At 67.8% G+C, this 47471-nt stretch carries 41 protein-coding genes and 7 pseudogenes; 24 read left to right on the top strand and 24 right to left on the bottom strand.

Annotation, left to right across the window (positions count from 1 at the left end):
- A partial coding sequence (locus ACZ69M_RS47450; RefSeq protein WP_470059921.1) for a serine/threonine-protein kinase occupies positions 1 to 1646 on the bottom strand: 1646 nt, incomplete at its 3' end.
- Positions 1647 to 2712: 1066 nt separating this feature from the next.
- Here ACZ69M_RS47450 and ACZ69M_RS47445 point away from each other — a divergent pair.
- Positions 2713 to 2847 (top strand): hypothetical protein, encoded by a 135-nt coding sequence (locus tag ACZ69M_RS47445; protein ID WP_352053374.1) that lies wholly within the window; start codon positions 2713 to 2715, stop codon positions 2845 to 2847.
- A 42-nt stretch (positions 2848 to 2889) separates the two neighbouring features.
- A complete protein-coding gene (locus tag ACZ69M_RS47440) occupies positions 2890 to 3249 on the top strand; it encodes a DUF6233 domain-containing protein (RefSeq protein ID WP_470059920.1) in 360 nt (119 codons plus the stop codon).
- Here ACZ69M_RS47440 and ACZ69M_RS47435 read toward each other — a convergent pair.
- Positions 3221 to 3655 (bottom strand): SRPBCC family protein, encoded by a 435-nt coding sequence (locus ACZ69M_RS47435; RefSeq protein WP_470059919.1) that lies wholly within the window; start codon positions 3653 to 3655, stop codon positions 3221 to 3223. The two genes, ACZ69M_RS47440 and ACZ69M_RS47435, sit on opposite strands and share 29 nt — an antisense overlap.
- Positions 3656 to 3768: 113 nt before the next feature.
- A complete protein-coding gene (locus tag ACZ69M_RS47430; RefSeq protein WP_470059918.1) occupies positions 3769 to 4038 on the bottom strand; it encodes a hypothetical protein in 270 nt (89 codons plus the stop codon).
- Between ACZ69M_RS47430 and ACZ69M_RS47425 the strand changes: the two genes are divergently transcribed.
- Positions 4037 to 4621, top strand: a complete 585-nt coding sequence (locus tag ACZ69M_RS47425) for an NAD(P)-dependent oxidoreductase (RefSeq protein WP_470059917.1) — start codon at positions 4037 to 4039, stop codon at positions 4619 to 4621. The two genes, ACZ69M_RS47430 and ACZ69M_RS47425, sit on opposite strands and share 2 nt — an antisense overlap.
- 102 nt (positions 4622 to 4723) lie before the next feature.
- Here the strand turns inward: ACZ69M_RS47425 and ACZ69M_RS47420 are convergent.
- The 3 genes and pseudogenes from ACZ69M_RS47420 to ACZ69M_RS47410 form a co-directional block, all read right to left on the bottom strand.
- Positions 4724 to 4843, bottom strand: a pseudogene (locus tag ACZ69M_RS47420) (FAD:protein FMN transferase); the annotation flags it as partial.
- Positions 4844 to 5034: 191 nt separating this feature from the next.
- Positions 5035 to 6150, bottom strand: a complete 1116-nt coding sequence (locus tag ACZ69M_RS47415; RefSeq protein ID WP_470059916.1) for a PP2C family protein-serine/threonine phosphatase — start codon at positions 6148 to 6150, stop codon at positions 5035 to 5037.
- A 320-nt stretch (positions 6151 to 6470) separates the two neighbouring features.
- Positions 6471 to 6829: pseudogene (locus ACZ69M_RS47410) on the bottom strand (zinc ribbon domain-containing protein); the annotation flags it as partial.
- Between the two features lie 66 nt (positions 6830 to 6895).
- On the opposite strand from ACZ69M_RS47410, the pseudogene ACZ69M_RS47405 reads away from it, so the two are divergent.
- Positions 6896 to 7155, top strand: a pseudogene (locus ACZ69M_RS47405) (hypothetical protein); the annotation flags it as partial.
- Here ACZ69M_RS47405 and ACZ69M_RS47400 read toward each other — a convergent pair.
- On the bottom strand, positions 7093 to 7230 hold the full coding sequence (locus ACZ69M_RS47400) for a hypothetical protein (protein ID WP_470059958.1): 138 nt from the start codon (positions 7228 to 7230) through the stop codon (positions 7093 to 7095). The pseudogene ACZ69M_RS47405 and the gene ACZ69M_RS47400 sit on opposite strands and share 63 nt — an antisense overlap.
- Positions 7231 to 7850: 620 nt before the next feature.
- Between ACZ69M_RS47400 and ACZ69M_RS47395 the strand changes: the two genes are divergently transcribed.
- The 7 genes from ACZ69M_RS47395 to ACZ69M_RS47365 all read left to right on the top strand — a co-directional run bounded on the left by ACZ69M_RS47395 (position 7851) and on the right by ACZ69M_RS47365 (position 16048).
- Positions 7851 to 9614, top strand: a complete 1764-nt coding sequence (locus ACZ69M_RS47395; RefSeq protein WP_470059915.1) for an endonuclease/exonuclease/phosphatase family protein — start codon at positions 7851 to 7853, stop codon at positions 9612 to 9614.
- A 29-nt stretch (positions 9615 to 9643) separates the two neighbouring features.
- Positions 9644 to 11614, top strand: a complete 1971-nt coding sequence (locus ACZ69M_RS47390) for a phosphocholine-specific phospholipase C (protein ID WP_470059914.1) — start codon at positions 9644 to 9646, stop codon at positions 11612 to 11614.
- A 588-nt stretch (positions 11615 to 12202) separates the two neighbouring features.
- Entirely contained in the window at positions 12203 to 12916 is a 714-nt protein-coding gene (locus tag ACZ69M_RS47385) for a DUF6215 domain-containing protein (RefSeq protein WP_470059913.1), read from the top strand.
- Between the two features lie 61 nt (positions 12917 to 12977).
- Positions 12978 to 13196 (top strand): hypothetical protein, encoded by a 219-nt coding sequence (locus ACZ69M_RS47380; protein WP_470059912.1) that lies wholly within the window; start codon positions 12978 to 12980, stop codon positions 13194 to 13196.
- Positions 13197 to 13843: 647 nt separating this feature from the next.
- Complete coding sequence (locus ACZ69M_RS47375; RefSeq protein ID WP_470059911.1) at positions 13844 to 14395, top strand: RNA polymerase sigma factor; 552 nt, start codon at positions 13844 to 13846, stop codon at positions 14393 to 14395.
- Positions 14395 to 15408, top strand: a complete 1014-nt coding sequence (locus ACZ69M_RS47370) for a SigB/SigF/SigG family RNA polymerase sigma factor (protein ID WP_470059910.1) — start codon at positions 14395 to 14397, stop codon at positions 15406 to 15408. The genes ACZ69M_RS47375 and ACZ69M_RS47370 overlap by 1 nt, the downstream gene beginning before the upstream one ends.
- Positions 15409 to 15559: 151 nt before the next feature.
- Positions 15560 to 16048 carry an HIT family protein gene (locus tag ACZ69M_RS47365; protein ID WP_470059909.1) on the top strand — a complete coding sequence of 163 codons (489 nt, stop codon included), beginning with the start codon at positions 15560 to 15562 and terminating at the stop codon, positions 16046 to 16048.
- 543 nt (positions 16049 to 16591) lie between these two features.
- Here ACZ69M_RS47365 and ACZ69M_RS47360 read toward each other — a convergent pair.
- Together ACZ69M_RS47360 and ACZ69M_RS47355 are read right to left on the bottom strand one after the other, a co-directional pair.
- Positions 16592 to 16810 carry a hypothetical protein gene (locus ACZ69M_RS47360; RefSeq protein WP_352054250.1) on the bottom strand — a complete coding sequence of 73 codons (219 nt, stop codon included), beginning with the start codon at positions 16808 to 16810 and terminating at the stop codon, positions 16592 to 16594.
- A 133-nt stretch (positions 16811 to 16943) separates the two neighbouring features.
- Positions 16944 to 17522, bottom strand: a complete 579-nt coding sequence (locus ACZ69M_RS47355) for an RNA polymerase sigma factor (RefSeq protein ID WP_470059908.1) — start codon at positions 17520 to 17522, stop codon at positions 16944 to 16946.
- A 141-nt stretch (positions 17523 to 17663) separates the two neighbouring features.
- Here ACZ69M_RS47355 and ACZ69M_RS47350 point away from each other — a divergent pair, with 141 nt between their 5' ends.
- Positions 17664 to 17798: a hypothetical protein gene (locus tag ACZ69M_RS47350; protein ID WP_268256109.1), complete on the top strand. Its 135-nt coding sequence runs from the start codon at positions 17664 to 17666 to the stop codon at positions 17796 to 17798.
- A 200-nt stretch (positions 17799 to 17998) separates the two neighbouring features.
- Positions 17999 to 18259: pseudogene (locus tag ACZ69M_RS47345) on the top strand (IS630 family transposase); the annotation flags it as partial.
- A gap of 89 nt (positions 18260 to 18348) precedes the next feature.
- Here ACZ69M_RS47345 and ACZ69M_RS47340 read toward each other — a convergent pair.
- Complete coding sequence (locus ACZ69M_RS47340; protein WP_470059907.1) at positions 18349 to 18891, bottom strand: DUF1707 SHOCT-like domain-containing protein; 543 nt, start codon at positions 18889 to 18891, stop codon at positions 18349 to 18351.
- Positions 18892 to 19415: 524 nt separating this feature from the next.
- On the opposite strand from ACZ69M_RS47340, the gene ACZ69M_RS47335 reads away from it, so the two are divergent.
- The 5 genes and pseudogenes from ACZ69M_RS47335 to ACZ69M_RS47315 all read left to right on the top strand — a co-directional run bounded on the left by ACZ69M_RS47335 (position 19416) and on the right by ACZ69M_RS47315 (position 22956).
- Positions 19416 to 19823, top strand: coding sequence for a hypothetical protein (locus tag ACZ69M_RS47335; RefSeq protein WP_470059906.1), 408 nt, complete (start codon positions 19416 to 19418; stop codon positions 19821 to 19823).
- Positions 19824 to 20287: 464 nt separating this feature from the next.
- Positions 20288 to 20986 carry a DUF4232 domain-containing protein gene (locus ACZ69M_RS47330; RefSeq protein WP_470059905.1) on the top strand — a complete coding sequence of 233 codons (699 nt, stop codon included), beginning with the start codon at positions 20288 to 20290 and terminating at the stop codon, positions 20984 to 20986.
- Positions 20987 to 21295: 309 nt separating this feature from the next.
- Positions 21296 to 21799 carry a hypothetical protein gene (locus tag ACZ69M_RS47325; RefSeq protein ID WP_470059904.1) on the top strand — a complete coding sequence of 168 codons (504 nt, stop codon included), beginning with the start codon at positions 21296 to 21298 and terminating at the stop codon, positions 21797 to 21799.
- Positions 21800 to 21865: 66 nt separating this feature from the next.
- A pseudogene (locus ACZ69M_RS47320) lies at positions 21866 to 22355 on the top strand (helix-turn-helix domain-containing protein); the annotation flags it as partial.
- Positions 22356 to 22431: 76 nt separating this feature from the next.
- Positions 22432 to 22956, top strand: coding sequence for an AAA family ATPase (locus tag ACZ69M_RS47315; RefSeq protein WP_470059903.1), 525 nt, complete (start codon positions 22432 to 22434; stop codon positions 22954 to 22956).
- A gap of 408 nt (positions 22957 to 23364) precedes the next feature.
- Here the strand turns inward: ACZ69M_RS47315 and ACZ69M_RS47310 are convergent, their stop codons facing one another.
- The 11 genes and pseudogenes from ACZ69M_RS47310 to ACZ69M_RS47260 all read right to left on the bottom strand — a co-directional run.
- A complete protein-coding gene (locus ACZ69M_RS47310) occupies positions 23365 to 24834 on the bottom strand; it encodes a glycoside hydrolase family 43 protein (protein WP_470059902.1) in 1470 nt (489 codons plus the stop codon).
- Positions 24835 to 24896: 62 nt separating this feature from the next.
- On the bottom strand, positions 24897 to 27701 hold the full coding sequence (locus tag ACZ69M_RS47305; RefSeq protein WP_470059901.1) for a family 78 glycoside hydrolase catalytic domain: 2805 nt from the start codon (positions 27699 to 27701) through the stop codon (positions 24897 to 24899).
- A gap of 75 nt (positions 27702 to 27776) precedes the next feature.
- Positions 27777 to 28367: a PadR family transcriptional regulator gene (locus ACZ69M_RS47300; RefSeq protein ID WP_470059900.1), complete on the bottom strand. Its 591-nt coding sequence runs from the start codon at positions 28365 to 28367 to the stop codon at positions 27777 to 27779.
- A gap of 182 nt (positions 28368 to 28549) precedes the next feature.
- The gene (locus ACZ69M_RS47295; RefSeq protein ID WP_470059899.1) at positions 28550 to 30286 is read right to left on the bottom strand and encodes a sulfatase; all 1737 of its coding nucleotides are present in this window, start codon (positions 30284 to 30286) and stop codon (positions 28550 to 28552) included.
- Positions 30287 to 30396: 110 nt separating this feature from the next.
- The gene (locus ACZ69M_RS47290) at positions 30397 to 31974 is read right to left on the bottom strand and encodes a right-handed parallel beta-helix repeat-containing protein (RefSeq protein WP_470059898.1); all 1578 of its coding nucleotides are present in this window, start codon (positions 31972 to 31974) and stop codon (positions 30397 to 30399) included.
- 317 nt (positions 31975 to 32291) lie between these two features.
- Positions 32292 to 34730, bottom strand: coding sequence for a beta-glucosidase (locus ACZ69M_RS47285; RefSeq protein WP_470059897.1), 2439 nt, complete (start codon positions 34728 to 34730; stop codon positions 32292 to 32294).
- Between the two features lie 393 nt (positions 34731 to 35123).
- Positions 35124 to 35984 carry an ATP-binding cassette domain-containing protein gene (locus tag ACZ69M_RS47280; RefSeq protein ID WP_470059896.1) on the bottom strand — a complete coding sequence of 287 codons (861 nt, stop codon included), beginning with the start codon at positions 35982 to 35984 and terminating at the stop codon, positions 35124 to 35126.
- Positions 35981 to 37810 carry a dipeptide/oligopeptide/nickel ABC transporter permease/ATP-binding protein gene (locus ACZ69M_RS47275; RefSeq protein WP_470059895.1) on the bottom strand — a complete coding sequence of 610 codons (1830 nt, stop codon included), beginning with the start codon at positions 37808 to 37810 and terminating at the stop codon, positions 35981 to 35983. The genes ACZ69M_RS47280 and ACZ69M_RS47275 overlap by 4 nt, the downstream gene beginning before the upstream one ends.
- Positions 37807 to 38748: an ABC transporter permease gene (locus ACZ69M_RS47270; RefSeq protein ID WP_470059894.1), complete on the bottom strand. Its 942-nt coding sequence runs from the start codon at positions 38746 to 38748 to the stop codon at positions 37807 to 37809. The genes ACZ69M_RS47275 and ACZ69M_RS47270 overlap by 4 nt, the downstream gene beginning before the upstream one ends.
- Positions 38749 to 38805: 57 nt before the next feature.
- Complete coding sequence (locus ACZ69M_RS47265; protein WP_470059893.1) at positions 38806 to 40335, bottom strand: ABC transporter substrate-binding protein; 1530 nt, start codon at positions 40333 to 40335, stop codon at positions 38806 to 38808.
- A gap of 833 nt (positions 40336 to 41168) precedes the next feature.
- Positions 41169 to 41516, bottom strand: a pseudogene (locus ACZ69M_RS47260) (IS701 family transposase); the annotation flags it as partial.
- Here ACZ69M_RS47260 and ACZ69M_RS47255 point away from each other — a divergent pair.
- From ACZ69M_RS47255 to ACZ69M_RS47235, 5 genes are all read left to right on the top strand, one after another.
- Entirely contained in the window at positions 41490 to 41870 is a 381-nt protein-coding gene (locus ACZ69M_RS47255) for a hypothetical protein (protein WP_470059957.1), read from the top strand. The pseudogene ACZ69M_RS47260 and the gene ACZ69M_RS47255 sit on opposite strands and share 27 nt — an antisense overlap.
- 264 nt (positions 41871 to 42134) lie before the next feature.
- Positions 42135 to 42956 carry a helix-turn-helix transcriptional regulator gene (locus ACZ69M_RS47250; protein WP_470059892.1) on the top strand — a complete coding sequence of 274 codons (822 nt, stop codon included), beginning with the start codon at positions 42135 to 42137 and terminating at the stop codon, positions 42954 to 42956.
- A 124-nt stretch (positions 42957 to 43080) separates the two neighbouring features.
- Positions 43081 to 44022, top strand: a complete 942-nt coding sequence (locus tag ACZ69M_RS47245; RefSeq protein ID WP_470059891.1) for an NADP-dependent oxidoreductase — start codon at positions 43081 to 43083, stop codon at positions 44020 to 44022.
- A 128-nt stretch (positions 44023 to 44150) separates the two neighbouring features.
- Entirely contained in the window at positions 44151 to 44300 is a 150-nt protein-coding gene (locus tag ACZ69M_RS47240; protein ID WP_470059890.1) for a hypothetical protein, read from the top strand.
- Positions 44301 to 44303: 3 nt separating this feature from the next.
- Positions 44304 to 44834, top strand: a complete 531-nt coding sequence (locus ACZ69M_RS47235) for an SRPBCC family protein (RefSeq protein ID WP_470059889.1) — start codon at positions 44304 to 44306, stop codon at positions 44832 to 44834.
- A 413-nt stretch (positions 44835 to 45247) separates the two neighbouring features.
- Here the strand turns inward: ACZ69M_RS47235 and ACZ69M_RS47230 are convergent, their stop codons facing one another.
- Positions 45248 to 46102, bottom strand: coding sequence for an NmrA/HSCARG family protein (locus ACZ69M_RS47230; RefSeq protein ID WP_470059888.1), 855 nt, complete (start codon positions 46100 to 46102; stop codon positions 45248 to 45250).
- A 179-nt stretch (positions 46103 to 46281) separates the two neighbouring features.
- Between ACZ69M_RS47230 and ACZ69M_RS47225 the strand changes: the two genes are divergently transcribed.
- Positions 46282 to 46713, top strand: a complete 432-nt coding sequence (locus tag ACZ69M_RS47225) for an RrF2 family transcriptional regulator (protein WP_470059887.1) — start codon at positions 46282 to 46284, stop codon at positions 46711 to 46713.
- Positions 46714 to 46892: 179 nt separating this feature from the next.
- Here ACZ69M_RS47225 and ACZ69M_RS47220 read toward each other — a convergent pair.
- Together ACZ69M_RS47220 and ACZ69M_RS47215 are read right to left on the bottom strand one after the other, a co-directional pair.
- A pseudogene (locus ACZ69M_RS47220) lies at positions 46893 to 47339 on the bottom strand (transposase); the annotation flags it as partial.
- On the bottom strand, positions 47299 to 47460 hold the full coding sequence (locus ACZ69M_RS47215; protein WP_470059955.1) for a helix-turn-helix domain-containing protein: 162 nt from the start codon (positions 47458 to 47460) through the stop codon (positions 47299 to 47301). The gene ACZ69M_RS47215 and the pseudogene ACZ69M_RS47220, both read right to left, overlap by 41 nt.
- Positions 47461 to 47471 lie beyond the last annotated feature (11 nt).

The raw sequence follows: 47471 nt of genomic DNA, 5'->3' as shown, positions 1-47471 counted from the left end.
CCGTCCGGGGACACCCCCACCCCCTGCGGGAAGCGGCCGACGGGGATGGGGCTGCCCACCGTGCGGTTCGTCGCGGTGTCGATCACCGAAACCGAACTCGAGCTTCCGTTGGTCACATAGACGCGGCGTCCGTCCGGGGACACACCCACCCCCTCCGGGGTGTCGCCGACGGGGATGGGGCTGCCCACCGTCCGGTTCCTCGTGGCGTCGATCACCGAAACCGAACCCGAGGAACTGTTGGTCACGTAGACCCGGCGTCCGTCCGGCGACACACCCACCCCCTCCGGGGTGGCGCCGACAGGGATGGGGCTGCCCACCGTGCGGTTCGTCGCGATGTCGATCACAGAAACCGAACCCGAGGTGAAGTTGGCTACGTAGACCCGGCGCCCGTCCGGCGACACACCCACCCCCTGCGGGGAGTCGCCGACCTTGACCGAGAGCACGGATGTCGGTGCGGGGGGTTCAGGACTCGGCGAGCGGCACTGCGTCAGGTAGATGCTGCCTACCGCGGCCAGCGCCACCAGCACCACCCCCGCAATGAGCCCGGCCCGCCGGTGTCTGGACCGCGTCGGGCGGGGCTGCGGCCGGGCCTCGTCACCTTTGCGGGGCAGCGGACCCAGGGGCGGGCCGGCCGGCTTCTGCGGCTCGGCCGGTGGCACGTACTCGGTCGTCGGGAGCGATTCCTCAGAGCGCGGCGGCTTCGAGGCGGGGGACCACTCTGGTGGCGGCATCTCCGGTGGGAGAGCCGGTTGCCGCGAAGGGGAGGGATGAGGCTGGGCAGCGACGGAGGTGAGCCGCCGGGCGGCCTCGTTGCCGTCCATCCTCTGCGCGGGGTCCTTGGCCAGCAGCTCGAGGAGGACAGGGGCCAGCTCCGCTGCCCGGCGCGGCGGGGTGGGAGGTTCGAACAGCAGGGCACTGAGCGTGGTGAGAGCGGAATCGCGGTCGAAGGGGCCGGTCCCCTCGACCGCGAAATACAGGGTCGCGCCGAGTGAGAACAGGTCGGCGGCCGGGGTGGGCGCCGCGCTGCGGGTCCGTTCCGGGGCCATGAAGCGCGGGGTCCCGAGGACCTCCAGGGTGGCGGTCAGGCGGGCCTCTCCGGAGCTCGGCTCCAGCGCGATGCCGTAGTCCGTCAGCAGCACCTGGCCGCCGCCCTCCGTAGGGTAGGAAGGCCCCGGGCCGGGGTGGGTCAACAGGATGTTGGCCGGCTTGACATCCCGGTGAAGGACGCCGAGCCGGTGGCCCTCCAGCAGGGCGTCGAGCACCGCCAGCCCGATCCGGGCGACGTCGGCGGGCGCCAGCGGCCCCTGCTCGCGCACCACCGCCTCCAGGTCCATGGCGCCCGGGACGAAGTCCATGACGATCCACGGCAGGCCATCGTCCTCCACGATGTCGTGCACGGTGACGACATGCGGGTGATTGCGTAGCCGGGCGGCGTGCCGCGCCTCGCCGCGGGCCCTCGCGATACGGGTGCCCACCTCGCGTTCCGGGACGTCCAGCGGCAGGATGATCTCCTTGAGCGCGACCTCGCACGCCAACTCCTGGTCGTAGGCCAGCCACACCCGTCCCATGCCGCCGGCGCCGAGCCGGCGCAGGAGCCGGTAGCGCCCCGTGATCACGCGCCCGGCGGCCTCGTTCGCTCCTGTCACGGCGCTCCCTCTTCCAGGACGGGCCAGCAGGGGGTCCCCGGCGAGCGCTGAAAGGCCTCTCTCCACGTATCGCATACCGCCCCAAGAGCGGCAAGTCGCCCTGATGCGACTGCCAGGCCATCCAAGGGGGCGACGCGGCACTGGCTGGGCGCCGGCGCTCGTACGGTGCCGGCCTCGGACGGAGTCGCGGTGCGGGTGGCCGTTCTCCACCGCCACGTTGAATACGGCCGACACGCTCGCGTAGACAGCACGGCGGTATGAGGGCGCCGATGCCGCGCCCGAAATCAGAGAACGCGCGGGTCAACCCAAATCAGAGGGTGAGCTACCGAACGCTCCTGAAATCCGCTCTCGAGGCGTTCCACCGGGCGGATATGGATAACAAGCCGAATTATCGGTGGCTGTCAAGTCACGAGAGGCAGTGTCGTGACGCGCATCGTCGGTGCCGGGCTTACTTGTTCCACGGGCTCACGCAGAGCATATGGCCCACTGCCCGCCCGGAACACCTCCGGCGGCATAGGCCAACAGACATATTGAATGAAGGAGAATTCCCATGACTCGCATTTCTCGGACTCAGCGCATCGCCATGTTTGTCACCTCGAGCGCCCTTGCCGCAGGAGGCGTACTGCTGCCCACCAGTGCATTCGCAGCGACGCCGCACACCGGCACCGTGACCATGGCGACAGCCAGTCACGGCAACAGCCACCACGGCGACAAGCACGACAACTGGTCGGGCAACGGTCACGACAACTGGTCGGGCAAGGGTCAGGACAACTGGTCGGGCAAGGGCAAGGGCAAGGGAGGTGGCTGCGGCAAGCACCCCACTCCGACTCCCACCCCCACCCCCACTCCGACTCCCACCCCCACTCCGACTCCTACCCCCACTCCGACTCCGACTCCCACCCCCACTCCGACTCCTACCCCCACCCCCACTCCTACCCCCACTCCGACTCCGACTCCCACCCCCACTCCGACTCCTACCCCCACCCCCGGCCCCACGGGTCCAATCGTCAAGTGACCAGCGGCCGTCCGCTACAACGGTGCGGGTAGCGAAGGGGCGGGCATCCAGATGGATGCCCGCCCTCAACGGTTGAGTGGCGCCGACGGTGTACCTGTCGTCAAGAAGATCACCAACGACCAGGAGGAGCTGCTGGCCTTCTACAACTTCCTGGCCGAGCACTGGATCCACCCGCAGACGACGTGAACGACCGCTCGTCTTGTCTCGAGCAGCTCCGCTTTCTGGAACGTGTCCCAGCTTGCCGACTTCGAGCGCTCCCGGCGGTGGATCGCAGCCGAACAGCGGCGAGAGGAAGAGCGGCAGCGCGGCGCCGCAGCCCGGCCACCGGCGCCCGGCTGGGTCATCGAGCAGGCCCTCGACGGACACTCGCCCGCCGTGTACGTCCACATCGGCGGCTGCCACATGATCGGCAAGAGGTGCAAAGGCGTCCAGCGAGACCAGGCACTGCGGGCACTCGTCGACGGTGTGGACGCCTGCCCGTACTGCCGGCCCGGCACCGAACCCGGGGTGCTGGACCAGCCAGGGCCTGCCCTCTCGATCATCAGTGCACCAGGACGCCCTACTTCGGCCCCTCCATCAGACTCTTGAACTGCTGCAGATCGCCGCGGACCGCCTGCTCGACCGCGTGGACCTGAGCCATTCCTTTCGGGCCGCCGAAGACGCCGTGGATCGACTCCGGGTCGTATTCCATCCGGACCCGCACCTGACTGTGGTCCTTGTCCAGGGACCTGACCGCGAGCGAGCCCTCCATCGCCGGGCCGCCCTGCGTCTGCCACGCCATGACCTGGGCCTCGCTGCGGTCGGAGAGGACAGCCTCGAACGCCTGCTCACCGCCGTCGGCGGCCTGGACGTCGAGATGGGCGCGACTGCTGCCCTGCGAATAGGCGCGCTGCACCCCGTCCATGAACGACGGGTACTCCTCAACACGGTGTAGCTGGTCCCACACCTTCTGCGCCGGGGCGTTGATGTCGATGTGCTCTTGAAGCCTACTCATGGCGCACCTCGCCTTCTGGGTCGGTTACCCGGGCCCGTGCTTCTTCCAGGCTGCGCCGCGAGCCGGCCACCAGGCAACTGAGTGGTCGGCTCCGGAAGTCCTTCGAGGGTTGATCAAGCTGTCGGCGCGACGGAGGATTCTTCCTGTCGATCGGCGGGTGTGTGCCGGTCGAGTCCGGCCGGCAGACCGTCCAGGCCGGAGGTGGTGAACCTCCACTGGAACGGCTGTGCCGTGGCGTTGTTGCGGTCTTCGAATGCTCGGAGCCGGTCCCGGACTTGGGTCAGGCCGGCGAAGTCGTTGGGCGAGACGACCTTGCGTTGGACGATGGAGAAGAAGATCTCGATCTGGTTTGTCCAGGAGGCGTGGACGGGGGTGTGGACCATGACCGCGATCGGATGCGTGGGCCTGGGCTCCATGGGCGCGCCGGTAGCCGGCCGTCTGCTCCACGGCAACCCCGTGTACGGGACCAGCCGCACCAGGGCCAAGGCCGAAGCGCTGGCCGAGCGGGGGCTCATCTGGCGGGACACACCGCGCGAGGTCGCCGCGGCCGCACCAGTGGTCTTCAGCATGGTCACCGACGACGCCGCACTGGCGGCGATCACCTCGGGCCCGGACGGGATCCTGGCCGGCCTGCGGCCAGGATCGCTCTGCATCGAGATGAGCACCGTGAGCCCGCAGGCCAGCCGCGAGCTGGCCGGGCGGGTGCGGGCAGCCGGCGCTACCATGATCGACGCACCGGTCTCCGGCAGCGTCCCAGCGGCCGAGAACGGCACCCTCGCGATCATGGCAGGCGGCCCCGACGAGGCGTTCCTGGCCACCGAGCCGCTGCTGAGCCAACTGGCCCGCAGCATCACCCATGCCGGCGGGAACGGCCAGGGACTGCTCCTCAAGCCGGCTATCAACAGTAGTAGGCCAGCACGTAGCCGACGGCCGGGTCCGTCCACCACAGGTCGGCCACTGAGTTGAGCACCAGGCCGAGCGGCACCGCAGCGGCCAGGATGCGTCGAGGGCGTCTGGGCCCATGGCGAAGGCAGCCGGCGCGGAGGCGTCGGTGTCTGTGGGGTGGCGGCCGACGAGGGTGATCGAGAGCAGCCCGGAGGGCGCTGGGCGACCGGTGTGCGGGTGGAGGATGCGGGCGCCGCACTCGGCCGTGCCGGAGGTCGCGACGGCGAGGTCCCGGACGGTCACGATAGTGGAGAGCCACCGGGTTGCAGGGGGTTGGCGCGACTATGACATCCAGTGAGCCCTGGGCGGCGGACTTACCCGCCGCGGTGTTCAGTGGCAGCCCGGTCAGCTCGGCAAGTTTCGCGGCGATCGTCTCCCCGACGTCGTCCGGGGTGCTGAGGCCGGTGCCGACGGCGGTGCCGTCGGCGGCCAGTTCATAGGCGCACGATGACGAGGGCGGTGTCGTCGGTGACGCCGTCGGGCGGGATCAGGTCGGTCAGCAGGGCGTCGGCGAGGGTTTCGGGGTCGGCTTTTCGGTGGCGCGCCAGGGACCCGGCGAGCCGGGCGAGGCCGGTGTCGATGTCTTCGTGTCGGCGTTCGATCAGGCCGTCGGTGTACAGCACGAGGAATGCGCCCTCGGTGAAGGGCATGGTGGCCTGCAGCCAGGGGCCGGGTTCAGGACACGCGCCGAGTGGTGGGTCGGTGGCCTGGTCGAGGAACTCGACCGTGCCGTCGCTTTGCAGAAGGGCCGGCGGTGGGTGGCCGGCGCTGCTGTAGGTGATCTCGTGGGTGTGCCAGTCGACGAACGCGTTGGCCACGGTGGTGTTCTCGGCGCCGGCGACGGACCGGGCGTACAGCTCGAGGACTTCCAGAGCCCGGGCGGGACCCTCGGCGACGCGGGAGACAGCGCTCAGCGCGCTGCGCAGTTGCCCCATGACGCCGGCCGCGGACAGCCCATGACCGACCACGTCGCCCACGGCGACCCCGAGGCGGTCGCCGGGCAGATCGACCAGGTCGAACCAGTCACCACCCACGTCCAGCGCGCAGATGGCGGGCCGGTAGCGTACGGCCACCGGATGGCGCCCGACCGGGCGAGGAGTGGGCAGCATCGCCTCTTGCAAGGTCAACGCGACCACGCGGGCGCGGATGAGTTCGGTGACCTCTTCCACCCGGTGCAGCAACAGTGCCACCCGCCCGTCCGCACCGAAGACGGGAATGTTGGTCATGCTCCAGTAGCTCGCGTCTCCTACCCCGGGCCGGCCGGAGCCCCCCAGCTCGAGACGCTGCAGCTCCATGATCTCGGGCTCACCGGTTTCCGCGACCCGGCACAGTGACGCCTGGATGTTGCGCACCACAGCTGCGTCGGGGTGGTTCGGTCTGTCAGCGAAATCGTCGGGCATGCAGCGGCCGATCACTTGCTCACGGGTGCGGCCGAGCACGCGCAGCCATTCCTCGTTGACGTCGGCATAGACCAGCTGCGGGGTCAGGAGTGCCACCGCTCCGGGAAGGGCCTGGAACACTGCCGTGTAGTCGATCTCAGGTTCCGTCATGTCTGTCCCGCCTCGACGCGCTGATGTCTCTTTGCACGGTAGGCGCCGCGAGCCAGGGCGGTGGTGCTCCTCTTGCCGTCGAGCTGGCCAGGTCACACGGGTGGCCCTCGGCGCTTGCAAGCGAGGGCTGGGGGAGCCGGTTCGGTGGCCTCGGCAGGGCGTTGTCAACTTGTCGGGCGGGCTGCTGGGTGAGGGTGTGCCGGAGCGTGGTGGAGCCAGGTTCCCACCCTCCGCTCAGGGTGCGGTGGGCCGGCCGGTGACGCCGTGAACTGCTCCCGGATGTTGAATCCTCCCCTCCCTGGAGGGAGGGGATTCCTGGCTCAGGCAGCCTCCGGGAGCGGCGCTCCCGGAGGTCTTGTGCCCTCGGTACCAGCCGGGTTGAGACCAGCCCGGATGAGTATCACGCGGGCGGAGTTCTTGTCCCGGGGGGAGAGACGGCTCCGCACGCGGTGCGGGTGTAGGTACGTTCGGACAGCGGCAGTGCGTGCTTGGCTCTCGCTCCGCAGGTGGCGCAGTCCATGGTGGTGTGGGCCGGGTGGACCAGGTGTACGGTCCGGCCGTGTTCGCGGGCCATTTCCGTCAGGGCCCGCTTGGTGGCGCCGATCGCCGCGTCAGCGGCTTGGCGGGCCATGGTGGACTTCGCGAGGAACTTCGGGCGGAAGTCCTCGACCGCGATCGCCCCGGCGTGAACGCCGGGGCATCCTCCGGTTATCCGGTGAAGCGGACGGATATCTCGGCTCGATACGGGATGGTGGACCGGCTCCGGAGCCGAGGCCTCGTCGAGCGCGTACCCGACCCCACCGACCGGCGGATCAAGCGGATCGCCGCCACCGGCGCCGGCCGGGCGGCCGCCAAGGATCTCCGTGCCCGCTGCGCTTCGCGGCCGACCCGCTGGTGGCTCTGGACGGTGACCAGTGTCGCGGCCTCGCCGGTCGAGCCGCGTCAGCGCAGGCCCTCCCACAGGGCCCGCAGTTCGCTGCGCGGGTCCTGGTCGATGTCCGGTGACGCGCCGAAGCGGCGGACCGTACGCTCAGGGTGCTCCAGCAGTGCGGGAAGACGCCGCCCTGTCCGCTTTGCCATCCGGGACCAGACCACCGGCGCTGTCGGCCGACCCACCACGGCCCGAACACAGGCCCGGGCTGCGGCCCCCATACCCCGACACACCGTCAGACACCTACACATCCAACAATGTGACAGCGCCGTCGGTGGTGACTCGGCCGGCGAGGCGGGCGTACCCGGCGAGCGGGCCGGGGCGCCGCCCGCCGGACCGTCAGTACCAGGCGGCGGGGGAGCGGTTAGCCCCCGATCCCACGATCACCATCCGCTGCGAAGCCGAGTGCTGAACGCATCCGACATCGTCCTGTTGTGCGCACAGCACGGCGCAACTCATTGAAGAGTGCATGACGTCGTATCCCCTCGAGCCGCCGATCGGAGGGATGCGGCTTTCCTCGTTTCCATGGACCGCCGCGGAGTCCAACGGCCTCGAAATGTCGCTGCTCAGGCGGAGTTTCGCAGGCAAGCGCCGGCCGTTCGGACCGCACAGCGGATCCTCAGATCTCCGTCTGCTTCCCGGCCGGCGGCAACCCGTCGTTCACTGGCCCGTCGCCGTGGAACGGCTTGCTTGGAGCGAAGTTATCTAGACAACTTTGCTCGCCCGGGTATCGCCGCGGTGGTACCTGGGGCGGAGAGGACCCAACACCATGCCACCTCTCTCACAGGACGTCGCATCCGGGAGCAGCATCACGATCAGCTCCACGACACCCCCGCAACGCGGCGACAAGCTGACCTTCACATGGGCGACGGACGCTCCCGACGCGAAGAACTGGGTCGGCGTGTACGACGGCGACCGGCTGCCCGGCAGCGGCTCCCTTGTGTGGGCGTACGTCTCCGGCGCCTCCGGGCAGACGACCCTCGACACCTCCGGCCTGAGCGGCGGGCCGTACACCGCGTACCTGCTGGCCAAGGACGGCTACGGCATCCTCGCCCGGACCGAGCCGTTCAGCTTCGCCGGCGTGCCCGCGCCCACCGGCGACTCGATCGAGCTGACGACACCCACCCCGCACGAGGGCGACAAGGTCTCCTTCCACTGGGCGACGGACGCTCCCGACGTGAAGAACTGGGTCGGCGTGTACGACGGCGACCGGCTGCCCGGGCACGGCTCCTCCCTTGCCTGGGAGTACACCCCCGGGGTCTCCGGCGACATCACCCTCGACACCTCCGGCCTGAGCGGCGGGCCGTACAAGGCCTACCTGTTGGCCAAGGACGGCTACGGCATCCTGGCCCGCACTGCCCCGTTCAGCTTCGTCGTCCGCCCCGCGATCCCGCGCCCGTACGCGGTGGTCGACGCCGTCACCACCGCCGCGCAGACCGCCGGCACGGCCTTCTCGGTGCGGCTCGGCGGCTTGTGGATCAGGCCCGAGGGCAATGCCGCCGGCGGCGCGACCTTCGAACGCGTCGCAGGCGACCCGTGGTTGTCGGTGGCCGCCGACGGCACGGTCAGCGGAAAGGTCCCCGCTCTCGCGCCGCGGACGCCCGGCCGGGTAGTGGCCGCCGTCACCGACAGCGTCGCGGGCAGCGACACCGTCACCGTTCACGTGCCGTTGCGTACATCCCGGGAGCGGCTCCCGCTGAAGGTCGCCACGCTGAACCTCTGGGATGCCGGCACCCACGTCGACGGGTTCCTGGAGAAGCAGCTGCGGCTGGTGCTCACCCAGGGCCTGGACGTCGTCGCGCTCCAGGAATGCGGTGACAAGGGGGCCGAGAACCTCGCCGGAGCGCTCGGCTGGCATGTGCACCAGGCCGGCGGCCTCGGCATCGTGAGCCGCTACCCGCTCACCGACGTCCTCGCCCCGACCGCGGCGCTCCCGGCCGCCGCGGCGACGCTGCAACTGCCCGGCGACCGCACGGTGCGTGTGTGGACGGCCCAGCTGGACGATGCCGACTACGGCCCCTACGCGCTGCTGGCGGGACGGACGGCCGCGCAGGTCGAGGCGGCGGAGAAGGGAACGACGCGCTACCGGCAGGTACAGGCGCTGGCGGCCGCGATACGGCCGGAGCTCGCCTTGCGCAACCCCGTCGTGCTGGCGGCCGGCCTCGCCTCGCCGTCCCACCGTGACTGGACGAGCCGGACGGCATCGGCGCACGGGGGAGTCGGCCGGGTCCGCTGGCCGGTCACCGAAGCCCTGGAACAGGCAGGCCTCGTCGACGCCTTCCGCGACGCCCACCCCAGCCCGGTGAAGGAGCCCGGCACCACCTGGTCCCCCGTCAGGCCGCAGCACCAGGGCGGCGGCGCGGAACCCCAGGACCGGGTCGACCAGGTTCAGTACGCGGGCCGGCTGAAGGTGCTGGAGGCACACAGCCTCTTCACCGGCTGGCCGCGGCCGGTGCCGGACACCGCTGCCAACGGCTGGCCCTCCGACCATGCGGCCGCCGTCGTCACCTTCTCCCTGTCCGCCCGCGGCTGACCCCCGACGACCCGAAGGACGTTCCTCCCATGACTGAGATCAGCCGCCGCACCTTCATCGGCACCACCGCAGCCGGCGCCGCCGTTGCGGCCGGACTCCCCGGCACGGCGGAGGCCGCAGGGCGCGACGCCCGCCACGGCAGCATCGCCGACGTCAAGCACGTGGTGATCCTGATGCAGGAGAACCGCAGCTTCGACCACTACTTCGGCACCCTGAGCGGCGTACGGGGCTTCGGCGACCGCCAGGCGGCCGTCCTCCCGGGCGGCACCCCGGTGTTCCACCAGCCCGCCGGCAGCCCCAAGGAGGGCTACCTCCTGCCCTTCCGTATGGACACCACGAAATACAACGCGCAGAACGCGGGTGGCCTCCCGCACGACTGGGACTCCGGCCACTCGGCCGTCAACGGCGGCGCCATGAACAAGTGGGTCTCCGCCAAGGGCCAGCGGACCATGGGCTACTTCACCCGGCAGGACATCCCCTACCAGTACGCCCTGGCCGACGCCTTCACCCTCTGCGACGGCTACTTCTGCTCACTGAACGGCCCCACCGACCCCAACCGCCTCTACCTGTGGACCGGCACCGCGGGCCCCGGCGTCGACGGCACCACCGGCCCGTGGACCGACAACACGCCGGTCACCGGCAACCCGGTGGCCGACTGGACGACATACGCCGAGCGCCTGGAGGAGGCCGGGATCAGCTGGCGCGTCTACCACAACCCGGACGGCTCGGACGACCGGTACGGCGACTACGACGACAACGCCCTGTCGTACTTCAAGCAGTTCCACGCCTTCCCCAAGGACGACCCGCGCTACATCAACGCCATGACGAAGTTCGACCTCACGGCGTTCGACCAGCACTGCAAGGACGGCACCCTGCCCACCGTCTCCTGGCTGGTGGCGCCCTACCTGTTCTGCGAGCACCCGGCCGCCAGCCCCGACTACGGCGCCCACTGGGTCAACACCGCACTGCAGTCACTGTTCTCCAATCCCGAGGTGTGGAAGCACACCGTCTTCCTGCTCATGTACGACGAGAACGACGGGTACTTCGACCACGTCATCCCGCCGTTCCCCGAGCCGGGCACCAAGGACGAGTTCGCGAACGGCAAGGCCATCGGCCTGGGCAGCCGGGTGCCGCTGTGGGTCGTGTCGCCATGGTCGCGCGGCGGCTGGGTCAACTCCCAGGTGTTCGACCACACTTCGGTGGTGCGCTTCCTGGAACGCGTCACCGGTGTGCGGGAGCCCAACATCTCCGACTGGCGGCGCACCGTCTGCGGCGACCTCACCACCTGCTTCGACTTCGCCAGACCCGACTACAGCATCCCCGGGCTGCCGGACACGGTCGCCCTGATGGCGAAGGCCGACGCCAACAACTCCCTGCCACCGGTCAAACTGCCGGACAAGCAGTCCATGCCCGCGCAGGAAGAGGGACGACGACCGCACCGCCCGCTGCCGTACCGGCCGTGGGCCGACGTGACGGTCGACCGGGCCACCGGCAAGGTCACCTGCACGCTCACCAACGACGGCAGCGTCGGCTACCACTTCACCGTGCTGCCGAACATAGCCCTGCCCTTCACCGGTACGCCGTTCACGGTCCCGCCGCGTTCGTCCCGCACCTACGTGTGGGACGCCACGGCGACCGACGGCCGCTACGACTTCTCCGTGTATGGCGCCGACGGGTTCGTCCGCCGCTTTTCCGGCGCCGTCGTCCGCGAGGGCCAGGACGACGTGGCCGTGCCGTCGGTCACGGCGGCGCTGCGGCACTCCGGGCGCCCCGAGAACTCCTCGCTGGAACTGGAACTGCGCAACGCCGGCGGCACCGAGGTGGCCTTCACGGTCACGCCGAACGACTTCGCCGGCAAGGAACAGACCGTATGGGTCAAAGCCGGGGACCGCACCCGGCTGACCTGGCGTACCGACGACGGACGGTACGACGTCACCGTCACCGCGAGTACGGGCACCCGGTTCACCCAGCGTTATGCGGGAACCGTGCAGGCCGGGTGAGGCACGCCGGGTGGGACCGTTCGCAGGCTGCGGCCCGCGCCCGGTCCCACGCCGGCGTCGTCCTGGCGAAGGGCGTAACAACGGGTTCCGAAGAGCACATTCAACTGTGGGACACCAGCAACCCTGCCCGCCCCGTGCGCCGGCGCTCGCTCGAGACCACCACAATGGCTCTCACCCCCGGCGGGCACCGCCTGGCCGCCGGCACCAGGACAGGATCCATCCAACCGTGGGACACCACGCATCCGGATAGACCGCGAACAATGCGCTCCCACACCGGGACCGGTGGTGCTGTCTACGCTGCTGCGTTCAGCCCCGACCACCGCAGTCTGGCCGTCAGCACCGCCGATGGCGCCGTTCAGCTGCGGGACGTCTCGGACCCCGTACATTCGCGGTGGTCATGACTGGCCCGTGGGCGGCGGGGTACCGGGCTGCGGGACGGGGGAGGGACCGTGGCAGATGTGGTGGCCCCAGCATGTGGTCCGCCAGATGAGGCGATCAACCCGATGATGCTGCACAAGCCCCCTGCACGTGCCCGGAACTGTGGCCTCCACCACGGCGAATGTGATCTTGCCGTGGTGAGATCGCCGGATGCTCGGTTTCCTCCTCCGCCTCCTGCCGTTCTGGGTCCGCGAACCCCTGCTCATTGCGGTCGGGTCCGTTCTCGGCGTACGCATCATGTACCTCGCCGTCCGCGATCACGATCGGGTCGCGGCCGGTCTCGGCGTGGTGTTCCTCGTGTTCACCGCAATACGCGTCTACACGGTGGTCCGGGCCCTGCGCGCACGCCGGAGCCCGAGCCCGGCGGCCTCCGCAGACGGGCCGGCGGCCGATGCTGCCGCCCAGACCGCAGCTGAACCGCGTCGTCGCCCGGACACTCCACAGAAGGACCACAACGCGTGGGGCCAGGCCGTCGCGGCCGTGGCCGTGTTCGGCGCACTCGCGGCCGCGCTGTGGGTGGCCCCACACGTGATGCCGTCCAACGACAGCACCCCGCAGCCCGCCTCGTGTTCGGGCACCGAACACGAGGAACTGCCGAAGGCCTACAAGAAGACGCCCCAGCCCGTGACCGGTGAAGAGCTGTGCAAGGCGCTCAACCGGCCAGACCTGGCCAAGCTCCTCGGAACACCTGAAGAGACCGCGACCACTGCTTCCGGCACCAGCAACACCGCTCCCCTGACTGACGGGAAGGTGGCCCAGCCGGAGGCCGAGGCCAGGTTCGACACGTACACCGTGAATGTCTCGGCCACTTACAACGAGCTGTCGATCGACCAGTACGTGAAGCTGATGAAGTTTCGGGGATGAGAAGGACATCAAGACCCTGACCGTTCTCGGTCGGCCCGCAGTCTTCTTCTCGGATCACACCATGCAGTTCCAGATCAGTGTCGGGAGCGGCGGATCCGGCGGACCGGTCGAACAAGGCCCCCTGGCCAGGACGCTGTCCGTGGCCCTCGACCGTCATGACCGGGGCGGCTACTACGAGATCACCGTGTGGAGCACGTCCGGAACCCTCCCGGACGACAGCGCTCTCCTCGACATCACCGAGAAGGTTCTTCCGACGATCCGCGAACGGGCTGTTCGATGAGACGCCCATAACATCCCGGCCGCACCCAGAGAGGTGCGGGTCCACGGCCGGCGTGGTGCGGTCATCGGCGGCCGCCGCCAACGACGCCACCCAGTACGGGCCTTCGGTCCTTCTGCCGGACGAGGCTGCGGCAGGGGCGTCGGGCTGGAGGCCGGGGCGAGCGGGGGAGGAGCTGTACCACCACCCGTTCCAGGCACTGAAGATCGTGATCGAACAGGTCCATCCACTCAGCCAGGGCGGCCATCGAACAGGCCACGGCTCGCCATCCGTCAGCTTCAGCCTGGACGGGAAGGGAGCCGGCCAGGCGCGCGTGCCGCCCACGGCCCAGACCGTGGCTCACCCCAGCTGCCGTGGCAGCGGCGTGTACACGCTTTCGGCGCCGTTTCCCTCTTCCTGGTAACCGCACTACCGAGTCCCCAGGAGGCCAACACCGTGACAGCGCTGTGGGGTTGGCTGACGGCGAGCACGGCGACGGGTGCAGCCGCGGGAGTTCTGGTGCGGACTTCCGGGTATCTGCTCAGGGAGCACATCCGATCCCGGGCGATGACCGCCATGGTGCGTGAACTCTCCGCGCGAGGAGGGCAAGCCGAGGTGAGCGACCAGGACGGCACCACCTGGACTGTGCGCCTGGATACCCAGGAGCCTCAATGACGTCGCCACCTGACGAGGCAGACTTCGACGCCCTGTTCCGACAGTGGTACCGGCCGCTGCTGGCACAGGCCATGTTCATCTCAGGAGGGCGCCGCGCCGTGGCCGACGACGCCGTCCAGGAAGCCTTCCTCCAGTGCTGGCAGCGCTGGCACGCCACACATCTCGAGCCGGTCCGGGCCTGGCCAGGCTGGCTGCGCACCACCGTCGTCCGTGAAGCGCTGCGCCTTCAGAAGGAAGCCGGCTCGGTCGGCTTCGACACCGATGCCCACGATCACGCCGGTCCGGAGATCGATCTGGCGTCCTTGATGGATGCCCGCGGCGCCTACCGCCTGGTCCTGGAACGCATCGTCCTGCTCAGCGACAAACAGCGTGAAGTAGTGGGCCGTTGCGCGATTGCCGGACAGTCGCTGGGGGATGCCGCCAAAGAGATGCACATCCAAGTGGCCACGGCACGCGTACACCTCCACCGCGCACGACAGGCGCTCGAAGAGGTACGCGAGCAACTGCAGGAACTGGGCGTTATCGACCCGAGCGAGGGGAGGCAGTGATGGACCGTCGAGAGGACGGCAGCGCTGCCGCACGCAACGAGACCGCGACGGCAGCAATGATGAATGGCCGCCCGGACGAAGAGCACGCTGCCGCACTGGCCGAGACCCTGATCGCGACCGAGCAAGAACTGGGCTCGGCGCTGGCCACGGCCCAGGACGTCGAATCCGCGCTCGCCAGGCTCAAGCAACGCGTCAAGGCGCAGCCTGCCGTCCGGCACGGGCTGAGCACTCGGCGGAGCCCGCGAGTTCAGCACGACCCGCAGGACCGCAGTGGCGCGCGGGCGATGTTCATCGAGCTGCGCAAGCTGCAGGACGGCAGCGCGGAGTACGCGGAGCTGCGCAATCAGCTGGTCCGCATGCACCTGCCGCTCGTCGAGCACCTGGCGCGCCGCTTCCGCAACCGTGGTGAGCCGCTGGACGACCTCACCCAGGTCGCGACCATCGGCCTGATCAAGTCGGTCGACCGCTTCGACCCGGAGCGCGGCGTCGAGTTCTCGACGTACGCGACCCCGACGGTCGTCGGCGAGATCAAGCGGCATTTCCGCGACAAGGGCTGGGCGGTGCGGGTGCCGCGCCGCCTGCAGGAACTGCGCCTGGCCCTGACGACGGCGACGGCCGAGCTGTCGCAACAGCACGGGCGCTCGCCCACGGTCCACGAGCTGGCCGAGAAGCTGGCCATCTCGCAGGAGGAGGTCCTGGAGGGCCTGGAGTCCGCCAACGCGTACTCCACGCTGTCGCTGGACGTCCCCGACACGGACGACGAGCCGCCGGCGGTCGCGGACACGCTGGGCGCCGAGGACGAGGCGCTGGAGGGCGTCGAGTACCGGGAGTCGCTGAAGCCCCTGCTCGAGGACCTCCCCCCGAGAGAGAAGCGGATCCTGCTCCTTCGCTTCTTCGGCAACATGACGCAGTCGCAGATCGCACAGGAGGTCGGCATCTCCCAGATGCACGTCTCCCGCCTGCTGGCCCGCACCATGGCCCGGCTGCGCGAGGAACTCCTCGTCGAGGAGTAGGCCACCCGAGACCGGCCACGCCGTGCGGACAAGGAGGCGGGTGAGCTGCGACGGTGCTGTCACGTTGGCTGACCAGGGTGGGATGATCTTCTGGTTGATCACCAAGTTGCCGTCGACATCATTGCAGCGGGCTCTGTATAGGCTGGTGCACATGGATGTGACGGGGTGTCTTGGGTGTGACCTCCTGACCGGGCGCCGGGAGTTGCCCGGGGGCGTCCTGCACGAGACCGCCGCTTGGGTGGTGAACCACGTCGTCGGTCCGATGAATCTCGGCACCTTGATCGTCGGTCCGCGGGAGCACGTCGTGGCCATCGCGGAGCTCGACGACACGGCAGCGGTGGAACTCGGCCCCTTGCTGCGCGATACCGCTCGTGTCGTGGAGACATTGTGCCGGCCCGAGCAGACCTACGTCTGCATGTGGTCGCACGGCCGCGACGCGCGCAAGCACCTGCACATCGCGGTCCAGCCCGTGACCGCGAAGGTGCGGGCCCGCTACGGCGGGCTGCGCTCCGAGCAGCTCCAGGCCCGGATGCTGGCGGACGGTGACGAGCCGGACATCACGGAGGTCGAGCAGTTCTGCGAGCGGGCTCGCGAGCTGTTCCGGGCGATCACCGACAGCAGCGCCGAAGACCGCAGCTGATCACCCGTACTGTGCCGACGTCACGACGCAGTCGGGCAGCCATCTGTGAGGAAGCACTGCAGTCTTCTCCCTCACGCACCCTTAACGTGAGGTTGGAAAAGGCTCAGCAGGCTGAGTTGTCGGTGGGTGATCCGTCAGCAGGCGACGAGCCGGCGGCCTGCTCAAGTACGCGGGAACGCCGGCTGGGCCGGCAGCTTCGAACGCTGCGCTCGCGTCGCCCGTTGTCTGAGGCGCACTCTACGGCCGAGGCATGGCCTCCCCGGATCACGCTCTTCATCAGCTCCGGGATCAGCGGTGTGCCCTCCCGCCAGGCACAGATGCTTGGCGGGAGGGCACACCGATGGTGAATGACCTGCCCAGCCCCCGAGGCGGTGCAGATCCAGCTCTACGGGCGGGCCCCCGTGCCGTCCGTACAGCTGCATGCGGTGTTGCTGAACGTGCCCGACAGTCGGGCAGAGGTGAGCAGCACCGTGACCGAGGTGCTGGTCGTTCGGCTCGGCTGTGGGCTGACGCGTGTGCCGGGAGGCTTCATCGGCGTTTCCGTCACCAGACGATCGAGCCGGTGTGCAGTCCGGTCTCGTTCCGTGTCGCCGATTCGTCCCCGCTGGCGCCTGCTTCGGCCTGGTCTGCGGCATCCGACAGCGTGCGATACACCACGTCCCAGCCGGGTGCCCCGTGTGGAGAGTCCTCGACGAGCCGCTCTCCCTCCCGCAAGTAGGCCAGCATCCTCTCGTGAGGAGAGGAGCGCTTCTCGTGCTCCATTTGCATCCCCTTTTCCGTGTCCCGTTTCTTCGTTTGTGGGAAGCAGCTCGCTCCCTTCGTGTCGGGAGCGGTAGGTCCCGAGTCGGGACCACGGGTTTCGCCTCTCGCGACCACCGTGGCCCCGAGAGGCGAGCTACTGCTCTGCGTGCGGTTCGGATATGCGCTTGGCCTTGGTTTCCGCCTTCTCCAAATCCCTGGAGACGGTCGCGGATGAGACCTTCAGCAACGCTGCGATCTCGATGCCCTTCAGGCCCCAGACGTGGGTCAGTTCCCAGACCGTCGCCTGTCGCTCGTCACGGATCGCGGCCTTCACCGCAGCCAGCAGTTCGAGGTATTCCAAGCCCGCGGTGATGTCGTAGGGAGCGGTGGTGTCCGGCCACGGCCTGCCGCCCTCCGGGAGCTCGTCCGAGGGCCGTTCCAGCTGTGCCCGCATCCGTCCCAGTTCCGAGAGGAACTTGTTGCGGGCCACGACCGTCGCGAACACGATGACCGGCTTCCTGAACACGGTGCCCCTGCGGAATTCCTGGATCACCGCGAGACAGGCTTCCTGGGTGACGTCGTGGGCCAGGTGGTAGTCACGCGTCATCCGCATCACCACCGTCAGAAGCCGCGGATGGACCTCCTTCAGTACGTCGCTCAGCTTCGCCTCCTGTTCACGGGACAGCCGGTCTCGTGGCCGCGCGGGACCCGCTCCTCCTGAGTTGGTTGCCATGGGCCGTCCTTCCACCGGACTCAGGCGGGGATGGACCCCGCAGAGGTTGGTTGGTAGTAGGACGCTCAAGGGGCCAACTTCTTTCATCCGCCGCAAGGCTGACGGCGCAAAATTTCCCGCGGCACGGCCGTCCTGACAGGCATGGACACTCGAACCGCGCTTGCGCTGGCGCTCGGCGCGCTGGCCGTCTACGCCGCATACCGCAATCCCGAACTCGGCACTGCAATCGGCATCGGCGTCATCGTCGTGACCCTGCTCTTGGCGTTCTTGAAGTAGAGCGGACGGGCCCGCCCAAGGTCCGCGTTGCCGAGATGGCGGGGAAGCCTTTCCCGGTGAACAGGGCCCAGGCGCTTGCCGCGCTCGCCCGGAGCAGGAACTGGCCCCGGCCGAGCCCGAGTTGGGCCTGCACCTGGACCGCTACGTGGGCCACCTCGACCGCGGGCATCGGCGCGAGGCCCGCATGCGCGACCCCATTCGAACGGTGCTTCACCCCGACCTGTGCGTCCTGGGCCAGCCCGGGCGAGGCCCGTTTCGGACCGCTGCGGCAGTTCACCATCGCCAAGTCCCACCACCCCAACCACCCCGTGCAGACCCGGGCCGTGCACGCCTACCTGCGCTGGCGTAATGCCAACGCCCGCCATCGCGACGTCCTGGTCGCCGAACGCCGAGAACGCGCCCGCATCCGCGGTGAGAAAGGCATCCGCTGGTGCGGACGTCCTCTCAAGACCGCGGCCTGACCCAACTGGCGACCCTCCGAGGTCACGGCATTACCGGTCGAGCGGGGACGAAGAAGTGCCGGACAGGTGGTCCTGGCGCCGGATGGGGCTCAACGCCGCGCGTGGCGGATCTTCAGCCGTCCGAACCCCATGCTCCCAGAGATCCGGATCCTCGGCCCGCCGGGGCGGGAGCGGCGCCGGGTCTTGTAGAGCGAGTCCTTCCACCCGGTGTGCAGCTCCTCAACGTCGACGATCGCGTCGCGAGGCACCGTGATCTTGGCGTTGCCGGTGCCGAGTTGCAGCTCGATGTCGACCACCGGATGCTCGAAAACGGCCCGGGACAAGTCGAGGTACACCCTTCCGAACGCGGACTCGACCTTGAGCATCCGCGGTACCCGCCATGTGCCGCGCCGCTGGATCCGTCCGCCGGCCGCGGCAATCGTGGACGCGGTGCCCGCCTTCTCCTCCGGGAGCGAGGCCAGGACCGACACGAGCTCGCTGTGTGTTTTCGCAGTGAGCACCTGGTCGAGGCCTTCGTCCATCTCCTCGTGTGAGATGTGCCCCTGGGCGTACGCCTCCTGCAGGCGCTGCACGGCCGTGTCGCGGGCGTCTTCGCCGATCAGTGACGGCGGGTCTTCCGGCAGAGAGGTCACCGTCTCACTCTAGTGCCGTGCCGACGATACGAACACGCCAAGGTCCGTAGCGGGCAAGGCAATTGATGGGGAGGCCGATCGCTCGTCATCATGGCCTCGACCGCTCAGCCCGGCGAACCCATGCGGTCACAGCACGAGATGGAGGCGGCTGTGAAGTGCCGGGCCTGTGCTCCCCGCGGTGCGCACGCAGCTGCGGCAGCTGCGGCAGCTGGGCCGTGGCCGGGAAGCGGCACGGGTGGCCTCTTCGGGTGGCGTTGTCTGCCCAGGAGCGCTGAACCGCGCAGGGTTGCGACATATTAGGGCCACCCCGGCTGAGCGTCCTGGTTGCGCGGTCGCCGGGTGGTGCGGGAGCCCCAGCAATTGCTTTGCCGGGGATCCCCGGCGTGAGCGCCGCGGTGTCCGGCGCACGTCGAGGCACGAAGGCACGTCGGCTGACGGGCCATGGCGACCTCGCCGTAACCGGGGCGGCGGCAGAACGTTGAAGGATCATGAAATTGAACCGCCTTCACCCGGCTGCCGCTGTCGTGGCAACCGCTGTGGCGCTGCTCGCCCCTCTTCCCGCCGCCCAGGCCGCATCGTCCGCTCGTGCCGCCGACGACGTTGAGTTCCATTACAGCGCGCCCGAGATCAGCGAGGCGGGTGACCATGTCACCTGGCACTGGTACATCACCGACAGGGGTGCCAAGGCGGCCCACAAGGTCGTGCTGACCCACACCATCGAACCGAACCTTGCGATCACGTCCGTCTCCGGACCGTGCACTGTCGACAGGGCCAGGGCGGTCGTCAAATGTATCTGGGATCAGCTGGGCGCAGGTCAGAGTGCGGATGGGGCCATCGGGGCGGAGCTGCCCGAGGACCTGAGCGGCTCCGCGCACATCAAGGGCCGGGTCACCTGGCAGGAGCCGCCGTCCGGAGCCTCTTCCGCCCAGTAGCCGGCGGCATCGCCACCGTCCGCAGTACCGCAGACCGTCGACACACCGGCGTCGCACTCTCCACCAAGCTGGGGCAGTTCGGCGCCGGCAGCCGGGCGATGTACGCACCGCACCCACGCCCGCTTCGACTGGACCGCGGCCAGCTGGAGGCGTCGGCACTTGCTCATGGCGGTGCTTGAGAGCGTCATGGGCCGCGAGGACATCGGCCGGGGCGAGGCTGCGCCGGTACGCGTGCGTGATGATCGTCCCAGCGAGTTCAACTTCCCGCGCCCGTAGCCGGGCAATCTCCGCCGCGTCCTGGCCTTGTTCCTCTACGTCGTGACCATGTCACCGGTCTGCGACAGCGGTGTCGTGGAACGACGACGCCGGTATCCCCGCGGTGCACAGCTCCCTCCTAGTGATCGAGCAAGCACCGAGGAGCCGAGACCGACTCGGCTCAACCACTGGATACCAAGGGGTCTTTCATGTCCGGCAACCGTCGCAAGGCCTTTCTCGTCTCCGCAGTCCTCGTCGGTGGCGCCATGCTGATGACGGCATGTCAGGACGCGGGCGCCGACGCGGGCGCCGCGCAGAGCTCTTCGTCCGCCACCCCGGCCGGCAAGGCGGTCACCCCGTCCGGTTCGTCGACCACGGGCAGCTCTCAGGGCGGCGGGACGGACTCCGCCGGGAAGGACTCCACCGGCGGGAAGAGCTCCGGCGGGCAGGGTACGGCCGCTGGGACCGGCTCCGATGCGAGCAGCAAGGTCGGCAAGTGCCGCACCGGCGACCTGAAGATCACGGCGACGGACAGCACCATCACCGGCGATCCCGACGGCACCGTCGCGGTGCAGCTGAAGAACGCAGGCGGCCGGGCCTGCGTGGTGACCGGATACGCGGGCGTCGACCTGAAGACCAGCTCGGGGGCGCTGTCCGCGAAGCGCACCGGTGAGAAGGGCAGTTCGGTCACCCTCAAGAGCGGTCAGTCGGTGTACTTCGGCATCAACTACCCGCTCAACAAGTCGGGCGGCTCCGGCGTCCGGATCACGGGGCTGGTGGTGACCCCGCCGAACGAGACGACGTCGGTCACCCTCGGCTGGCCGGGCGCCGGCACGCTGCCCGTCACGGACGGCTCCGGCTCTCCGGTGAAGGTCGGCCCGGTCGGAAGCGCCGGTCAGGGCGGCTGACCTGCACGCTTTTAGACGTCATCTCAATTGGTGAGTCTGCGGTAGCAGATGAGGGTGCAGGCGATGCTGGTGAAGGTGGTCGGCTTTGCGCTCGTAGCGGCGGTGGAGTCGCAGTTCCGGCTTCCCGGGGGTTTTCAGCGCCCGTCGCCCAGCGTCAGCACACACCAGTCGCGCATCCAGACGCATCGCTCTAGCCTGGATTTGTGGGGAACTTCTAGCGGGTCGAGGAATCACGTGGTGCGACCTTGTTTTTCGGAAGCGCGGCGTATCCATATACCGCTGGGCTGGAGTTTGCCGAGGTAGGTCATCATGCGCGTCCGAAAGACGTTTATAGCTACGGCGGCAATACTGACGTTGATCGGGAGTGTTCCCGCGGCATCGGCAGCCACAACGCCGCGTACCGCCCAAGGAACCACTGCTGGGGTCGCGCCCGACTTGGTGCTCCCCGCGGCAACACTCAGCCATACAAGGCTCACCGTGCGGTGGGACGGTCGCGTGTTCATACTGACGGCCTCATGGAAGATCCACTACACCGCAAAGAATATTGAGGATCAAACCACATACCAGACCTGGGCAGACATATGGGAGCTGGACGACTCCGCGCATGACCTCCTCGCGACAGGCGCCGTGAAGGCGGTCGCCCTCAAACCACGAGTGCAAGACCATATCGTGACGCAGACGTTCACTATGAACAGAGCAGCGATCAACACCGAGATCGGGGACGAGGAAGTCTTCGCCAAGGCTTGGGTCCTCAACACCAAAACCCAGGAAATGCTTAAGGTGCCGTCCTTGTCCGTCAGTGTCGATGACTAACGAGTTGGTGCGTGAGAGCGGGTGAGGTGTTGTGCCGGAGGGTGGCATGATCCCGCTGTGGCGATCATGGTCAATCGGACGGTGTTGGCGCATCGGCTGTTCACGGGGCTCACTCGGTGTCATCTCGCGTGCCTGGCCGAGGAGTTGGCCGTGCCGTGGCAGGCCGGGGTCGAGGGTCGTCGGCATACTGCGCGAGGCGGGGTCCGGAAGCGGGCCGAAGGTGCCGGAGCCCGCCCTCAGCTGGTGTTTCGTCGATCGGCTCGTGGCCACGCTGATCCATCTGCGGCACGACCTGCCGCACTCGGTGCTGGGACTACTGTTCGGCGTCGACCGCTCCGCCGTCACCCGCGCGATCGGAGAGGTGCGCACGCTCCTGGCCGAGCGGGGGTGCGCGGTCCCGGACAGCCCTGGCCTGCGTCTTCGGACCCTGGCTGATGTGTTCGCCTACGCCCAGGCCGAGGGCGTCGAGCTGTGTCTGGACGCCACCGAGATCCAGGTCCGCCGTCCACCGGCCGGCCGCGGCGGACGGCGCGCGTTCGTCTCCGGCAAGAAGAAGCTGAGACACGCCGAAGCCATACCGGATTTTCTGCTCTGCCTGTCCCCGCGGCCCGCACGGCGCTAGCGTCAAGTCCATGATCGTATGGCTCAACGGCACCCACGGCGCAGGCAAGACGACGACCAGTGCGCTCGTGCAGCAGCTGATCCCGGACTCACAGGTGTTCGACGCCGAGAAGGTCGGCGAGACACTCATGGACATCAAGCCAGGGCTGCCCCGGACGGACAACTTCCAGCACTGGCCGCCGTGGCGGCCGCTCGTGGTCGAGACCGCCCGACGCGTCCTCGACTACACCGGCGGCACCCTGGTGATGCCCATGACCGTCCTGGTCGAGCAGTACTGGCGCGAGATCAGCTCGGGCCTCGCCCAGCACGCCATTCCGGTCCGGCACTTCGTCCTCCATGCCGACCAGGACACCCTCCGCGGGCGCATCGCGGGTGACACCGTCGTTGGCCCCAACTCCCCGTTCCGTCTCCAATACCTTGAGCCCTACGCAGAGGCGGCCCGCACATGGCTGCACGCCGAGGCCGAGGTCGTGGACACCACGCACCTCGCACCCGCCCAGGCCGCCCAGCAGATCGCAGAGGCCGTCAGGAGCTGAGAGAACGGCCTTCCGGCGCCAAACCTCGCATGGCTGCGTAGGTGTGATGCAGGAACGAATGTCGGCGAGTGTTGGCAGCGGTTGCGGCCCAACGGGGCTCTGGTCCACTTCTTGTGGACACTCACTCTGCGCGACGGCTCATTGGCCTGGGTGTGCAATGGACCCCGCTGAACTTAGCTTCGGTCATATTGGATGGGCTGTGGGCCCTCCGGGCGATAGTTTGACGCGATGATCAACCTGCAGGTTCGTCGCGAGTCCGGGACCGTCGTGGCTGGGGCCGAGCATGGCGTCGCCTGGGACGAGTCGCTCGCGGCCACGCGCCGGTCTGTTCTTCCGCGCTCCGTGATCCGACGTGACGGGGCATCGGGGCCCCTGTCATGCCTGGCAACCCTGGGTGCTGACGCCCGACTAGCGGCCTGATGTGTAGCGGAAGGACGTCAGGACCACGTGCCCTTCGATCGCTTCGACGCCGACGACACGGCCGGTGAAACCGCCGGCCACCTCGGTCGACAGATACTTTCCGTCGAACGAGCCGAGCACTTCCTCCGTCCCGTCCGCAGTAGTGACCGACAGCGTCACCAGGTCCACCTCGTCCGGACTCCAGTGGCGAGTTGGCTCCGGCAGCCGGACGCTGACCCGCAGCACGGGCTCGATCCCCTCCATGGCGGCTGTCCGGCCCAGTTGGTGCAGAGCGGGCCCGATACGCAAGGAGGCCTCAACCGACGTGCCGTCGTAGGTGAGCGCACAGCAATGGTGCGCGTCAACGCGCAGCACGAGCTGTCCGGAGCCTGCGGAGGTGTCGAAACGCGCCTCGGCCGTCCACTCCTCGTCGCGCGCCCGGGTCGCCAGGAGCGGCCGGCCGGGTCCCTTGGACTCAGCGTCAACGACGAGCCCGGGACCGTCGGACGGACGGGTGAAGGTGCTGGGATACATGCCAACGCCCAACCAGCGGCCGTCGAGTTCCGCGGTGTCGAACGTGTCCTCGAAGGAACGATCTGCGGGCACGACGGAGAATCGTTCTTCGTCGACGACCGGCCAGCCGTCGACCCAGTCGATCCCGACCAAGAATGTCTCCCGGCCGTTGACGTGGTAGTTGGGCGACTTGCCGCGGGGCCGCGCACCGAGGTGGACCATGGCCCAGCTGCCGTCGGTGAGCTGGACGAGGTCGCCGTGCCCTGCGTTCTGCACCGGGTGGTCGGTGCTGCGATGTGTGAGGACGGGGTTGTGGGGTGCCGGTTCGAAGGGGCCGTCGATGGCGCGGGCGCGGGCAATCGTGGTCATGTGTCCGCGCTCTGTGCCGCCCTCGGCGAGGAGGAGGTACCACCACCCGTCGATCCGGTACAGGTGCGGCCCCTCCGCGTGTGCGCCGCCGGTCCCCTGCCACAACAACTCCGGCTCGCCGAGCATCTCGCCACTCGCGAGGTCGACCGGCACGCTGGCAATCCCGTGGAAATCCGGCCCCCAGGCACGCCAGGTCAGATGACACACCCCGTCCTCGTCCCAGCACAGATCAGGGTCGATACCGGTCGTGCCGGGCACGTAAACCGGGTCGGACCAGGGCCCGGCCGGATCCTCGGCAGAGATGACGAACTGCCCGTCATCGAGCGTGAGCTCGTTCGTGCAGGCGATCCAGAAGCGCCCGCCGTGATGGCGGATCGTTGGAGCGTAGATCCCACTGCTCGCGGCACCGGCATGCTCGGCGATCTGGCTCGGGCGCGTCAGAGCATGACCCACCAACTCCCACGCAACCAGATCCGTGCTGCGGTGTACAGGCAGGCCAGGCAGGTACTCGAAACTCGAATTCACCAGGTAGTACACGTCTCCCACCCGGCAGATCGACGGGTCCGGATACAGCCCGGTCAGGACCGGCTCAGTCATGGTGCTCAGTTCCTCTCAGCGGTCAGGCTCAAAGCGACGGCTCAGACCGTTATGTGGACGGCTCAGCCGAGAATCTCAGTTATCCGGCGGCGCAGGTCTTTCGCCTGCGGTAGCCGGTCCTCGGGTGCCAGTGCCTGCGCCACCTGTGGCGCAGGGGTGTCGAGGTAGGGGGCCACCATCCTGGCGGCCTGTGCGTCGCCGTCGGGAGCAGTGCCGGACGCGACCGCCGCGGCTGCGACTGCAGCCCATGCCTCGGGATCGTCGAGCAGGTCCCGGACTGTCGAGGCCTCCCAGTCCACAGCCCCGTCGGGGCGGTGCGCAACGGGGTCGGGGACGGTCCAGCGGTGCTCACCGTGTGCCACGTCCACCGCCGCTCCCGTGCCGGGCACGTGCACCTCGGCACGGGCACCGACCGGGACCCGCACGGTGAGGTCCAGGGCCTCACCGGTCCGCTCCCACGAAACCGACGCCTCGCCATATGGGGTGAGGTGGGCGGCCGACGCGCGGGTGAGCGCGCGGTTCGGCAGCGGACGGACGAGTAGCCGACGGTAGCCGGGGGCGGCAGGGGCAAGCCCGGCGACCGTGCGGTGCAGCCAGTCGGCGACGGCGCCCAGGGCGTAGTGGTTGAAGGAGGTCATCTCCCCCGGATTGATGCTCCCGTCGGGAAGCATGCTGTCCCACCGCTCCCACACGGTTGTGGCGCCCATGGTCACGGGGTAGAGCCATGACGGCAGTTCCGTCTGCGTCAGAAGCCGGTAGGCGACGTCGATGTGCCCGGTGCTGGTGAGCGCATCGCACACCAAGGGTGTCCCGACGAATCCGGTGGCGATACGGAAGCCGCTCGTTCGCACCAGGTCGGCCAGTCGACGGCCAGCCTCTCGGCGCTGGGCGGGCAGCGGCAGCAGATCCCACTCGATGGCCAATGCGTACACGGTCTGAGCATCGGACAGCATCCGGCCCGCGGGCGCCACGAACGCCTGCGTGAAGGCGGCCCGTACATCGTCGGCCAGGGCGCGGTACTTCTCCGCCTCCCTCAGCCTCAGCAACCGCGCCGCCTCGGCGACGATCCATGCGGAGCGGGCGAAGTGGGCCGTCGCCACGACATCGGGATCGGCCTTGGCCCGGCCGGGTTCGTCCGGCGGTGCGGTGGGATCGAGCCAGTCACCGTACTGGAAGCCTCCCCGCCACAGACGATCCGGGCCGCACAGTTCGGTGATCTTGTCGACCCAGGCCCGCATGCTCGGGAACTGACGCTCCAGCAGCCCCAGGTCGCCGGTGCGCCAGTAGAGCGTCCAGGGAAGGATGGTGGCCGCGTCCCCCCAGGCGGCGGCAGGTGTGCGGGAGAAGGCGTTGTGGTTGACGTCCGGAACGACGTGCGGCACCGATCCGTCCGGGAGCTGTTCGGCGGCGAGGTCCGCCAGCCAGGAGCGCAGGAAGCCCGCGGTGTCGTAGAGGAACGAGGCCGTGGGGCCGAAGACCTGGATGTCGCCGGTCCAGCCCAGGCGCTCGTCACGCTGGGGACAGTCGGTGGGCAGGTCAACGAAGTTGCCGCGGGTGCTCCAGACGACGTTCTCGTGCAGCCGGTCGAGCTGTTCGTGGGACGAGGAGAACCACCCAGTGCGGCGCAGGTCCGTGCCGACCACCACCAGTTCGAGATCCTCCGCCGCCAGCCCCGGCACGCCGGTGACCTCGGCGTAGCGGAAACCGTGCAGCGTCAAGGAGGGCTCCAGAACCGCGTCGCGGCCGTCCAGTATCCAGGTGTCGGTGGCTCGTGCGGCACGCAGTGGCCGGGTTCCCAGTTCGCCGGCCTCCAGCACTTCAGCGTGCCGGACGACCACCGTGGTGCCCGCCGGCAGCCCGCGCACGCGCAGCCGCACCCAGCCCACGGCGTTCTGCCCGAAGTCGACCAGTGTCGCGCCGGCGGGTGAAGTCCACACCCTGCGCGCCGGCAGCACACCCGTCGGCCTGATGGGCGGCCCGTCAGGGGCGACCAGGCGGGACAGGTCCGCTTCGACGACCTCTACCCCCGTCACCGCGGTGGGCACGCCACGCAGCCGCAGGTCGGTGGTCTGCCCGTTGTACAGGTCGTCGGCGACCACCTCGCTCTCCCGCGCCTGCCAGGTACCGTCCGTCGCCAGGACGTGGAGAGTGCCGTCGGTGGTGGTGACTTCCAGCTGGGCGAGCAGGGCGAGGCGGTCGCCGTACAGGGCGCGGTCACCCATGTAGCCGAGCCGGCCGCGGTACCAGCCGTTGCCGAGCAACGCCTCCACGACGTTCTCACCTGGGCGGACCAGCTCTGTCACGTCGTATGTGTGACAGCGCAACCTGTTCCCGTACGACGTCCAGCCCGGGGCGAGGACGGTGTCGTCGACGTGGCGACCGTTGACCGACGGCACGTATATGCCGTGCGCGGTGGCATACAGCCGGGCGCTGCGCACCGGGCCGGGTATGTCCATCCGGCCGGAAAGCACGGGGGCCCGGCCGTCCATGGCTCCGATCCCGGCTGGGGTGATGAAGCGGGCCGTCCAGTCGGAGGGATGGAGGAAACCCGCCTCGACGGCGGCGGATTCGCCCCACGGGCTCCAGTCCTGGCCGTGCGCGACCCGGACGCGTGCCTGGGCGTGCTCGCGGGAGCCAAGCGGCGGCGCGGGCCACGGCACGAGCACCTGCTCCGGGCCTGCGACCTGATAGACGTCGCGGTTTTGGCCGCGGACGATCTCCACCTCGTAGGCGGTCTGCTCCCAGCCTTCGTCGGCATGCGCGACGGTCCAGGACAGTCGGGGCGTCGGCACTCCCATTCCGAGCACGGGTCCTGGGTCGGTCCGATGCTCGAAGCGGGGGGCGCTCGGGGTGGAAGCGAAAGCCATTCAAGGGCTCCATCACATGGAAAGACGGGAACACACGTCCTGGCGGACCGTCACGAACAGTCGAAGGCAAACTGATTACGCAGCCGAGTCCGGCGGCCTGGGACTTTCCTCACGCTCATCGGCGAATTCTTCACGCAATCGCTCTAGGAACTCAATGTGTACATCCATCGCCTTGGCGCCATACTCGTGACTCCACTCGCTCAAGGAATGCTCAACGTGCGAGTCGAACGCCACCAGTGGCTCGAAGTCCGCCGAGCGATCACGGTGTCGAAAGCGTGCGATCTCGCCCTTGCGCGTCTCAAGCTCGGTATCGATCAACGCGATCAGCCGGCCCTTTTCCATGAATCCGGCGAAATTGAGCCTGGCGAGCAGATCCGGATCCTGGAACCGGGACGGAGGAACGTACGGTCCGTTGATCCACTCGAGGAATGCGGCGATACCTTCATCCGTCGGACGATAGAGCTTGGCGTCCTGTGCCCCGGAGCGTTCAAGCACGGTGTAGGTGACCCACCCGCGTGACCTCATCGTCGTCAGGGAACGGTAGACCTGGCTCATCTGGGTGTTGGACCGCAGGAAACGGCCTGTGGTGTCGAAGTACTTCTTGAGCTCATATCCGGTTCGCGGTCGCTCGAGCAGGACTCCGAGCAGCAGAAACTCCAGCTTCATGGTGGACGCAATCTTAGTCGTGTCGGTCGGTAACAAATCGAGCTATCCGAGCACGGGCGGAGCGAAGCAGTAATCGCCCGCCCCAACGGTGAACCACACCCGGTCTGCGGCTTCGCCCGAGGTGGGAACGTCCGCCGCGGCAACGCCTCCGATGGTCACCGCCCGGAGGCAGGTACCACGCGTCAGATCGCGGCAAGTTCTTCCGCCACCCGTCGAAGCAACCGTGCGGGCACCAACTCCGTCGCGGCGAGCTGGTAGATACTGGTGTCAGCGAGGGCGGAGATGAACTCGCTCTGGGTGAACTGCGGCAGGTGACCGTCAAGCACCTTCCTCGCGCGAGGGTGCGCGAGCAGCTCGGTCAGGGGCGTGGAGAGGCCGAACGCTCCGGATGGGAACTCTTCGAGTCTGGGCAGCGGCTCCGCGGCGATCGCGGCCGCCCGGGCCTGCTCCCGCACGAGCAGGTGCTCGGGGCCGGGGGTCTCGTGTGCCGGGATCCCGAGGCGTTCGAACTGACTCGCAGGCGCTTCGTGTTCGCTCAGCAGCCGCGCGAGCAGACGCAGCATGCGCAGCTCCACCTCCGGGTTGTCGAGCGGGCGCTGCTGGCCCGGGTCTTCGTCGAGGTCGAAGAGTAGCGTGCCGAAGGTGTACGGATTCAGTTGCGCACGCCCATCGACGCGCAGCGTCCGCATACCCTTCGTGAAGCCGAACGGCTCGGCGAGGCGGATGTCCGACAGCTCGGTCGGGCTGAAGCGACTGCGCATGTGCGTCGGCATGAGTGTGTGCTCCTCGAGGGGAGCATTCTGGGGCGTTGCGCTGGCCCGCATGTACACGTAGCGGCCGTCGGTGACATTCACATGGCCGCCGTACGAGCCGAACAGCGCGCCCTCGCGGGGGGAACGCCGTGACAACGGAGTGCCGAGCATGTCGGGCGTCGGATCGATACCGAAGAACTCGAGAAGGGTGGGCGCGAGATCGATTGTCTGGGTGAGGTCGTCGCGTCGCTCGCCCCGGACGCCGGTGCGCGGATCCCATAGGAACGCCGGCAGGTGCACCAGTTCCTCGAACCATGGCTGCACCGACTTCGCCCACCAGCTGTGCTCGCCGAGCAGAAAGCCGTGATCGGTGTTGACGATCAGGAGCGTGTCCCGCCACAGGTCGTACTCGTCGAAGAGGTCCAGGATGCGACCGAGCGACCGGTCGCACATCGAGACGAGCGCCTTGTACTCGTATCGCGCGTGCTCGACCTGGTCGGCGTCCTCCGTGACGCGGGCGTACGGCGGCCAGTCGAACTCCGGGCCGTCGTAGTCGTGTGGGTAGAGGCGCTTGTACTCGTCATAGGAGAAGAAGGGCTCGTGCGGATCGAAGCACTCGATCTGCAGAAACCAGTCGTCCGCGTCGCGGTTCGTCTCGATGAACTCGACACCGGCGTCGAAGGTGCGCGTCTGCGGGTGCGCTTGCTGACGCTGCAGATGTCGGCGGTTGATCGCATCCTGTCGGGCGAGAGGGTGCGCGAAGCCTTTGTCGCGCAAGACCGTGACATCGCCCTTCCACGGGTCACCCTCTTGCCCGCGGAAGAACTCCCACGTCGAGTAGCGAGTGTGATACGTGGCGCCGCCGTCTTCCCAGTAGTGCTGGTGATCGGAGGCAAGGTGGGTGTGAATTCCGGCGTTGCGCAGTATCTCGGGCACGGAGTCGTCGAACGGCTCGAGCGGGCCCCAACTGCGGTGCAGAAAGTTGCTGCGCCCGGTGTGCAACTCGCGGCGAGCCGGCATGCACGGCAATGAGCCGGCGTAGAACCGGTCGAAGGTGACGGTGCGCTCCGCGAGCCGACGGAAGTTCGGGGCGATGATCTCATCCGAGCCGTACGGCGGAAGCATATGCCGATTGAGACTGTCGAACATCACCATGATCGCGCGCACCGTGGATCTCCTTTAGTCGTACGCCGTTCAAGAGGGGGGCCATGCGGCGGGAAGAGCCCGCCGCATGGCTGCCGCGTGACGCTGATCAAGCGGCGACTATAGCACAAGTGTCATACTCGAGATGGCTGGACGAGCCGTGGTCGACGGTCGAAACGGCGCTGGCTGTGGCCAGGAATGAGCAGGTCAGGCTTCTCCGCGAACCCGATGCTCGGCGGGGTCTGGATCGCCCGCCCGAAGAAGTCCGCCGTCGCGTCGGCGTCCGGCACCGGCTGCGAGGGGATCGCGATGCCGGAACAGGCCGCGGGCGACCCGGACTTGAGCTGAAAACCCTGAACGATCTCAAGGGCCTCCTGAAGGTCGGGCCCTGCCCCGCCGGCGGTCTCCTCGAAAAGCTGCGCGGCGTCCGCGTTGGTGAAGAGCGGATCACCTTCCACCGCGTTCACGCCGAAGGCCGGCATCCCGTGGAACAGATTGTCCGAGCAGTCCTCTCCGCAGTAGAAGTAGAAGTCATCGGGCTTCTCCCCTGTGGCGTAGAGGATGTTGTTCTTGAACTGCAGGCCGCCGAAGAACCCGGCCTCCTCCACTGACTTGGACTGCTCCGGGTCATCCTCGAGCAGCGTCGTCGGCCAGGAGCGGGAGATGTAGGTGTTGTTGTAGATGCGGAGGTCGTCACCATTGCAGTTCTCAGGTGTCGGCGGCTGAGTGTCGCAGCCCGGCGCCACACCCATGATCGACTTGTCGTTGATGCTCACGTTGTAGCGGAACGTCGCGTGATGCGGCAAACCGGTGGTCGAGTTCGACGCCCCCACGACGAGGATGGCGTTGGTGTTGTTGTAGCTGACGTTGTACTGGTACAGCGTGTTGTCCGTGGTCCCATCACCCATGTCGAAGGCCTCGCCGTCGCACCCGTCCGGTGCATCAAGGTCGCCCTTGAACACCATGTCGTGCACCACGTTGTGCTGAGCGACCGCGTTGTTCGTCTCCCAGAACCAGAGGCCGGCGTTGCAGATGCGGTTCACCGGGTCAGTGAACGGCCCTCGGTTGGCCATCCCGGCTTTGTCCACCTCGTTCCAGCTTGAAACCGGCGCGTCGGTGCGCAACACGATGATTCCGTTGCCGGTCACCCTGCGCACGACGTTGCGGGTCACGAGCACGTTCTTCGAGGTTGCTTCAGTCCAGGGCTGGTTGGCCGGCGGCCGGGGGACCCTGCGTCCGGAGACGGTGATGCCGTTGTTCGACAGGTCGGAAACGGTGTTGTCTCTGACCACGAGGCCGTCGAACTTCCCGGTTCCCGTTGCCGAGAAGATGATCCCGCCGGAGAAGTTCGCTTGGTCTCGGATGAGGCCGTCCACGTTGCTGACGGAGAGGCGTTGCACGACAACGTCTTCCACGAGACCGGTCGTTGCCGTCACGAAGAGTCCCTGACGGTTTGTGCTCACCTTGGTGGGGGACGGATTCTCCAGGGCCAGGTCCTGGACCACCACGTGGGACATGTCAGCCAAGGTGACCGCGGATGTCCCGGTCGCGGAACCGACGACGGTCGGAAGTCCCTGCTCCCGATCGCCGTAGGCTCCGATGACGATCGGGTGCCCCTGCTCTCCGCTGCCCCGGGGCGCCAGGGTCCCATGGCAGGTCGTACCACGCTGGAACAGGACTCTCTCGTCCTGGATGAGGACGAGCGAGTTCACAGAGTCAAGATTGTTGAACGGACTCTCCCGTGAGCCGTCCCCGTTCCCGGTCCGCGAACAGTCTACGAAGTACTTCTGACCGGTGCCCTCATCCGACGACGCAGCTGCCGCCTGTGGAGCAGCGGTGACCGCTATCGTCGCGAAGGCGGCGACCAGCCCCAGGAGGCGTCGCTTACTACCGATGCCCATCCTTGTTCCCTTCGACTCGCTTGGCATTACGTTCCATTGCGATCTCCTGGACCGCCGGGTTACGGGCGACGCGCGCACCGCCGCACCCGCTCGAATTCCGGGAGAAGCCCTGTTGGCGGCCGGACGGCCTAGTGCCCATCGACTGGGAGATCCAGGACGCCCAGTTCGGTCCTGCCGTCGGCGACGACGCGAAGTCGGTAGTTTCCGGGCTCGACTGCCCATGACTCACCAGTCCAGTGGCGGAGTCGCTCGGCCGGAACTTCGATCCCGAATTTATGCTCCGACTGCCCCTCCGCCCGCACAACGGCCCATCCCACGAGCCACTCCTGCGGGCATTCCACAGCCGAGTCCAGCCGACTCGCGAAGACCTGGACGACCGTCTTGGCGCCAACCGCCGTACTCGTTCGCGCCCGCGCCTTCACGAGGGGGACTGCCGTGGCGTCGACCGCCAGTTCCAGGCCGCCGAACTCCCACTCGGCGTAGCCGAGTCCGAACCCGAAGGCGAGGGCCGGCTCGGGAGCCGCCGTCGTGAGTCCGCGATAGCCGACGTGGATTCCTTCCTGGTAGGAGATGCGGCCGTGCTCGGGCGACACGGCGATCTTCGGAAGGTCTTCCTCGGTGCGGGGCCAGGTCTGTGCGACTCTGCCGCCTGGCTCGTCGGCTCCCGACAGGACATCACCGATGGCGTGTCCCATTTCCTGTCCGCCGAACCAGGTCAGCAGCACAGCGGCCGCATCGTCGAGCCACGGCATCGTCACCGGCGCGCCCGAGTTCACGACGACGATCGTGCGTGGGTTCGCCGCGATGACGGCCTGCACCAACTCGTTCTGACGGCCCGGCAGCCCCAGGGTCGTACGGTCGAACCCCTCCGACTCGATTTCCGGGGTCGTGCCGACCACGACGACAGCGACGTCCGCCGCGGCGGCTTCGTCAACGGCCTCGATCAAGAGCGAGTCGTCGCCGTCCGGCGCGATGTACGTGCCGAAGCGGGCCGACATGACGCCGTCGAGCACAGGCTCCCGCAGATCGATCTCGAAGCGCAGGCGGACCGATCCGTGCACATCAGGCATGCGTACGTGCTGCTGCGTCGGGTTGAGGAAGTCGCCACCTATGTCCTCAACCGCGCTGGGAACCCGTTCGAGAGTGGCGATGTGCACACCGTCGACGTAGACCTTCGCGGGATCCGCTGTGGCGATGCACAGACTCGCGTCGTCGCCCGCGGGCCGCGACCACACGGTCTCGAACACGAACGTGGCGGCCTCGATGACCGGAGCATCACCGCCGAAGTAGATCAGGTCGCTCGACAGCCGGTCCTCTGCGTAGATGGCGCGCCCGTCACCATCGAGGAACGTGACCCGCGCACCTTCTCCCTCGGTCTGCGGATTCTCCATCTGTTCCCGGGGGAAGGCACGCAGACCCGGCGCCGCCACGGTACCGGTCGCGAAGCGTACGTCCGTTGTGGGAAAGGCGTCCCGAACACCGTCGAGCACCGACACCACCCGCTCCGGAATCACCGTCGCGCTGCCCCCTCCCTGGGTGCGCGGAGCCACCGCCGACTGCCCAATGACGGCGATCCGTCCGGGAGCGGACGCGAGCGGCAGAGTGCCGTCGTTGCGGGCGAGGACCATGCCCTCGACAGCCGCCCGCCGGGCAAAGGCCACGCCGTCGACCGCCCGGGGCGCCGGCGGCACAGCCGCACCCTCCAGTGCGCCCACCCTGGCGGCAAGACGCAGCAGCCGGTGCACCTTGGCGTCGATGACCGCCTCGTCGATCTCGCCCGCCTCAACCGCCGCCACCAAGGCGGCTCCCCACGCGCCGTCCGGCCCGGGCATGACGAGATCCTGCGGAACACGCGCGGCGTCCACGGACCGCACCGCGCCCCAGTCGCTGATCACGACTCCGTCGAACTGCCATTCCGACCTCAGGGGGGTCTCCAGGAGTTCGTTCTCCGTCATGGTCGTGCCCTTGACGGAGTTGTAGGCACTCATCACGAGCCACGCCCCCGCACGCGCCACAGGCGGCTCGAACGCCGCTAGGTAGACCTCTCTCAGGGCGCGATCATCGACCTCGACATCGGCAGTGAGTCGTTCCGTCTCGAAGTCGTTCGCCACATAGTGCTTCGGTGTCGCGCCGACACCGCTGTCCTGCACACCACGCACGTACTCGGCGGCCAGCGCGCCGGTGAGCGTCGGATCCTCGCTGAACGCCTCGAAGTGCCGTCCACCGTAAGGAGAACGCTGGATGTTGATGGTGGGGCCCAGCACCACGTCAACACCCTTGCGACGGGCCTCCGACGCGCTGACCGTGCCGTACTCCCGCGCGAGTTCCACGTCCCAACTGGCCGACAGCGCGCTCGCACTCGGCAGGTTGAGGGACGGCTCACGTTCGTCCCACCGAGGACCACGCACCCCGCTCGGCCCGTCCGACACCACGATGCTGCGCAGGCCGATGGATTCCAGGGGGTGTGTGGACCAGTGGTCGCGGCCTGTGAGGACGAGCACCTTCTCTTCCAGGCTGAGCCGAGCCACGCGTGCTCGAAGGTCGGCATCGCTGAATTCTGCGGACACCAGGTTTCCTCTCAATCGAAAATCGGTGAGACTCCACGGGCGGGGCGGAAGCGCCCTGGGAGTCGCACGGTCAACGTGACTTCGGCGCTCGGCACGTACCCGATGCGGAACGCCCCCGGGCCAGGTTCTCCCGCCGGCAGAAGGCGCGAACGGGCCCTCGACGATGTACCGGAGACGACCGTCCTGCAGGCCAGTCCCGTCCCGGAACCGGCGTGGCATCGCCTCATCAACGGGTGGGTCGGCCGTCCACACGGCCAGCCCCCACATGCCCTACGTAGCAGCCAAGGTCCGGATTGACGTCGTGAGTTGATCTCCACACGATGTTCGGTGGTCTGCTTACGGGCATCGTCGCCTGGGAATTTGTCGGAAGGTGCAGGGCTGGGGGACGCCGGTTCAGCCGGCTGACGGCAGCTCTTGTCCCTCCTGGAGCTGCAGCACGCGTCGACGCTCCTCACGCCGTCTCCTCTGCCGTACCGGGTCGGGCACCGGGGCCGCGAGGAACAGACGCTGCGTGTACGGATGCGCCGGTCTGCGCGTCACCTGCTCCGCTGCACCCCACTCGACGATCTCGCCTTGGTACATCACCGCGATGCGCTTGCTGACGTGTCCCACTACCGCGAGGTCGTGCGAGATGAACAGGTATGCAACGCCCGTCTCCTGCTGGATCTCGGCGAAGAGTTCGAGGATCCGCGCCTGAGTCGACAGGTCGAGTGCGGAGACCGCCTCGTCGCACACGATGAGCTCGGGCCTGAGTGCCAGTGCCCGCGCGATCGCGATGCGCTGACGCTGCCCGCCGGAGAACTCGCGTGGCAGCCTCGTGGCGGTGTCCGACGGAAGCTGGACCTGATCCAGCAGTTCCCGGACTCGCGCACGCGCCTCTTTCAGCGGCACATCACGCACCGTCAGCGGTTCCATGAGCGTCCGTTCGATCGTCATCGACGGGTTGAGCGAACTGTACGGATCCTGGAAGACCACCTGGATCCGATCGGAGAACTCGCGACGCTCACGGCGGCCGAGTCGCCCGATGTCGTTACCACGGAACACGATCTGGCCTTCTGTGACCGGGGCGAGTCCGAGCACGGCCCTGCCGAGAGTCGTCTTCCCCGATCCCGACTCGCCGACCAGGCCGACCGTTTCGCCGGGACCGACATCGAGACATACACCCTTGAGCGCACGGTACGGCTGGGCACGCAACCCTCGCACCGGGTAATCGACGACAAGATCACTGATCGTCAGGAGCTCTTCGTTACTCATCGCATGACCTTCTTGGCTTCGCTCGCGACCGGGGTGGAGTCCGGCAGCACGAGCGGGAGATCGGTGTCCTCCAGTACCGCGTCGAACAGTGCCCGCGTATACGCGTGCCTCGGCTCCGCGAATACCGAGGTGACTGCTCCCGTCTCCACAATGCGCCCTTCGCGCATGATCGAGACCGTGTCACAGATGTCCGCGACGACGCCGAAGTTGTGGGTGACGAGCACCATGCCCATCTGGAACTCCGCTTGAAGGTCACGCAGCAAGTCGAGTACTTCGGCCTGAACGGTGACGTCAAGGGCCGTAGTGGGCTCGTCGGCGATGAGCAGCTGCGGCTCGCACGAGACAGCGCCGGCGATCAGCACGCGTTGGGCCATACCACCCGAGATCTGATGGGGGTACGAAGCCATGGTGCGCTTAGGGTCGCGGATGCCGACCCGATCGAGCAGCTGCATCGCCCTCTCGGTCGCGGCCCTCGACGACAGGCCCCCCGTGACGCGCATCGGTTCCGTCAACTGACTACCGATGGTGAACGCGGGGTCCAGGTTGGACATCGGCTCCTGAGGGACATAGGCGATCTCGTTGCCCCGCAGCGCGGTCACACGGCGTTCCGCCATTCCGCGGATCTCCGTACCGTCGTACGTGATCGATCCCCCGACGACCCGGCCTCCTTCCGGAAGCAGGCCGAGGATCGACCATGCGGTCTGCGTCTTGCCCGACCCGGATTCGCCGATGAGTCCGTGCACCTCGCCGCGATGGACTCGCAACGACACTCCGTCGACGACCTTCTTCAGCGAGCCGTCGGACGTGTCGTACCCCACCGCGAGATCGGTGACCTCCAGGAGGACGGTCCTGTCGTTCGGCGCGGTCTCGTCGTTGGTCGCGTCGGCCTCGTGCACCAGCACGGGCTCGGTGACCCTGGGCTCCGGCTCAGGCGCTGCGGCCTTCTGCCCGCGGCGCCGTCGGCCCTCGTTGCGTTCGAGACCATCACGCCAGGCGTTCGCCACGATCACCAGTGCGATAGAGGTCAGGGTGACAGCCAGGCTCGGCCACAGAAGGAGGACGGGTCTGCGGTACATGTTCGAGAACCCGTCGTTCAGCATGCTCCCCCAAGTCGCGCGCTGGAGATCGCCCAGCCCCAAGAACTCGAGACCCGACTGAATCGCAATCGCGACGCTCATGATGAACGCGGCCTGGATGAGCACCGGTGCGCGGACGACGATCAGAATGTGCCTCGCGATGACGCGGCGGTCCGAGAGCCCAGCAACCCGGGCCGCATCCACATACATCTCATTGCGCACACCCCGCGTGGACGCGTGGACGAGCCGGAAGAACGCGGGTGAGAGCAGTACGCCGAAGATCGCCATTGACGTCCAGATCGACGGGCCGAGCACCGAGCGCGCGGCCAGCAGGACGACCATCCCAGGCATGGCCTGAAGCAGGTCGACGACCCATGACGAGACCGTGTCCAGCTTTCCGCCGTAGTACCCGGCTATGAGCCCACCGGACACGCCTGTGACGAGGGCGATGGTGAGCGCGACCAGCGCACCGAACACGGAGAGCTGTGTCGCCGCCAGCAGCCGGGAGAGAACATCGCGCCCCGCGCTGTCGAAGCCAAGAGGATGGTCAGCCGTCATGGGGCCGAGCACGTTCGCGGTGGAGGCGTTGTTCGGGTCGAAGGGCGCGAGCACCGGCCCCAGGATCGCCGTCAGGACGACGATCCCCAGAAAGCATGTCGCAACGATGGCCAGTGGAGAGCTCATGACCCGCCGGAACGCCGAGCCGCCCCCGTTTCCAACTGGCCCTATCGCCGCAGCCGGTTCACTCATGTCAGTCGCACCTTTGGATTGAGCCAGCCCTGCAACAGATTCACGCAGAGGTTGAGAATGGTCACCAAGATGGCCGTCGCCATCACCAGCCCCATCACGAGCGGGATGTCACCCTGCTGGGTCGCAGTAACCGCGACCTGCCCCAGTCCCGGTATCGCGAAGACTTGCTCGATCACGACTGCGCCGCCGAGCATTCCGATGAAGTTGACACCCAGCACTGCGAGCGCGGGGCCGGCCGCGTTGCGCAGGACGTGCTTGTACAGGATTCGGCGATTCGACAGACCGCGGCTGCGCAGGGTGCGCACGTAGTCCTGCCGGAGCGAATCGAGCATCGCACCGCGGATCTGCTGGGTGAGGGACGCAATCCCCCCGAGGCACAAGGCGATGACAGGCAGCGTGACCGATTCGAACCAACCGGACGGCGATTCCTCGAACGATACATATCCGGTGGGTTGGAATAGGTGAAGGTTCACGGCGAAAGCGAGCACAAGCGCCACGGCGACCAAAAACCCAGGAACAGCGCCACCGGTCAGGGACATGAACTGGACTGCCCGGTCGATCCAGCCACGCCTCGTCGCCGCCAGCGTGCCGAGAACGATCGATACGACGGCGGCCACCAGTGACGCGCCGACCACCAAGACGATCGTGACGGACAGCCGGCTCAGAATTGCCTCGGTCACCGGCTGGCTGGTGAACCACGACGTACCGAAGTCACCCGTCACGGCATGGCGCGCCCAGTCGCCAAGCTGGACGACCAAGGGCTCGTCGAGCCCGAGTTCCTGTGTTTTCTGGCGCACGGCCTCCTGGCTCGCGTCGTTACCGAGGATCTGCCGAGCGATGTCGCCGGCGCCGGCGTAGAGCAGGCTGAAACCGAGAACACCGATCGCCACAATGAGCGCGATTCCCGACCCTAGACGCCGCATCAGATACGAGAACACGAATCCCTCCTTTCGCTATGCGCTGGGGAGACGTCGACGTCTCCCCAGCGCACCGGGTCACGCCTTGGGCTTGAAGTTCCAGAGGTAGGGGTACGCGTTGTCGACCTGAGGCTCCGTCACAGTGGCTTTGTTCGTCATGTAGTTGGTCTCCTGCCGATACCAGGGTGCGAACCACGCCTCTTCAACTATGTGAGCGTTCAGCTGCTTCGCGGAGGCTGCCGCCTCGCCCTCACTGCCCGACTGGATCTTGGAAACAAGGGTGTCGACCGTCTTGTCGGGGTAGTGGTACGGGTTCCACGACGCCTTCGGAAGCACCTGAAGGTTGACGGTCTCCCACACCGTCGGCGCGGCCTTCAGCGGGAGGATGCCCGACGGGAACTTCGCACCGAGCATGTCCGGGACGAAGTTGGCCTGGCCGACGGACTTGTATTTGATCTTGATGCCGACGGCCTTGAGCTGCTCTTCGGCGAGCGCATACAGCGCCGAGGAGAGCGAGGGGGCCTGCGGCTGCTCAAGCGTGATGCTTCCCGGCTTGTATCCGGCCTCCTTCAGCAGCTGCTTCGCCTTGGCCGGGTTGTACTTGTAGCGGCTGTCGAGGGACTTGTCGTACGCCGGGGTATTCGGCCCGAAGATCTGCGTCGTCACCTCACCCCTGCCCGACTCGATCGCCTTGAGGAGTGCCTCGCGATCGAACGCGTAGTTGATGGCCTGGCGAACCCGGACGTCACCCAGCGGCTTCGAGTCCTTTCCGGCGCGATCGAAGAGCAACATGCCCGTGAATCCCACGGAGAACGTGTTCTTCGTGTAGCCGGCGGACTCAGCCTGACCAACGGTCGCGTTGTCGGCCACCGGGGCACCATCGACCTGACCACCCTTGATCGCATTCAGCAATGCAGTCGGGGTCTCCAGGACATTGATGACCACCCTCTTGTAGTACCGCGATTTCGGCGCCCAGTAGTCGGGGTTCTCCTTGAAGGCGTACTTGGAGCCGGCCACGGTGCCCGCGGTATCGAGAATGTACGGCCCACTTCCGACCGGTTTCGTGCCCTCTGACGCCGCGTCGAAGTTCTTGGGGCTCTCCATGAGTCCCGGCTGTTGGGCCAGGAAGTTCAGAAGGGAGGGGTTCGGGGCTGAGAGCTCGATCACGATGGTGTTCTCGGCGACCGCCTTTACGTCCTCGACGGCGGAGAGGTACCCCTTCTGCGGCGAGGCGCCGTCCCGGAACCTCAGCAGATTCTGCGCCGCGACCTTGGCGTTGAACCTGGTTCCGTCGGTGAAGGCGACGTCGTCACGCAGCTGCATCGTGAGCTTGGTCTTCGAGTTGTCGTACGACCACTTCGTCGCCAGCCACGGCTCGATGGAGCCATCCGGCTTGGCGCGCACAAGTCCGTCGTAGACCGCCTGCAGGTACGGAGACGCGTTCGCCCATGCAGCATCCTTCAGGGCGAAGGTCGGAAGCGGAGACACCGTCGCGATGGCGAGTGTGTCATCTGCCGACGACTGGGTTTCAGACGAGGAACACGCAGTCAGCACGAGCGCTGTTGCCGCAACAGTGGACGCCGCGCTGAGCCACCGATATCTGAGCATCTTTGGCTACTTTCGGTCACCTGGTCCGTCCCTGGACCAGCTTGGGGCGGGACGCTAGCACCATCCGGCCGTGGATTCTACAAGTGGAACGGTTATTGCACTTGTAGAATTGTCGGCCACCAGTGTCGGCACCCACCCACCCGGCCGGAAGCGCTGCGAGCATGGCGCCCATTGGATGCGAAAAGCGCAGGTGGTCGGCTCCAAACCGGACCCGGCCGGCGCGATCTGCGCATGCCTGTCGGCCGCCGCGGCCAGGCTTCCAGAGTTCCGGCTCTCAACTCGCGCTCCCATGATGTGGACCAGTGCACGAGCGCGTGAGCCGCGGCCCTGGTCACCCATCCCGACCGGCCGATGGTTCAACTCGGCACTGTCCGTGACGTGGCACTCGAGGCGAACCGGGTGCCGTAAGCGCCCCGAGGGGCGCTGGGGGCCGCCCCCGCAAACGTGACGGCGAGGTTACGCAGGCGAAAATCTATCAATCACAAAAGTTTGAAGCTAGAGTATGAAACAACGGCTCAACACCCCTGCGCCAGCCCGTGAACGATCAGCTCGGAGGACCATGGAGAGCAATCCGGCGGCGCACGGCCTGCCTGCTGTTCGCCGCCGAGCGGGTTGCAGGGCGGCATCATGCCCCCTCTCGGCCGCTACAGTCCGCACCAGCCTCGTCGACATGGTCTCGATGCCCGGCGGCGAGTCCCTGATGGGACCGTGAAGACGACAAGTTCGCCGCGCTCGTGGATGCGGTCGGCTGCATCACCGAAGCCCAGCACGGCGGGTGGTCCTACGTGCTCACAAGTTTCCTACCGGTGTTTCGTTGAATCCGGCAGCAGAGGTCAATGCCGTGTCCGGTGGTGACCGCGTCGATCAGGGCCTGGAGCTCGGAGGGTGGATCCGTGTCCGTCCAGGCTCGCCACCACGGGTTGAGGGTGATGGCGGGGGTGAGCCAGGAGCGGATGGCCCGTAACGCCCTGGGCCGGCAGGGCTGTTGGGGCCGGTGGGGTTCGGCTGGGCCCCCTCTCTGGCCCCTCGTCGGGACATGGATCCGGCGCGGTGGCATCCAGGGGTCCTGGTGGGGCGAACCACTGGTCCCAGCAGAAGGAGAAGGCGCAGTCGGCCAGGGTCTGGTGGCGGCGGATGGCGCGGTCGGAGCGGACTTGGAAGTCGGCCCAGCCGAGTTCGTCAAATGCCCGACCTCCCGCTATCCGGCGAACCCGACCAGCGAGCACCCTCTCACCAGCCAAAACGTCACCAGCCTCGCCGTCGAGATCCTCACCCAGCCCCCATCATCGGCAGGGCAAGGCCGCAGCGGTCAACGCAACCAAGTCCTCCAGCACATGCGGACCTCACCTCATCGGTACTGGCACGCACGCGAGCCGGCCACAGCCCTCAGCCTCACCCACTACGACAGCTTCTGCGTCCAGCTGGGCCGCTGGACACGGGAAGGCCTCCTCAACAAGATCGTGAACGCGACCTGCAAGCTCGCCCCCGAATGCCTGCTGTCTCAACCAACGCCCATTGATGGCAGCATCACTTGACTTGGCGGCCGCGGCCTTAACTTCGTGGCATTGCTTCAACCGCATGCCCGGACAGATGTTCCGCTGCCTCCAGCGACGCGAACCGTTCGATGAGAACACCGCATTCCCAACTGCCTTGGCCGCAGCGGCTTGACGACTTGGGGTCGTGAGGTGTCCATGTGGTCACGGCACTAGCCAGGGACAACTTGTCCGCGGTTAGAACTACCCTTCATCCGGTTCCCGGTTCGCGTCAAGATTGTCCTGTCGAACAGGGGAGGTCGGACGATGGACCGGGCGTTGCTGGCGGATTTTCTCCGAGCGCGTCGTGAGGCGTTGCAGCCGGAGGATGTCGGGCTTCCCCGCGGGCAGCGGCGCCGCACCGGCGGGCTGCGGCGCGAGGAGGTGGCGGCGCTGGCCGGGATGTCGGCCGACTACTACAGCCGAATCGAGCAGCAGCGAGGTCCGGCGCCGTCGGTCCGGATGCTCGTCGCGCTCGCCCGGGCGCTGCGCCTCAACCAGAGCGAGCATGACCACCTCTTCATCCTGGGCGGGATCCCGGCGCCGCGGCGGATCCTGCGGGACGATTACGTCGGTCCCACGATGAAGCGGATCGTCGCCGGCCTCTCGGACGTGCCCGCGATCGTGCTGTCACGGCTCGGCGAGGCGTTGCTGCAGACGCGCCCGGCGGTCGCCCTGCTCGGTGACTACACCCAGTACTCGGGCATGTCCCGTTACCTGGTCTACCGCTGGTTCACCGGTGATCCGCGGGTCCGTGGCCTGTACCCCGTCGAGGACCATCCGATACGGGGCAGGGTCTTTGCCGCGGAGATCCGGGACGCGTACACGGCGGATCCCACGGGGAGGGCCGGCGAGATCGTCGCGGCGCTGCTGGAGGTCAGTTCCGAGTTCGCGAACATCTGGCAGTTGCACGAGGTGGGAGTGACCCATCATCACGACCTCAAGCGCTACCTGCACCCCGAGTTGGGGGAGCTGGAGCTGTACGCCGAGATGCTGTTGGATCCGGAGCAGTGTCAGACGCTGCTGGTGTTCACCGCCGTGCCCGGTTCCCCGAGCCACGGCAAGCTTCAGCTCCTGACCGCCGTCTAGCGGCTGTCGTCCCTCACACACCTGAAGGCACTGTCTCGAAGCCGAGGCGTGCCCGGGTCTCACGATGGTTCAAATTCGAAGCATCTTCTCTGCATCTTCTCTGCCATGAAAGGCGGTATTTGTCATGAAAGCAGTGCGTTTCCATGAGTACGGTACTCCGGACGTCTTGCGTTACGAGGACGTGGAACAGCCGGTCCCCGCGGCCGGGGAGGTCCGGATCCGGGTGGCCGCGACGTCGTTCAACCCGGTCGACGGCAACATCCGCGCGGGCTTCATGCAGGGCCCCATCCCGGTGACCCTGCCGCACACCCCCGGCATCGACGTCGCGGGCACGGTCGACGCGCTGGGCGAGGGCGCGGACAGGGTCAGGGCGGGTGACCAGGTTGTCGGCTTCCTGCCGATGACCGGTGCCGGCGCGGCGGCGGAGTACGTGCTCGCACCGGCCGGCCTGCTGACGGCGGCGCCCGCGAGCATCCCGCTGGCCGATGCGGGCGGGCTGCCGCTGGTCGGGCTCACCGCCTGGCAGGCCCTCTTCGACCACGCCAAGCTGACTGCCGGCCAGCGGGTGCTGATCAACGGTGCGGGCGGCGCGGTCGGCGGCTACGCCGTCCAGCTGGCCAAGCACGCCGGCGCACACGTGATCGCCACGGCCGGGCCGCGCAGCAGCGAACGCGTCAGGACGGCGGGTGCCGATGAGGTGTTCGGCCACGGGGTCCCCGAACCGTCCGCGCTGGTCGACGTCGTGCTCAACCTCGCGCCGGTCGATCCGATGCAATTGGCCGCGCTGACCTCCGTGGTCCGCGACGGCGGCATCGTGGTGAACACGACGGTGTGGATGCCCGCGCCTTCCGACGAGGAACGCGGCGTGCGCGGCGTCAACCTCTTCGTCAACAGCGACGCCGCGCAGCTGGCGAGGCTGGTGACGCTGGTCGACTCCGGAGCGCTGCACGTCGACATCGCTCGACGGGTGCCGCTGGCCGAGCTGTCGGCGCTGCACGCGGAGGCCGCAGAAGGCGCGCTCTCCGGCAAGGTCCTCGTCCTTCCCTCCGCAGCCTCTCTCACCTAGGCGACCTTCTCCGGCACGGCGATCGCGTCGCGTCTGCCTACAAGCGGTCGAGCCATCGCGGGGGGCTGCGCTCTGCCAGACCTGGCAGAGCGCAGCCCCAGCACATTCATGCCGGCCACAGCCGAACCTTGGCCCGGGGCTCCACACTGGCCAACCCCGACCTGCCCCACCGCATCCGCACGGGTGCGCCCCTCAACGAGCCCGACCCGGCCACCTTCTGCGGCGGCGACCACCGCGGCTACACCGACTACCCGGCCCCCACCACCACTGCGAGCTGAACCATGACCACTCTCCTCATCAGGCCCGACGACAAGACCGTCACCATCACCGTCCAGCAGCGAACCCTCAGGGCACCCCAGGACGCCTTCCGCGTCCTGGCCCCCATCGACCTTCCCACCGTCTTCCGCCCGGTCTTCCCGTTTCCCGGGATCAGCGGTGTGAAGAACCAGACCGAGGCCTGGGACCACGCGGGCCCCCGAAGGAACCCGCAGTTCGACGACGGCTCCCAGGCCGACGAAGAACTCACCGAATACACGCCCGGATCCAGCTTCGCCTACCAGCTGACCAACTTCACCAACATCCTCTCCCGCCTCGCGGCCGGAGTTCGGGGCGAGTTCAACGTCAACCCCGACGGCGACGGCGCACTCATCCGCTGGACCTACGAGTTCAAGCCGCTGCCCGGCCGACGCTGGATCCTCGCCGGCCCCTTCGCCCCGCTCTGGCGCCGCTACATGGCCGCCGCCCTCGACCGGTGCGTCCACGTCATCGAAACGGAGAAGAACAGCGAGCCGGTGCCACCCCGGGTCAGCTGACGGCCCGAAGCAGCACGACAATGCCGCCGGCGGGTCCGGTTCCGTTCGCTCCGGGAAGCCGCCGTTGTCGCCGTAGGTGTTCCACAGGTGGATCCCGTCGCCGGGCCGGACATGCCGGTCACCGGGGCTGGACGCCTGGGCGAACAGGCGCCGGCGGCGGGTTCCGGGGGAGCGGTCCGTGTCCTTGGACGTCAGGACGTAAACGCCAAGCTCAGGCTCCGGCGCACAGCGTCCGCGCCGCCCAGGCCGATCTCCTCGACGCGCTGCCCGGCGTCCGCCCCCCGACCTTGGGGCCGGGAGTGCTCGCAGCGCCGACGGAGGGGCCCCGGGGCCCGCGCCGTGTTCTTGGAGTCGGCGGCCGCCCGGTCGACGACCCGTCCGCCTCGCTCGGCTGACGCGTCCTCAGCCTAAGCTCAGTCCGCGGTGCTGAATGCGCTTCGTGTCCAGTCGGCGAAGCTGGTCCAGGCGATTTCCGGATGGGCCGCATGCAGAGCCGGGACGTCGACGGTGTAACCAGGTCCGTCGAGGAAGGCCCATATCGCGCGCACGTCGGAATTGTCGACCTGCGTCAGCGGAATGTACTCGTGCCGGACCTCCGTTCCGAGGGTGGCACTCAGTGTGGCTGCCATCTGCGCGGGAGTGTTCTCATCGCTTGCCAGGTTGATCCGCTGTCCCACATAGGGGGCGGGGTTGAGCAGCACCCCGGCCGCGAACGCTCCATGGTCGGTGCGGGCGAGCTGCTTCAACGGCCTGTCCGAGTGGAGCGGCATGTCCAGCACACCGCTGAGGATGCGCTGCGCGCTGCCGAGGTTGACCATGTCCAAGAAAGACGTCGGTCCGAGGATCGTGTAAGGCACATCGCCGGAGACCAGTTGGGCTTCGATACGCGCCTTGCTTTCGAAAATCGGTACGCCGGTCCCCTGGTCAGCATTTGCCAACGAACTGAACACCAAATGGGGTACCCGCTGTTCGCCTGCGGCAGCCAGAATTGCCTGCCCCTGGGCCACCTCGGCCTCCACGCCGTCGACAAAAGGAGTGGTGTACGCGAATACCCCGGCCACCCCTTGCATTGCTGCGGCCAGGGAAGCCTGATCGCTCAGAGAACCCGCCACAACCTCAACGCCCCGGTCGGCCAGTCGGCGCGCGGCCTCATTGTGGGGATTCTGCACCATCGCCCGTACCCCGGCCCCGTGGTCCAGCAACGCGTCAGTCACCGCCCCGCCCTGTCCACCGGTAGCGGCAAGCACCAGAATAGGATTATCGATCATTTCAGAACTCCTTCGGTTCGGGTACGAATCCCTGTCCATCGTGCTTCTCGTTGAGGCCTGAGGCCTCCCGTACCCGCGACCGCTTGTTGCGGTGTCCCCTCATGGGGGGCATGAGGGGCCGGGGCCGGATCGCCCGTGAGGGCGTCGAGTGGGCCGTGCACACGCTTGTCAACCTGGCGATGCTCGGCGATGACGATCCGGTGGGGAGCGCCCCGCTTGCTGCCGCTCACGGGCTGCCTGCGGCCTATCTCACCAAGCAACTGCAGCTGCTGGTGAAAGCCGAACTCCTGACGTCCACCCCGGGGCCGCGCGGTGGGTTCAGGCTGGCCCGCGACCCGGACTCGATCAGCCTGCTCGATGTCGTCCTGGCCATCGAAGGAAACGAGAGCCTCTTCCGCTGCACGGGAATCAAGCAGTGCGGGAAGATCGCCGAGCTGCACACCGGCGGCAACGATTCCGTCTCCTGCGCCGTCAACCGATCCATGTACCGGGCCGACCTGGCCTGGCGTGAAGCCCTTGCGACACAGAAACTCTCCGATGTCCGCAAAGAGCTCGAAATGGACGACCCCGCTCTGACGAGAACCGTCCGCCGGGCGTTCGGCCGAGAGTGAGGCGAATACGCCGGGGTGCGGCAGCGCCGGGTTCCCGGCGCGCTGGCCGGCACGGGTGGGGCGTGTCAATTTAACGTTTTACAGTCCCCGTTGGCGGCCCGGTTGTCGCGTCGGGTGGGCGCCGGGTTCCACTTTCCCGGTGTGGTGGTGCGGATCGTCGGGGCGGTCGGTGTGGCTGGTCAGCCGGGGTTCGGCAAGGCGTTGAGCCGGTCGATTGCCCGGGTGATCTCGTCGGTCCCGGGCCATTGAGTGGTGAAGCGGAGCCAGCGGCGGCGGCCGGTGTTCACGAGCTGGGCGGCGGCGGAGAACAGCCGCAGGCGGAGATTCTTGGGTTCCCTGCGGCGGGTTTGTGCGGTCAGGGCGAGCATGGGCATCCAGGCGAGGAGGTCGAGTGCGAGGGAGACGATCTCCAGCCAGATCCGGTTCTGGGCTGTGTCGTGCAGGGGCAGGTTGCGCAGGCCGGTGTCGCGGGCGTTTCGGATGTGGTCCTCGCAGCGGGCCCGTCTGTGGTGACGTAGTTCGAGGTCGGCGAGCTGGCCGCCTTGGGTGCTGGTCGCGAAGCAGACATCCGATGCGGCTGATGCGTCAAGCAGCAGCGGGCATCCGAGTTGTCTGTGGGGAGTCGGCGAAGGCGGTTGCCTCGTCGAACGGGACCTGGTGTGAGACGCGGGCGCACCCGAATGCCCGTGCCAGCGCGCCGCGTTGGATGTGATTCGGGTACAGGCGAAAGCTGTACCGAAGCTGCATGAGAGCCACCG

The sequence above is a fragment of the Streptomyces sp. NPDC107454 genome, assembly GCF_055582885.1.
This window is presented reverse-complemented; position numbering and strand designations above follow the sequence as displayed.

Bases quoted from the DNA above. Each gene is read 5' to 3' on its own strand.
- ACZ69M_RS47265 (WP_470059893.1), bottom strand. From the start codon at position 40,335: ATGCTCAGATATCGGTGGCTCAGCGCGGCGTCCACTGTTGCGGCAACA.
- ACZ69M_RS47310 (WP_470059902.1), bottom strand. From the start codon at position 24,834: ATGACTGAGCCGGTCCTGACCGGGCTGTATCCGGACCCGTCGATCTGC.
- ACZ69M_RS47280 (WP_470059896.1), bottom strand. From the start codon at position 35,984: ATGAGTAACGAAGAGCTCCTGACGATCAGTGATCTTGTCGTCGATTAC.
- ACZ69M_RS47395 (WP_470059915.1), top strand. From the start codon at position 7,851: ATGCCACCTCTCTCACAGGACGTCGCATCCGGGAGCAGCATCACGATC.
- ACZ69M_RS47375 (WP_470059911.1), top strand. From the start codon at position 13,844: ATGACGTCGCCACCTGACGAGGCAGACTTCGACGCCCTGTTCCGACAG.
- ACZ69M_RS47400 (WP_470059958.1), bottom strand. From the start codon at position 7,230: ATGGCAAAGCGGACAGGGCGGCGTCTTCCCGCACTGCTGGAGCACCCT.
- ACZ69M_RS47355 (WP_470059908.1), bottom strand. From the start codon at position 17,522: ATGGCAACCAACTCAGGAGGAGCGGGTCCCGCGCGGCCACGAGACCGG.
- ACZ69M_RS47365 (WP_470059909.1), top strand. From the start codon at position 15,560: ATGGATGTGACGGGGTGTCTTGGGTGTGACCTCCTGACCGGGCGCCGG.
- ACZ69M_RS47370 (WP_470059910.1), top strand. From the start codon at position 14,395: ATGGACCGTCGAGAGGACGGCAGCGCTGCCGCACGCAACGAGACCGCG.
- ACZ69M_RS47445 (WP_352053374.1), top strand. From the start codon at position 2,713: ATGGATGCCCGCCCTCAACGGTTGAGTGGCGCCGACGGTGTACCTGTC.
- ACZ69M_RS47325 (WP_470059904.1), top strand. From the start codon at position 21,296: ATGCGCGTCCGAAAGACGTTTATAGCTACGGCGGCAATACTGACGTTG.
- ACZ69M_RS47415 (WP_470059916.1), bottom strand. From the start codon at position 6,150: ATGACGGAACCTGAGATCGACTACACGGCAGTGTTCCAGGCCCTTCCC.
- ACZ69M_RS47215 (WP_470059955.1), bottom strand. From the start codon at position 47,460: ATGCAGCTTCGGTACAGCTTTCGCCTGTACCCGAATCACATCCAACGC.
- ACZ69M_RS47360 (WP_352054250.1), bottom strand. From the start codon at position 16,810: ATGGAGCACGAGAAGCGCTCCTCTCCTCACGAGAGGATGCTGGCCTAC.
- ACZ69M_RS47235 (WP_470059889.1), top strand. From the start codon at position 44,304: ATGACCACTCTCCTCATCAGGCCCGACGACAAGACCGTCACCATCACC.
- ACZ69M_RS47300 (WP_470059900.1), bottom strand. From the start codon at position 28,367: ATGAAGCTGGAGTTTCTGCTGCTCGGAGTCCTGCTCGAGCGACCGCGA.
- ACZ69M_RS47385 (WP_470059913.1), top strand. From the start codon at position 12,203: ATGCTCGGTTTCCTCCTCCGCCTCCTGCCGTTCTGGGTCCGCGAACCC.
- ACZ69M_RS47275 (WP_470059895.1), bottom strand. From the start codon at position 37,810: ATGAGTGAACCGGCTGCGGCGATAGGGCCAGTTGGAAACGGGGGCGGC.
- ACZ69M_RS47380 (WP_470059912.1), top strand. From the start codon at position 12,978: ATGCAGTTCCAGATCAGTGTCGGGAGCGGCGGATCCGGCGGACCGGTC.
- ACZ69M_RS47250 (WP_470059892.1), top strand. From the start codon at position 42,135: ATGGACCGGGCGTTGCTGGCGGATTTTCTCCGAGCGCGTCGTGAGGCG.
- ACZ69M_RS47245 (WP_470059891.1), top strand. From the start codon at position 43,081: ATGAAAGCAGTGCGTTTCCATGAGTACGGTACTCCGGACGTCTTGCGT.
- ACZ69M_RS47315 (WP_470059903.1), top strand. From the start codon at position 22,432: ATGATCGTATGGCTCAACGGCACCCACGGCGCAGGCAAGACGACGACC.
- ACZ69M_RS47435 (WP_470059919.1), bottom strand. From the start codon at position 3,655: ATGAGTAGGCTTCAAGAGCACATCGACATCAACGCCCCGGCGCAGAAG.
- ACZ69M_RS47430 (WP_470059918.1), bottom strand. From the start codon at position 4,038: ATGGTCCACACCCCCGTCCACGCCTCCTGGACAAACCAGATCGAGATC.
- ACZ69M_RS47225 (WP_470059887.1), top strand. From the start codon at position 46,282: ATGCTCGGCGATGACGATCCGGTGGGGAGCGCCCCGCTTGCTGCCGCT.
- ACZ69M_RS47350 (WP_268256109.1), top strand. From the start codon at position 17,664: ATGGACACTCGAACCGCGCTTGCGCTGGCGCTCGGCGCGCTGGCCGTC.
- ACZ69M_RS47390 (WP_470059914.1), top strand. From the start codon at position 9,644: ATGACTGAGATCAGCCGCCGCACCTTCATCGGCACCACCGCAGCCGGC.
- ACZ69M_RS47425 (WP_470059917.1), top strand. From the start codon at position 4,037: ATGACCGCGATCGGATGCGTGGGCCTGGGCTCCATGGGCGCGCCGGTA.
- ACZ69M_RS47330 (WP_470059905.1), top strand. From the start codon at position 20,288: ATGTCCGGCAACCGTCGCAAGGCCTTTCTCGTCTCCGCAGTCCTCGTC.
- ACZ69M_RS47230 (WP_470059888.1), bottom strand. From the start codon at position 46,102: ATGATCGATAATCCTATTCTGGTGCTTGCCGCTACCGGTGGACAGGGC.
- ACZ69M_RS47305 (WP_470059901.1), bottom strand. From the start codon at position 27,701: ATGGCTTTCGCTTCCACCCCGAGCGCCCCCCGCTTCGAGCATCGGACC.